At 63.7% G+C, this 56714-nt stretch carries 58 protein-coding genes (1 of these 58 cut by a window edge); 28 read left to right on the forward strand and 30 right to left on the reverse strand.

Translation table 11 applies throughout. The annotated features are described in order from the left end of the window. Positions 1-160: 160 nt before the first annotated feature. Positions 161-415, forward strand: coding sequence for a hypothetical protein (locus tag QX071_RS27260; RefSeq protein WP_315705129.1), 255 nt, complete (start codon positions 161-163; stop codon positions 413-415). 143 nt (positions 416-558) lie between these two features. Here the strand turns inward: QX071_RS27260 and QX071_RS27265 are convergent, their stop codons facing one another. From QX071_RS27265 to QX071_RS27280, 4 genes are all read right to left on the reverse strand, one after another. Further along, positions 559-798 (reverse strand): hypothetical protein, encoded by a 240-nt coding sequence (locus tag QX071_RS27265; protein WP_315705128.1) that lies wholly within the window; start codon positions 796-798, stop codon positions 559-561. Between the two features lie 206 nt (positions 799-1004). Next, positions 1005-1718, reverse strand: coding sequence for a porin family protein (locus QX071_RS27270; protein WP_315705127.1), 714 nt, complete (start codon positions 1716-1718; stop codon positions 1005-1007). A gap of 302 nt (positions 1719-2020) precedes the next feature. Beyond that, a complete protein-coding gene (locus QX071_RS27275) occupies positions 2021-2422 on the reverse strand; it encodes a hypothetical protein (RefSeq protein WP_409977523.1) in 402 nt (133 codons plus the stop codon). A 183-nt stretch (positions 2423-2605) separates the two neighbouring features. Beyond that, entirely contained in the window at positions 2606-3019 is a 414-nt protein-coding gene (locus QX071_RS27280) for a hypothetical protein (RefSeq protein WP_315705126.1), read from the reverse strand. Between the two features lie 292 nt (positions 3020-3311). On the opposite strand from QX071_RS27280, the gene QX071_RS27285 reads away from it, so the two are divergent. Next, the gene (locus QX071_RS27285) at positions 3312-3863 is read left to right on the forward strand and encodes a tetratricopeptide repeat protein (protein WP_315705125.1); all 552 of its coding nucleotides are present in this window, start codon (positions 3312-3314) and stop codon (positions 3861-3863) included. 160 nt (positions 3864-4023) lie between these two features. Here QX071_RS27285 and QX071_RS27290 read toward each other — a convergent pair whose 3' ends face one another. Continuing rightward, positions 4024-5598 carry a S10 family serine carboxypeptidase-like protein gene (locus QX071_RS27290; RefSeq protein WP_315705124.1) on the reverse strand — a complete coding sequence of 525 codons (1575 nt, stop codon included), beginning with the start codon at positions 5596-5598 and terminating at the stop codon, positions 4024-4026. Between the two features lie 251 nt (positions 5599-5849). On the opposite strand from QX071_RS27290, the gene QX071_RS27295 reads away from it, so the two are divergent. The 5 genes from QX071_RS27295 to QX071_RS27315 all read left to right on the forward strand — a co-directional run bounded on the left by QX071_RS27295 (position 5850) and on the right by QX071_RS27315 (position 11063). Then, positions 5850-6512 (forward strand): hypothetical protein, encoded by a 663-nt coding sequence (locus QX071_RS27295; protein WP_315705123.1) that lies wholly within the window; start codon positions 5850-5852, stop codon positions 6510-6512. A gap of 13 nt (positions 6513-6525) precedes the next feature. Continuing rightward, positions 6526-8679: an adenylate/guanylate cyclase domain-containing protein gene (locus QX071_RS27300; RefSeq protein ID WP_315705122.1), complete on the forward strand. Its 2154-nt coding sequence runs from the start codon at positions 6526-6528 to the stop codon at positions 8677-8679. Between the two features lie 226 nt (positions 8680-8905). Beyond that, positions 8906-9685 carry an NAD kinase gene (locus tag QX071_RS27305; protein WP_315705121.1) on the forward strand — a complete coding sequence of 260 codons (780 nt, stop codon included), beginning with the start codon at positions 8906-8908 and terminating at the stop codon, positions 9683-9685. Positions 9686-9806: 121 nt separating this feature from the next. Beyond that, positions 9807-10352, forward strand: a complete 546-nt coding sequence (locus tag QX071_RS27310) for a response regulator (protein ID WP_315705465.1) — start codon at positions 9807-9809, stop codon at positions 10350-10352. Positions 10353-10478: 126 nt separating this feature from the next. Next, the gene (locus tag QX071_RS27315) at positions 10479-11063 is read left to right on the forward strand and encodes an Hpt domain-containing protein (RefSeq protein ID WP_315705120.1); all 585 of its coding nucleotides are present in this window, start codon (positions 10479-10481) and stop codon (positions 11061-11063) included. Between the two features lie 123 nt (positions 11064-11186). Here the strand turns inward: QX071_RS27315 and QX071_RS27320 are convergent, their stop codons facing one another. The 4 genes from QX071_RS27320 to folE form a co-directional block, all read right to left on the reverse strand. Continuing rightward, the gene (locus QX071_RS27320; protein ID WP_315705119.1) at positions 11187-12362 is read right to left on the reverse strand and encodes a DUF2336 domain-containing protein; all 1176 of its coding nucleotides are present in this window, start codon (positions 12360-12362) and stop codon (positions 11187-11189) included. A gap of 287 nt (positions 12363-12649) precedes the next feature. Next, positions 12650-13642, reverse strand: coding sequence for a transglycosylase SLT domain-containing protein (locus tag QX071_RS27325; protein ID WP_315705118.1), 993 nt, complete (start codon positions 13640-13642; stop codon positions 12650-12652). A 151-nt stretch (positions 13643-13793) separates the two neighbouring features. Further along, positions 13794-14225 (reverse strand): phosphoribosyl-AMP cyclohydrolase, encoded by a 432-nt coding sequence (hisI, locus tag QX071_RS27330; protein WP_315705117.1) that lies wholly within the window; start codon positions 14223-14225, stop codon positions 13794-13796. Positions 14226-14263: 38 nt separating this feature from the next. Beyond that, positions 14264-14974, reverse strand: coding sequence for a GTP cyclohydrolase I FolE (folE, locus tag QX071_RS27335; RefSeq protein WP_315705116.1), 711 nt, complete (start codon positions 14972-14974; stop codon positions 14264-14266). Positions 14975-15159: 185 nt separating this feature from the next. Between folE and QX071_RS27340 the strand changes: the two genes are divergently transcribed. After that, positions 15160-15627, forward strand: coding sequence for an iron-sulfur cluster assembly scaffold protein (locus QX071_RS27340; protein ID WP_315705115.1), 468 nt, complete (start codon positions 15160-15162; stop codon positions 15625-15627). A 213-nt stretch (positions 15628-15840) separates the two neighbouring features. Here the strand turns inward: QX071_RS27340 and QX071_RS27345 are convergent, their stop codons facing one another. After that, on the reverse strand, positions 15841-16737 hold the full coding sequence (locus QX071_RS27345) for a hypothetical protein (RefSeq protein ID WP_315705114.1): 897 nt from the start codon (positions 16735-16737) through the stop codon (positions 15841-15843). A gap of 268 nt (positions 16738-17005) precedes the next feature. On the opposite strand from QX071_RS27345, the gene yidD reads away from it, so the two are divergent. Next, complete coding sequence (gene yidD / locus QX071_RS27350; protein WP_315705113.1) at positions 17006-17356, forward strand: membrane protein insertion efficiency factor YidD; 351 nt, start codon at positions 17006-17008, stop codon at positions 17354-17356. 124 nt (positions 17357-17480) lie between these two features. Next, on the forward strand, positions 17481-17663 hold the full coding sequence (locus QX071_RS27355; RefSeq protein WP_315705112.1) for a hypothetical protein: 183 nt from the start codon (positions 17481-17483) through the stop codon (positions 17661-17663). 5 nt (positions 17664-17668) lie between these two features. Here QX071_RS27355 and QX071_RS27360 read toward each other — a convergent pair whose 3' ends face one another. Both QX071_RS27360 and QX071_RS27365 read right to left on the reverse strand, forming a co-directional pair. After that, positions 17669-18904: a hypothetical protein gene (locus tag QX071_RS27360; RefSeq protein WP_315705111.1), complete on the reverse strand. Its 1236-nt coding sequence runs from the start codon at positions 18902-18904 to the stop codon at positions 17669-17671. Then, positions 18904-20280: an APC family permease gene (locus tag QX071_RS27365; RefSeq protein ID WP_315705110.1), complete on the reverse strand. Its 1377-nt coding sequence runs from the start codon at positions 20278-20280 to the stop codon at positions 18904-18906. Before QX071_RS27365 ends, QX071_RS27360 begins: the two co-directional genes overlap by 1 nt. 416 nt (positions 20281-20696) lie before the next feature. On the opposite strand from QX071_RS27365, the gene QX071_RS27370 reads away from it, so the two are divergent. Continuing rightward, complete coding sequence (locus QX071_RS27370; protein WP_315728624.1) at positions 20697-21983, forward strand: alpha/beta hydrolase; 1287 nt, start codon at positions 20697-20699, stop codon at positions 21981-21983. 64 nt (positions 21984-22047) lie between these two features. Here the strand turns inward: QX071_RS27370 and QX071_RS27375 are convergent, their stop codons facing one another. The 3 genes from QX071_RS27375 to QX071_RS27385 all read right to left on the reverse strand — a co-directional run bounded on the left by QX071_RS27375 (position 22048) and on the right by QX071_RS27385 (position 25191). Further along, positions 22048-22416 carry a hypothetical protein gene (locus tag QX071_RS27375; protein WP_315705108.1) on the reverse strand — a complete coding sequence of 123 codons (369 nt, stop codon included), beginning with the start codon at positions 22414-22416 and terminating at the stop codon, positions 22048-22050. A gap of 227 nt (positions 22417-22643) precedes the next feature. Next, a complete protein-coding gene (locus tag QX071_RS27380; RefSeq protein WP_315728622.1) occupies positions 22644-23819 on the reverse strand; it encodes an MFS transporter in 1176 nt (391 codons plus the stop codon). 103 nt (positions 23820-23922) lie between these two features. After that, a complete protein-coding gene (locus QX071_RS27385; protein ID WP_315728619.1) occupies positions 23923-25191 on the reverse strand; it encodes a hypothetical protein in 1269 nt (422 codons plus the stop codon). 190 nt (positions 25192-25381) lie between these two features. Here QX071_RS27385 and thrS point away from each other — a divergent pair, with 190 nt between their 5' ends. Beyond that, positions 25382-27457: a threonine--tRNA ligase gene (gene thrS, locus QX071_RS27390; protein WP_315728617.1), complete on the forward strand. Its 2076-nt coding sequence runs from the start codon at positions 25382-25384 to the stop codon at positions 27455-27457. 199 nt (positions 27458-27656) lie between these two features. Beyond that, a complete protein-coding gene (locus tag QX071_RS27395) occupies positions 27657-28220 on the forward strand; it encodes a nitroreductase (RefSeq protein WP_315728615.1) in 564 nt (187 codons plus the stop codon). Positions 28221-28228: 8 nt separating this feature from the next. Here the strand turns inward: QX071_RS27395 and QX071_RS27400 are convergent, their stop codons facing one another. Then, entirely contained in the window at positions 28229-29110 is an 882-nt protein-coding gene (locus tag QX071_RS27400; RefSeq protein WP_315728613.1) for an alpha/beta hydrolase, read from the reverse strand. Between the two features lie 133 nt (positions 29111-29243). Between QX071_RS27400 and QX071_RS27405 the strand changes: the two genes are divergently transcribed. Further along, the gene (locus tag QX071_RS27405) at positions 29244-29867 is read left to right on the forward strand and encodes a TetR/AcrR family transcriptional regulator (protein WP_315705102.1); all 624 of its coding nucleotides are present in this window, start codon (positions 29244-29246) and stop codon (positions 29865-29867) included. 123 nt (positions 29868-29990) lie between these two features. Here the strand turns inward: QX071_RS27405 and QX071_RS27410 are convergent, their stop codons facing one another. From QX071_RS27410 to QX071_RS27420, 3 genes are all read right to left on the reverse strand, one after another. Continuing rightward, the gene (locus QX071_RS27410) at positions 29991-31073 is read right to left on the reverse strand and encodes a YncE family protein (protein ID WP_315728611.1); all 1083 of its coding nucleotides are present in this window, start codon (positions 31071-31073) and stop codon (positions 29991-29993) included. A gap of 890 nt (positions 31074-31963) precedes the next feature. Then, the gene (locus tag QX071_RS27415) at positions 31964-34438 is read right to left on the reverse strand and encodes a putative bifunctional diguanylate cyclase/phosphodiesterase (protein ID WP_315728609.1); all 2475 of its coding nucleotides are present in this window, start codon (positions 34436-34438) and stop codon (positions 31964-31966) included. A gap of 363 nt (positions 34439-34801) precedes the next feature. After that, positions 34802-35881 carry a hypothetical protein gene (locus QX071_RS27420; RefSeq protein WP_315728607.1) on the reverse strand — a complete coding sequence of 360 codons (1080 nt, stop codon included), beginning with the start codon at positions 35879-35881 and terminating at the stop codon, positions 34802-34804. Between the two features lie 329 nt (positions 35882-36210). Between QX071_RS27420 and QX071_RS27425 the strand changes: the two genes are divergently transcribed. After that, positions 36211-37227 (forward strand): patatin-like phospholipase family protein, encoded by a 1017-nt coding sequence (locus QX071_RS27425; protein WP_315705097.1) that lies wholly within the window; start codon positions 36211-36213, stop codon positions 37225-37227. Here QX071_RS27425 and QX071_RS27430 read toward each other — a convergent pair. After that, positions 37214-37642 (reverse strand): CBS domain-containing protein, encoded by a 429-nt coding sequence (locus tag QX071_RS27430; RefSeq protein WP_315705096.1) that lies wholly within the window; start codon positions 37640-37642, stop codon positions 37214-37216. The two genes, QX071_RS27425 and QX071_RS27430, sit on opposite strands and share 14 nt — an antisense overlap. Before the next feature lie 226 nt (positions 37643-37868). Further along, on the reverse strand, positions 37869-38669 hold the full coding sequence (locus QX071_RS27435; RefSeq protein WP_315705095.1) for a rhomboid family intramembrane serine protease: 801 nt from the start codon (positions 38667-38669) through the stop codon (positions 37869-37871). A 492-nt stretch (positions 38670-39161) separates the two neighbouring features. Here QX071_RS27435 and QX071_RS27440 point away from each other — a divergent pair, with 492 nt between their 5' ends. From QX071_RS27440 to QX071_RS27465, 6 genes are all read left to right on the forward strand, one after another. Further along, a complete protein-coding gene (locus QX071_RS27440; protein ID WP_315705094.1) occupies positions 39162-39719 on the forward strand; it encodes a PAS domain-containing protein in 558 nt (185 codons plus the stop codon). 221 nt (positions 39720-39940) lie between these two features. Next, positions 39941-40555: a PilZ domain-containing protein gene (locus QX071_RS27445; RefSeq protein ID WP_315705093.1), complete on the forward strand. Its 615-nt coding sequence runs from the start codon at positions 39941-39943 to the stop codon at positions 40553-40555. Between the two features lie 331 nt (positions 40556-40886). Then, positions 40887-41513, forward strand: coding sequence for a transglutaminase-like cysteine peptidase (locus QX071_RS27450; RefSeq protein ID WP_315705092.1), 627 nt, complete (start codon positions 40887-40889; stop codon positions 41511-41513). Positions 41514-41837: 324 nt separating this feature from the next. Beyond that, positions 41838-42116, forward strand: coding sequence for a hypothetical protein (locus QX071_RS27455; protein ID WP_315705091.1), 279 nt, complete (start codon positions 41838-41840; stop codon positions 42114-42116). A 246-nt stretch (positions 42117-42362) separates the two neighbouring features. Then, positions 42363-42881, forward strand: a complete 519-nt coding sequence (locus QX071_RS27460; protein ID WP_315705090.1) for a hypothetical protein — start codon at positions 42363-42365, stop codon at positions 42879-42881. Positions 42882-43262: 381 nt separating this feature from the next. Further along, complete coding sequence (locus QX071_RS27465) at positions 43263-44075, forward strand: dienelactone hydrolase family protein (protein WP_315705464.1); 813 nt, start codon at positions 43263-43265, stop codon at positions 44073-44075. Positions 44076-44150: 75 nt separating this feature from the next. Here QX071_RS27465 and QX071_RS27470 read toward each other — a convergent pair whose 3' ends face one another. Together QX071_RS27470 and QX071_RS27475 are read right to left on the reverse strand one after the other, a co-directional pair. Continuing rightward, positions 44151-44285 (reverse strand): hypothetical protein, encoded by a 135-nt coding sequence (locus tag QX071_RS27470; protein WP_315705488.1) that lies wholly within the window; start codon positions 44283-44285, stop codon positions 44151-44153. Between the two features lie 123 nt (positions 44286-44408). Continuing rightward, complete coding sequence (locus tag QX071_RS27475; protein ID WP_315705089.1) at positions 44409-44801, reverse strand: hypothetical protein; 393 nt, start codon at positions 44799-44801, stop codon at positions 44409-44411. A gap of 978 nt (positions 44802-45779) precedes the next feature. Between QX071_RS27475 and QX071_RS27480 the strand changes: the two genes are divergently transcribed. Then, positions 45780-45950: a hypothetical protein gene (locus tag QX071_RS27480; RefSeq protein ID WP_315705487.1), complete on the forward strand. Its 171-nt coding sequence runs from the start codon at positions 45780-45782 to the stop codon at positions 45948-45950. An 11-nt stretch (positions 45951-45961) separates the two neighbouring features. On the opposite strand, the gene QX071_RS27485 is transcribed toward QX071_RS27480, so the two are convergent. Next, positions 45962-46492: a gamma carbonic anhydrase family protein gene (locus QX071_RS27485; protein WP_315705088.1), complete on the reverse strand. Its 531-nt coding sequence runs from the start codon at positions 46490-46492 to the stop codon at positions 45962-45964. A gap of 85 nt (positions 46493-46577) precedes the next feature. Beyond that, positions 46578-46904 carry a DUF6949 family protein gene (locus QX071_RS27490; RefSeq protein WP_315705463.1) on the reverse strand — a complete coding sequence of 109 codons (327 nt, stop codon included), beginning with the start codon at positions 46902-46904 and terminating at the stop codon, positions 46578-46580. Positions 46905-47113: 209 nt separating this feature from the next. On the opposite strand from QX071_RS27490, the gene QX071_RS27495 reads away from it, so the two are divergent. Next, on the forward strand, positions 47114-47833 hold the full coding sequence (locus QX071_RS27495) for a hypothetical protein (protein ID WP_315705087.1): 720 nt from the start codon (positions 47114-47116) through the stop codon (positions 47831-47833). A 55-nt stretch (positions 47834-47888) separates the two neighbouring features. Here QX071_RS27495 and QX071_RS27500 read toward each other — a convergent pair whose 3' ends face one another. Then, positions 47889-48101, reverse strand: a complete 213-nt coding sequence (locus tag QX071_RS27500; protein ID WP_006611186.1) for a DUF3126 family protein — start codon at positions 48099-48101, stop codon at positions 47889-47891. A 249-nt stretch (positions 48102-48350) separates the two neighbouring features. Further along, positions 48351-49178, reverse strand: a complete 828-nt coding sequence (gene cysE / locus QX071_RS27505) for a serine O-acetyltransferase (RefSeq protein WP_315705086.1) — start codon at positions 49176-49178, stop codon at positions 48351-48353. A gap of 524 nt (positions 49179-49702) precedes the next feature. Here cysE and QX071_RS27510 point away from each other — a divergent pair. Further along, positions 49703-51091 (forward strand): hypothetical protein, encoded by a 1389-nt coding sequence (locus QX071_RS27510; protein ID WP_315705085.1) that lies wholly within the window; start codon positions 49703-49705, stop codon positions 51089-51091. A gap of 1 nt (position 51092) precedes the next feature. Here QX071_RS27510 and QX071_RS27515 read toward each other — a convergent pair whose 3' ends face one another. Both QX071_RS27515 and QX071_RS27520 read right to left on the reverse strand, forming a co-directional pair. Beyond that, positions 51093-51845 (reverse strand): alpha/beta hydrolase, encoded by a 753-nt coding sequence (locus QX071_RS27515; RefSeq protein WP_315705084.1) that lies wholly within the window; start codon positions 51843-51845, stop codon positions 51093-51095. Between the two features lie 43 nt (positions 51846-51888). Then, positions 51889-53028 carry a hypothetical protein gene (locus QX071_RS27520; RefSeq protein ID WP_315705083.1) on the reverse strand — a complete coding sequence of 380 codons (1140 nt, stop codon included), beginning with the start codon at positions 53026-53028 and terminating at the stop codon, positions 51889-51891. A gap of 278 nt (positions 53029-53306) precedes the next feature. On the opposite strand from QX071_RS27520, the gene QX071_RS27525 reads away from it, so the two are divergent. Further along, a complete protein-coding gene (locus QX071_RS27525) occupies positions 53307-53549 on the forward strand; it encodes a zinc-finger domain-containing protein (RefSeq protein WP_315705082.1) in 243 nt (80 codons plus the stop codon). A 7-nt stretch (positions 53550-53556) separates the two neighbouring features. Then, positions 53557-54759: an FAD-dependent monooxygenase gene (locus QX071_RS27530; protein WP_315705081.1), complete on the forward strand. Its 1203-nt coding sequence runs from the start codon at positions 53557-53559 to the stop codon at positions 54757-54759. Positions 54760-54786: 27 nt separating this feature from the next. Here the strand turns inward: QX071_RS27530 and QX071_RS27535 are convergent, their stop codons facing one another. Further along, positions 54787-55269 carry a hypothetical protein gene (locus QX071_RS27535; RefSeq protein WP_315705080.1) on the reverse strand — a complete coding sequence of 161 codons (483 nt, stop codon included), beginning with the start codon at positions 55267-55269 and terminating at the stop codon, positions 54787-54789. 645 nt (positions 55270-55914) lie between these two features. On the opposite strand from QX071_RS27535, the gene QX071_RS27540 reads away from it, so the two are divergent. Together QX071_RS27540 and QX071_RS27545 are read left to right on the forward strand one after the other, a co-directional pair. Next, positions 55915-56448: a thermonuclease family protein gene (locus tag QX071_RS27540; protein WP_316172168.1), complete on the forward strand. Its 534-nt coding sequence runs from the start codon at positions 55915-55917 to the stop codon at positions 56446-56448. Positions 56449-56618: 170 nt separating this feature from the next. Beyond that, positions 56619-56714, forward strand: partial view of a hypothetical protein gene (locus QX071_RS27545; protein ID WP_316172167.1) — the 5' end (the start) only. The gene runs 351 nt beyond the window's last position; only the first 96 of its 447 coding nucleotides appear in the window; its start codon is at positions 56619-56621; its stop codon lies off the right edge, out of view.

The raw sequence follows: 56714 nt of genomic DNA on the forward strand, positions 1-56714 counted from the left end.
TCTAGGCGATGAGTCCCAGAGATTCTTTTTTCCAAAATTTAGGACTCGTTTACGACTCGCCGAACTGGAAATCGCCGCTTTCCTGCCCAAGCCCCGCCTGCGTCTCGGCGCAAGCTTTGTTCATCCTCGGTTCATCTTGAGTCGACCGGAGCCGTTCAGAATGCCCTACGCGCTGTTTTGCAACGAAGCCAAGTTGAGCAAGGCCTATCCGACCGAGGCCGACGTCTGGAGACTGGCCCGGCAAAGCGGACTTGTGGTTGACGTCACGACCGGTACGCGTCGCTCTGACGTCCACCTCTGTCTCGACAACGACTACGAGATCAGGCCCTGTGCCGTCGAGCCGGAAGAAGATCCGTGGCAGAATTGCGCAGAGGCCGAGCAGCAGCTGCCGCTCCACATCCCGTTTTCGTCCTGAGCGCTGCTTCGTCCGGAGCGCTGCGACCCCGCCCCCTGGGAGGAATGCTCCGGGGAGATCCAGGGGAGAATAGAAGAGACACTTCAACCGCCCCCGGACAGCACAGGCTGTCCGCGGTCGATCCACCGCAGCGGTCGCTCGCCTTACGGCGTCGCCGTGGCCAGCGACGCCTGCTCGGCAGGAAGCGCGACGCATGTCCGCTTGCGGCTCAGGCCGCGGATGACGCCGGTCACCTTCAGCACCTTGCCCGGCGGGCACGATGCGTTCTGGACGAACGCGACCTCATAGGGCGCCAGCATCAGCGGCTCGGACTTGAGAATGGTTTGGGCAGAGCACGGCAAGGCTGCCGCGGACAACAACAGCACCGACACCAAAATACGCATGGGGGATGATCCATCAGACCGGCGGCCCCATAATAACCGATCGTCGGCTAAAGTTTCACGAAGCTTTGAAAAAATTTTTGCAGCGGCGAAGGAAGCCCGCCGTGACGTGGGCAAATAGCGACAGCAAAACGCCCGCGAGGGTCGCGGGCGTGAGCAATTTCCTGGCTTAGGCGTCGAGCCGGAGGACCCAGCAGCCGTCGTGACAATCAGTACTTGCTGGCAACCGGGCCGCCCCATCCGAAGCGGTAGTTCACCCCGACCTTGACCGTGTGCTCGTCGCTGTTGAAGCGGCTGCCGACGATCGGCGCAGGACCGCCCGTGAAGGTCGTATTGCCGAAATTGTAATACTGATACTCGGCCTTTGCCGACCAGTTCGGCGCGAACATGTATTCGAGGCCGCCACCGACGGTGTAGCCGTCCTTGTGGTTGCCGTTGGTGGTAAAGGCCGCAGGGATGCCTGCCACCGAGACGCCAAGGCCATTGCCGTCACGCCAGGCATAGCCGCCCTTGGCGTAGAGCAGCGCTGGTCCCCAGGTGTAGCCGATCCGGCCGGTCACCGAGCCGAGTTGGTTGGCACCGGTCGAGGTGACCACGGTCGCGCCGGGGAAACCGAAATTGGTCGTGTTCCGGTCCATCCAGCTGTACTGAGCCTCGATGCCGAGCACCCAGTTCGGCGCGAACTGATAATCGAAGCCGCCCTGCACACCGCCCAGGAAACGGCCGTTATTGCCTTCCAGGCTGTTGCTCTGCGAGAAGGCGCCGCCGAGATGGCCGCCGATATAGAAGCCGGTCCAGTTATAGATCGCCTGCGGCGGGGCATAGACAGGCGCCTTGTTATAGGTGCGCGCAGGCATGTCGGCGGCGAAAGCCGGGGCCGCCAAGGCCGACAACGCGACAGCACTTAACAAAACTCGTTTCATCGAAAGTCCCCGTTATTCAGTTGCGACATCTATCGAACATCGTGGCCGCATTTGGGTTGCCCGATGGCGCTGACGCAGCTGTGAATGGGCGGCGTCTGTCACCCCCGGGCAACAAAGGCCTTTTGTTCCATAGGCTTCCCGAATTTTTCGTGAAGCGCGCCCTGCCACAGGTTTGGTCCGGCAAAGGCGGGATTTGTTCAACCCCTCCTTTAATTGTGATGCGTGGTGGGCGAGCGCAAGGAGCGCCCCCGAGAACGAGGCAAGCCTCGACAGCCAAGGATGGCTCGCGTTAGAGCCCGGCCCTAGCGGGTCATGGCCGCCAGTTCCGGGAAGGGCGCAAAGGTAACGCCGGCACAGAGTTCCCCGGCATTCTCGACCACCCGGTCGAGCCGTCCGTCGACATAGACGATGGCCCGGTCGCTCGATGGACCATAGGAACCGTCGGTGTCGCGGGCGGAATATCGCAGACAGCTGACGTAGCGCAGCCTGCCGCCGACGGTCCGCTGCACCGGCTCGGCCATCGCCGTGTCCTGCAGACCGACCGGGTTGTTCAAATAGGTCCGCATGAACGCCAGGATCTCGGCGCGGTAATTGTTCGGGAACGGCTGGCTGGAAATCCCGCGGTCGCTGGTAAACGAAAGCGTGTTGCTGCTGTCCCCGTCGGTGATACAGGCCGCAAGCAGCAGCGGCAACAGCAGCACCAAAGCCCTCGGCGATATCACCTGGCTCGCCCCGTTCAAGACTGAGATTCGTCGCCCGGCGTTCTAAACAATCCGCGACGCAAAGGAAATCGGTTCTGATCGAAGCCCCCCGCCTCTGTCGGGCGCACATGCTGTGCGCCCGACGACAGACCCCAACTCTTCATGGTTGGCCGAAGCTAGTCGATCTCAGCCGCGGCGGGCTGTCGGCGACACCGGCCTGAAACTGACCTTCGGCATGGCCTTGTGGCTGGTCTTGTTGAAGCCGACCTTGGCCTTCGGCGCGCCGTGCACCTTCATCGAAGCCCGCATCGCATTCACCTTCTTGTGATGACGATGGGCGTAATGCCGATGCGCGCGGTGCTGGCGGGTCACCTTGGTCGGATTGGCTTGCGACTTCGCGACAGTCGAGTTCACGCCGCCGGTCTTCGCTGCCCCGGCATTGGCCGTACCGGTGGTGAGCTGGGTGTTCGGCGCGGTCTGGGTTTGAGTCTGAGCCTGACCGGATTTGGGGGACACGTCCGTCTTCGCGCGGCCGGCGGCAACGGCGGGCGCAGCCAGGATCGATGCGGCGAGCAGTGCAACTGACATCTTCTTCAGCATGGTCATCTCCTTCGGATGGATCTGAGAGGGACCGGCCCGATCAGCCGGCCTCATCGATCATGCAAAGGAGCGTAAGGCGCCTGCACTGAACCCATCCTGAAGCGGGTTTCAGCCTAGCGTTCATGTTGATGACTGACTTGTTACCTAAATGACCGCCCTGTCACCTTCCCGCCGGTATAATGCACAGATCGCGGCGCAAAATCCGCGCAAATAGCCGGGAATATTTCCGCGCTGCGAAGGTTCATGTCGCAGTTGTTACCGTTGGATCGCCAATCGAACTCGGGAGAGATGAATGAATAAGTCTGCGATCAGGATTGCCACGCTGGCGCTGTTCTCGATGGCCGTGGCCTCCGGGCCGCTGCTGCTGTCGAAGGCGTACGCGGCGGGCAGCGACACCCCGTCGGCGCCGCCGGCTTCTGATTCGACGAAGAGCAAGAAGAAGGGCGACAAGAGCTCGAGCATCGAGGATCCGAAATTCCTTGCCGCCTATCGTACGGCCTACACCACGATCTACGACCGCGGCGATTACGCCTCGGCGATCGAGCAACTCAAGGCGTTGCATCGGGAAGACGTTGCCGACGTTGCCAACCTGATCGGCTACTCCTACCGCAAGCTCGGCAACTACGAGGCCTCCAAGCAGTACTACGAACAGGCGCTGGCGGACGATCCGAACCACGTCCGCACCTGGCAGTATTTCGGCTTGTGGCAGCTCGAACAGGGCAACCGCGAACAGGCGCAGTATCACCTGGGCAAGGTGGCGCAGCTCGCCGGCACCAACAGCTACGAATATCGCTCGCTGGCGGCCGCCCTCGAAAAGCAGCCGGGCACCGGCCTCGTCTACTAAGCGCCGAGGTTCCTTCCTCGTCGCCTCCTTGAAAAAATGGCGCAACCTTCGGGTTGCGCCATTTGTTTTGCGGCATCGGATGTTTTGCGGGCATCGGATCGACCCGATCCGATGCCCGCGATGCGAAGGCCGCAGGCACCGAAACGGCGCGTGATTCCCCCTACTTCATCAGCGCTTCGACCTCGCCGCGGAACGCGTGCCGCGAGTCATCGCGCGAATAAAACATGTGGCCGCCGGGATAGACCACGAGCTTCGTCCGTGGCGGCTGCGCGAAGGCCGGCAGCTGATCGAGCTTGATCTTCGATCCGTAGTACGGGGTCGCCAGGTCGAACAGGCCGTGGCCGACCAGGAGCTTCAATTTCGGATCGAGCGCGAGGATCCGGCGGAGATCGCCGACGGATTCCGTGGGATGCAGGCCGCGGCCGAAATCCCAGGCCTTGTTCACCGAACCGCTCAACAGCTCATACGAGCCGTCCGGCCGCCAATTGAGCTTGCGGGTGGTGAGATCGACGATCGCGCTGGTCATCGGCGCGGTCAGCCCATCGCCCGAGGGATCACTGAAATGATAGAAGCTGGAATCTGGATAGGGATCGAATCCCAGCACCGAGGCGTCGTAACGCCCGGTGATCTTGCCATCGCGCCGGTCGAATTCACGACGAAACTCGGCAATGTCGATGCGGCCTGCAAGGCGCCGGCTGACTGAAGGCTCGATCCCGGTGAGGCTCGCGACCTTATCGGCAAGCCGATTTGTCGCATCGGCATCCGCCTCGCCTTTGACCAGATCGAGCAGGAAGTCGCTGCTGGCGTACCGCTCGACATCTGCGAGATCGGCACGCGTGACCGGGCCTTTGAGCTGTCGTGCCACCGCCGCGAATGTGGGCAGGCTCGCGACATATTGCAGGAGGCTCGATCCTGAATAGTCGCGGAAATCGAGGACCGGCGAAATCAGGATCAATCCCTTGATGCCGACCCCCTGCTCGTTCTGCAGATTGCGCACGAGCTTCGGCCCGCGGATGCCGCCATAGCTCTCGCCGACCAGGAATTTCGGCGACGAGAGCCGGTCATGCTTTTCCAGCCAGCGCCGCACCACCAGCGCCAGCGAGCTGACATCGCCGTCGACCGAGAAGAATTTCTTGCGCACGTCTTCGCCGGTCGCCACGAAACGGCTGTAGCCGGTGCCGACGGGATCGACGAAGACGAGATCGGTGAAGTCCAGCCAGGTGTCGGCATTGGACTCTAACGCGGGCGGACTCGACGGGGTGACGCTGTCGGCGTCCATCGGCAACCGCCATGGCCCGGTGTTGCCGAGTTGCAGCCAGGCCGACGCCGCTCCCGGCCCGCCGTTGAAAAAGAACGTGACCGGACGGCTTGCACGATCGGAGCCGTCGAGCTGATAGGAGGTATAGGCGATATCGGCCTGCGGCTCGCCCTTGTCGTCGAACAGACGAATCGAGCCGGCCGTGGCGGTAAAGGCGATCGTGCGGCCCGGCAATTCGATCTTGTGCTTGGTCGTGGAATCCGGCGGCAGCTTGTGCTGTTCGGCGGCGGAGGGCGAAGCCGGCGTGTTGGCGGCGCGGGCCCCGGTCGAGCCCGCCCGGGGTCCAGCCGGCGTTGTCGTCTGCTGCGCTTGAGGCGGTGGCTGGTCCTCCGCGCGCGCAATTCCTGCCCAGACCAACAGAGCGCCGGCGAAGGCCGCACAGCCGGCGCGTTGCAACTTAGAACTCGAAACCACCATGTCATTCCTCCAGGGGGGGACCACCTCCCCTCACTACAGCGGCACTCTTGCGGCCGAAAGTTACGATCTCTTACGACAGATGAATGAAGCTGTGCGGCCAACCTAAACCATGTCGTCCACCCGGACGGTCACATCGAGGCGAGTGCCCGGTGCGATCGGGTATGGTATGCGCTCGAACCGATCGCCCCTTTGTCGCGTCTAAATCCAGGGGCATCGGGGATCCCACCTGCCGCCGCTCACGGAGTTCATGAATGAAGACAGCGCCGCTCATGGTCGCGGGATGGATCGCTCTGGCGACGCCGGCCTTCGCCGCTCCGCCGGTCGCGTTGGTCGAGGAGATCCAAGGCGACGTCACCGGGGCGGAACTGATGGATTATGTCGTCCCAGGACAGCACATCAAGCTCGGGCCAGACGGCGCGCTCGTGATCAGCTATCTGAAATCCTGCCGCCGTGAGACCATCGGCGGACCGGGCGGCGTCACCGTGGGAGTTGGAGAGAGCAAAGTCGAAGGCGCCACGCTCAAGAACGACATCGTCAATTGCGATGCTGCTCACGCCGAGGCTACCGCGCCCGAGACCAGCGAGGTCGCAGCAACCATCGTCCGCGGGATCGCTCCTGACAGCGCCCCGATCGCGCAGGCGATCGTCTATGGCGCATCGCCGATCTTCGAGGTCAACGGCCGGGGCATCCTGGTGGTCGAACGCCTCGATCAGCCCGGCGACCGCCAGCAGGTCGAGATCTCCGGCCGGCAGTTCAAAGGCAGGTTCTACGATTTCGCCGGCACCAGCCATCCGCTGACGCCGGGCGGCACTTATGTCGCGAGCTTCGGAACCTCGCGCATCGTGTTCCGGGTGGATCCGCAGGCCAAGGCCGGCCCGGGACCGGCGGTCGGGCGCCTCATTCGGATGAATTGATGGAAGCGGCTCCGTGACGATCGGCCGCCGGGCGCGCGACACGCTTGCCGTTCTAGCGATCGCTCTCGTGAGCGCGGCTCTGTTCGTCTCTCCCGCCTTCGAGCGTGGCCGCGGGCTGTCGCTCGACATCCTGACCTGGCTGCGCTTCGAGGCGTTCGGCAACCGGCACGCGCTGGAGGAAAGTCCGAGCGTCGTGGTCGCGATCGACGAGGAAAGCTACGCGACGCCGCCGTTCAGCGGCTCGCCGCTGCTGACCTGGACCGGAGAGATCGGCCGCGTCCTCGGCGCGGTGATCGATGGCGGAGCAAAGGTGGTCGGGTTCGACATCGTCTTTCCGACCTCGATCGAACAATCCGAGATCCCGCTCGGCGACAGCACCTTGGGCGAGAAGACCCGTGGTTTCGATCGCGAGTTCCTGCGTGCCCTCGCCGCAGGCGCCGCCGCCGGCAAGGTCGTGCTGGGCGAAGTGTTCGCGGAGCAGCCGATCGTGCCCTCGCCGGGCCAGCGCATCGCCGTCCGCCGGCAGCAAAACCTGCGCCCGCTCAACACCTATACCGATAGCGACGACGTCGTGCGTCGTCACCCCCTGACGGTCGCCGTCGATGGCCTGAGGGTGCCGAGCCTGGCGCTGGAGCTGGCCGCACGCGCACGCGGCAACTCACCCGCTATCGATGCGGACGGGACGGTGCGCCTCGGCGATATCGGCACGGCCGGTCGCATCGCCAATACGATCACGTTGAATTTCGCCGGCGGCGCCGACGACATCCCGACCTATTCCTTTGCCGACCTGCGCGCCTGTGCGGTTAACGGGGACAAGGACTATTTCCGCCGCGAGTTTGCCGGCAAGGTGGTCCTGATCGGCACGGTCGGCATCGAGGACCGCCGTCTGACCTCGAAGCGCTTCGCCACCCGGGCCGAGGGGGCACGACGGCCGCGCTGCGCTCTGGCCGAGCGAAAAACCGCAGCGACATTCGCGCGGAGCACGATCGCGGGCGTCTATATCCACGCCACCGCGATCAACAACCTGATCCGGCACGAGGCCGCAATCGAGCTTGGATGGCCCAGCACATTCGCACTCACCCTCGCCTTTGCGGTTCTTGCCGCCGTGCTGGCACGCCTGGCCAAGCCCGCCACAGCCGCAGCCGCGCTGTTGGGGCTGGCCGTGCTCTATACCGGCCTCGCAACAGCACTGTTCAACCACGCCTATGTGCTACCGCTCGGCGAGCCGTTCGGGGCCGCAGCGCTCGCGCTCGCTGCCATCATCGGTTATCGATTCATGGTCAGCGACAAGGACCGCAGGCTCCTGCAGAAGAGCTTTGCCTATTACCTCGCGCCGCATCTGATCGACCGCATGCTCGTCTCCCACAAGCTGCCCCAGCTCGGCGGCGAGACCCGCGAGATCACCGTCTTCTTCTCCGATATCGAAGGCTTCTCGCAGATCGCCGAGCGGATGCCGCCTGCGTCGCTGATGGCGCTGACCAACGAATACCTGTCGGCCATGACCGATGTGATCGAGAGCCATGGCGGCTATGTCGACAAATATATCGGGGATTCCGTGGTCGCCGTGTTCGGCGCACCGATCGACGATGCGCGCCATGCCACCAATGCGGCGCGCGCGGCACTCGCGTGCAAGGCGCGGCTCGACGAGCTCAACCAGACCTCGGCCGCGTTCCAGGGCATCAAGGTCGCCCAGCGCATCGGCATCAACAGCGGCGAGGCCCTGGTCGGCAATTTCGGCTCGCAGCGCCGTTTCAACTATTCCGTCATGAGCGACGCGGTGAATGTGGCCTCGCGGCTCGAAGGCGCCAACAAGTTCTATGGCACGGTCATCATCGCCTCGGACAGCACCGTCGCAGCCGCGGGCGCCGAATTTGCCTGGCGCGAGCTCGACACCGTCAGGGTCAAGGGCCGCGAACAGTCTTTGACGATCTTCGAGCTGGTCTGTTTCGCGCAGGAGCTGACGCCAGAGCAGAAGCGCGTGCTCGCCGATTATGCGGCAGGTCTCGGACATTGGCGGGCCGGCCAATGCGAAGAGGCCGTCGAGTGCTTCGCACGCTCGGCCGATGCCGACCGTCCCAGCGCGCTGTTCGCCGAACGGGCCCGCCAGGCCGGGTGCGAAGTCCCCTGCCCCGGCTGGGATCCCGTGCGGAGCCTGCAGGAGAAATGACAAGACCATAACAGGGCAAATCCAAGGAGTTCGTCGCGCCGCCGCCGGCCTGAAAACCTGGGCAAGGCAACATTCCGCACCGCAGCCTCATTCCCGGCCGGCAGGGCACGCAATGCTGCCCGATGGTCGTGAAAGAACGATTCGCGGCCCGGTCATCTCGACAACCAAGGCCAAGGTCGGTTAGACGACAAACCAACCGAAAGCCGACCAGCGAGCCTGCGACTGCATGACAACGCCCAAGCGATATGAGCGCATCGCCTTCGTCGCGAGCTCGAGTGCCGAAGCCCAGGCCGCGCTCAAGCAGCTTACCGAACTGTACGGCAGTTGCGATCCCACGACGGCCGACGTGGTGGTCGCGCTCGGCGGCGACGGGCTGATGCTGCAGACGCTGCACGAACACATGCGCACGGGAAAGCCGATCTACGGCATGCATCGCGGCACCGTCGGGTTCCTGATGAACGAGTTCAGCACGGTGGACCTTCGCGAACGCCTGGCCGCGGCGCAGGAATCGCTCATTCACCCGCTTCTGATGCGGGCGACCGATGTCGACGGCACAATTCACATTCATCACGCCATCAACGAGGTGGCCCTGTTCCGGCAAAGCTATCAGGCCGCGCGGCTGCGCATCCTGGTCGATGAGCGCGAACGCATGCCTGAACTCGTCGCGGACGGCGTGCTGGTTGCAACCCCGGCAGGCTCCACGGCCTATAATCTCTCGGTCCAGGGCCCGATCCTGCCGATCAATGCAGCCCTGTTGGCGCTGACGCCGATCAGCGCCTTCCGGCCGAGGCGCTGGCGCGGCGCGCTGCTGCCGAACACGGCCTACGTGATCATCGAGGTGCTCGAGGGCGACAAGCGGCCGGTTGCGGCGGTCGCGGATCATGACGAAGTGCGCGACGTGCGTCGCGTCGAGGTGTTGTCCGACAAGACCATCTCGATGCGGATGCTGTTTGATCCCGGTCACAGCCTCGAAGAGCGCATTCTGCGCGAACAATTCGGTTATTGAGCCGCGCGCTGCCGGCGGCCTTCGACGCTTTCGTCTGCGCCGCAAACCGTTCGTTAACCCGCGAACCTTTATGGTTAAAGCAGGTATACCGCTTCAATCGGTCCCCCCTGCAGGCCGGCCAATGTTCCGTATCGATTTCAACAAGCTGCGCTTCCTCGTTTGCGACGACAATCCCCACATGCGCCGCATCCTGCGGACGCTGCTGCACTCGTTCGGCGCGCGCGAAGTCTACGAGGCCGAAGACGGTGCCACCGCGCTGGAAATGTATACCCACTACGTTCCGGACATCGTCATCACCGACTGGGCGATGCCCATCTTCGACGGGCTCGAACTGGCGCAGATGATCCGCCAGCCCGAAGCCAAGGGTAATCCATTCGCGCCGATCATCATGCTGACGGGGCATTCGGAGAAACGGCGCGTGACGGTAGCCCGCGATGCCGGGGTGACCGAATTCCTGGCCAAGCCGATCTCCGCCAAGGGATTGTACCAGCGCATCCTCAACGTGGTCGCCAATCCCCGGCCCTTCATCAAGACCAAGACCTATTTCGGTCCTGATCGTCGCCGCAACACCAGCACCGCCTATATCGGCCCCGAGCGCCGGATCGGCGGCGAAGCCGAAATCCTTCAGCAACCGTCACTTCTGGATAAAGCGCGTTCAGCGCTTTAGCGGCGGACCAGTGAGGCGGCATTAACGCAAACTGGGAAACGGCGCTCCGCGTAAGCGTAACTCAGGTATCAGATTGAGCGAGCAGTCGAACGCGTTCTCTTAGGAAGGCGCAGCGCAGGAAATCCGATGGCGAAACAGAAAGCTCCGGCGATCGAAGTCAAGACTTACGCCAATCACCACGTCATCACCCAGCCGAACCCCTTGAAAAAGGTCCTGCGCCCTGTCGACGACCAGGATCTCGACGATCCGGTTGCCCGCGCGGAAGCCGCGCTCGCCGACCTCTCCGGTGAGTTCAAGTCCTGGATGGTGACGGAAGCCGAACGCCTGTCGAGGGCTTATGCGGCGATCGTGAAGAACGGCTTTGACCAGGAGGCCTGCGACGAACTGTTTCGCGCCGCCCACGACATCAAGGGCGATGCGTCGACCTTCGGCTATCCCTCAGCAGGCGCCGCCGCCGACAGCCTGTGCCGGATCATCGAGCACGCCCCGGACCTCGACAGCGTGCCGCCGGAGCTGTTCACTCACCACATCAACGCCATCAATGCGATCGTGCACGATCATACCAAGCTCGACAGCGTCACCATGGCACGCGAGCTCAGCCGCAAATTGCGCAAGGTTGCGGACGAATACCTCATCCACGTCAACCGCGACCGCCCCGAACATCTCGAAGCGATCCTGGCGCCCAGCATCGTCCCTGGCGATCATCTTTGATGGGGTGCCGAGCGCGTCGTTCAGCCGCGCGCAACCGATCTGTTGATCTTCTGTAACGCCATCGCCACGGTCCTTAAGGGAAGGCGATAACAGGTCGAGCCGCGCCGGATGCGCTGTCGTCGCTCACGCGGCGATCAGCCCCAGCTCGATGCCGGCCACGAAATCTTCGGCCATCACCTCGTCACACAGCAGACGCGCCTCTTCCCGGGCGGATTCGGTTGCGAAGCGGCGCAGCAGGATCAGCAGCGGCTCGGCCGCATCGCGCTCCGTCGCGCAATGCGTCAACACCCGCTCCACCATCCGCCGCCGCAGATTGGCCGCGCTGCTCAGCGTGTCGGTGAACCCGGTTTCATGACAGGCATCGAGCGCGACACGGAAGGCATCGAAGGTAGTCTCCGGGATGCCGGCGCGGAGCAACAATGCGTGCAGGCTGGCCGTGCCGCGATCCCTGAGCAATCCGGACACCCGCGCACGCGGCATGTCGGCGAGCTCCGAGAGCGCCGTCTCGAACAGCTCGATGTTGCCGGAGAGCAGCGCCCGCAAGATCAAGCCCGCAGTGAGTTGCGAGGTGGTCCGGAGATGCCGCACCAGGCCGAGCAGCTCCTCGCCGCGCGAGCGCGCGGCAATCGTAATCGTCGAGCGATCGCGCGCTTCGCTGGCGACTTGCCCGGCCCGGTCGAGACTGAGCCAGTTCTTGGCGACGACGAATTGCGCCAAGGTCTCGGAGAGCTTGTCGACCAGCGCCGCCCGCGTCGCCGCCGGCAGGTCGTCGAGCGCGAGCATGGCTTCGCGGATCGCAGCAAGGTGGCCGTGACGTTCGACAATGCGATCCCAAGAGAACGGCGCAAGCTCGGCGTAGGGATTTTCAATCAGCTCGAGTGCAGCGGCAGCGCTGCCGACTTCCGCGATCGCCGCGCAGACGGGAGCCGGCAACTTGATGCGCCGGGCGATCGCACATTGGGTTTCCGAATTGCCGGTCGCGACGATGTCGACGAGGTCGGCATCGATCAGCAGCGGCGAGTGCTCGAGGATGGGAACGGCGACCGAGGGCTGATCCGACGAGAGCGCCTGAACGATGGCGGCCGGCGCCTCGCCCGATCGGGCAAAGACCTCTGCCATGGCCTGCCGCACCAGCGGCGAAGGATCGTCCAGCAGCATCAACAGCGCGCCTTCGGCGGCGGCGCGGTCCTCATCGGTGAGGTCCGAGATCAGCCAGGCCCGCGCCAGCGCCCGGCCCGCCTCTGCGCGTTCACCGGCTGGCGCGGTTCTAACCCAACTAAGAAACTGCCGAACGATCATGGTCTTTCCGGCTTACGCAACTTGTTCAGGAGACCTGACTTGGCCTCAACAGCACCGAAAATAAACCACGACGCTTAACAAAGCGTTCACCATAAGTGACTGGTATTATTGACGTTTTATTAAGTGACCACGTCCGAAGCTGTATCATGATACAGATCAACGACGTTCTTTGCGCACTCCTGCGCGCAATTCGGAGACACCTCGCGCACACATAGCAAGCGGGCAGCCGAAGGCCGCCCGCTGTCCACGAAGACTGCGAAGAAAGTTGTCGGCCGAGAATCGGTGCGTCAACCGGAGAATGTGCCCTGGGGATCGCTGAATAGATCGAGCGGACGTGCGCCACTGCCCTGCCCCGTCGACGAGGTACTGGCGACCGACGAGGTGCCCCACAATTCGCGTACCGATGCCGACACCGCCTGCGACGATTGACCGTCGACCTGGAAGAGCGAGCGGAACGTCGGATCCATTGGCGCGCTATTCGCGCTCGAACCGTCCGCGCTCGTCGGAGCGGCCTGCCCGGAGCCGCGCACGTCCGGAAACATCGACAGGAAGGTCGCAGTGTCCGTCGTCGGCAGCGCACCTGAGCCCGCTGACGAACCGCCGTACAGCGCGAGTGCGCCGCGGGTGGCCGTTGAGTTGGCTGCGCCGGAATAGCGGGAGGTCAGGACCGAATAGACCTCGGACACGCTGCGCGCCCGGCCGTCGCGATCATAGAAGATGGGCCGGTTGGCGGCGGCGGCATTCGGAAACAGCCGCGCCGCGGATGCTTGCGGCGAGTCCTGCGCACTGGTGATCAGCTTGGCCGCGCCGCCCACCCCCATGAAGTGGGCCATGTAGAGCTCGGCATCGCTCGGCCGCCGGCCGATCAGCCCAGTCAGTTGGGAGCTGTTCGACTGCGTCAGCGCCGCAGCCATTGCGGACGCCGCCTGCGGATCGTCGCGCAGCTTCATGATCGCCTGACGCATCGCGGGATCGTTGACCGTATAGTCGCCGGACGATGTCTTGGTGATGGCATCGGCGTAGTCGCCATAGCCGAGTTGACCGCCGGCCTCCTTGACGGTGCCGAGCCAGGTCTGGTCGATGAACTGGTAGAGGCCGTGCGCCGAGGAAGTCGATGCGCCCGCGGTCGGATTGAAGTCCGACTCCATCTTGGCGGTGGACAAGAGATATTCGAAGCTCGTGCCGACCGTGTCGGCGGCCTGCTTGATCGCGCCGGCGACGCGCGCCCGGACAGTATCGAGGATTCCCGTGGACGAGGAATTGGATGCGTCGACCGACATCAGGTGACCCGCTTTTCGCAGAGGAATCTTGGCAGACCAACGCGCCGGAAACCTCCGGCAACTTGCGGCGGGCATGGTTAATGACGGGTTAAGATTGCCCGATATGGCGGGCCAATGACCGAGCGCCTCCGCAGTGGATGCGGCCTTTGGCTTACTTGCGGTACACCGCCGAAGGGTCGAACAGCCGGTCGGCATCGACAAAGGACAGGCGCGCCGAGCCGTCGCCCGCGTTGTCCACCTTGCGGTAGAAGCAGGAGCGGCGGCCGGTATGGCAGGCCGCCCCAAGCTGCTCGACCCGGAGCCAGACCGCATCCTGATCGCAGTCGGTGCGCATCTCGATGACGCGCTGGGTCTGACCCGAAGTCTCACCTTTGCGCCACAAGGCATTGCGCGAGCGGCTGAAATACCAAGCTTCGCCGGTGGCGACGGTCTTCCGCAGCGCCTCGTCGTTCATATGCGCGACCATCAGCACCTCGCCGGTCGCGACATCAGTCGTGACGCAGGTGACGAGGCCGGAGGCGTCGAATCGCGGAAGGAAGGAAAGCCCCTCCTCGCGCTCAAGGTGATCTGAGGTCGCGGACACGAATTTCTGCCTGGGCCTTCTGGCGCCAATCCCTGGCGCTAATAACGTTGCGGCGCGCGCACCATGGAGAGGAAGCGCGCCTGTTCGGCCGGATTGTCGCGGAACATCCCGGTGAAACGGCTGGTGAAGGTCACCGCACCATGCTTGGCCACACCGCGCACCGACATGCAGGTGTGCTCCGCCTCGACCATGACCGCAACGCCTCGCGGCTTGAGGACCTCGTCGATCGCGGCCGCAATCTGCGCGGTCAGATGTTCCTGAGTCTGCAAGCGACGCGCGAAGATGTCCGTCAGCCGCGCGAGCTTTGAGAGTCCCACGACCCGCTCGACCGGCGTGTAGGCAATATGCGCCCTGCCGTAGAACGGCATCATGTGGTGCTCGCATTGCGAGGTGAATTCGATGTCGCGGACCAGCACGAAATCGTCGTAGCCGGCGGTCTCGCCGAAGGTGCGGTCGAGCACCTCGGCCGGGCACAGATGGTAGCCCTGATAGAGCTCGTCAAAGGCCTCAACTACCCGCCGCGGCGTATCGACCAACCCCTCGCGGGACGGATCCTCCCCGATATAATTGAGGAGCGTATAGACGGCGGCTTCGGCCTCGGCGCGCGACGGACGCGCCCGGTCGGCGCGCACGGCGGCCGCGAGGAATTCCGTCGGATCGAGGTCGGCGGGGCGAGCCTCCGGCAATTTGCCTTCGAGCGCCTTGTTGTCTTGCTTGTTCGTACGCAGGGTCTTGATCAAAGCGTCCATCTCAACTCCGTTCGACCGGCCGGCGATCCGACCGGAGTGTCACCGGCAGACGGGGCGCCTCAGCGCCGGACGCCTGAAGGATTTGGCTGGTTTTTCCGCCAATCGTTTCCATATAGTCCCAATATAGGGCGATGAAACCGGGCCGCCAAGGCCGCCCGGGTGGGTAATTCCGGGACGTCAGGCACATGCTGAACGACATCTACAACAAACGGATCATCGAACTGGCAGGAAATATTCCGCGGCTGGGGCGGCTGGAGAACCCCGACGCCAGCGCCACGGCGCATTCCAAGCTGTGCGGGTCGACCGTCAAGGTCGATCTCAAGATGGAGGGGCCGGTGGTGACCGATTTTGCCCATGACGTGAAGGCCTGTGCGCTGGGCCAGGCATCCTCCTCGATCATGGCCCGCCATGTCGTCGGCTCCAACGCGCAGGAGCTGCGCGAGTTGCGCGAAACGGTGCGCAAAATGCTGAAGGAGAACGGCGCCCCTCCGGACGGCAAATGGGCCGACATCGCCCTGCTCGAGCCGGTACGCGATTACAAGGCGCGACACGCCTCGACGCTACTGACCTTCGATGCCGTGGTCGATGCGATCAACCAGATCGAGGCGAAAGCGGCGGCGAAGGGCAAGGAGCCGGCGGCGGCGCAGGGGTGAATGGCCGGCCCTTCTCAGGGCAGGGTTATCGCATATGGGAAGAAACGCGGCCGCCGATTCTCTCCGCGACCGTCCTTCGATACTTCGCCTCCGGCGAGTTCCTCAGGACGAGGCCCGCTTTGCGAAAAATGGCAAACCCTCATGGTGAGGTGCGCCGCTTGCGGCGCGTCTCGAACCATGAGGCCGGTCCGGGCTTGGGCCGTATGCAGGAAGCTATTGCGCCGGCGTCGTGGCGCCCGTGCTAGCGGGGGCAACCGCCTCCGCGGTCCGCGTCGACTTGAGCGGCGCCTTGTCGGCGTCAGGGCTCGCAGCACCAAAACGGTCCTGCCCCTTTGGCGTGAGCTCCGCCATCGGAATTGCGGGCCTCCCCTGGGGCAACACGTCGGCAGCGATCTGGGTCGTCACGAGGTTGGTGAGCCCGAGTTCGCCGTGCGACAGCTCATGCAGGTCCTCCCACGGCGGCACGTTGAGCGCGAGCGACAACAGATCGCCGGCGCCTCCCATATCGAATGTGTATTTCGCAAGGCGGCCGATATCGCGCTCGACGATCATCATGTCCTGCGCCGTATAGCTTGCGGCCTTGGCATCGTCGGCACGATCGCCCATCCAGATCTGGTGCACGCGGACATGCGCCCGCTCCGGCACGTAACGTGTGGTGCCGGCAAGCAGCAGGAACACGCACATCGATTCGCAATAGGCCTCCGGCGTGATCCGCGCGGCCTCGCCCGGACGGCGCCCACGCACGCTGATGCCTACCGTGGTTCGCAGCTTCAATTCGCGGAACCGGCGCCCGAGCGCGATCGCATCATTGACCGACCCGCCGCTCGAATCCAGCACCACGGTGGTGCCGGTCAAATCGCGGGTTTTGGAGAAATCGTCAAAATCCTTGGGGCTGTCCCCCGTGATGATGCCGACCGCACTGACCCAGCCGCAATTCGGCTCACAGGCGACCCAGCTGAAGCGCATCGGCTGTTTGCGCTCCTCAAGCGAGGACCCTGCCTGGGCACTGTTGGAGGCTGACATCATCGCGCCGCCGAGCGCGGTTCCGACCGCTGCAACGCTCAGAAGCGTCCAGCGCAAAATACGCGACCGCAGCAGCTTCACGTCCAATTCGCCCCCCTACCCAATCTCAGATCCAAACCGCGCCGTCACGCGTGGCCAGTCAAAACGTGGCAAGTTCCACCTCGATGCATTATTTATTCTGTCACACCGACGTCAGGAAAAACTATCCGGGCAATTCCTTACCGTCCAGCCGCGGATCGCTGCGCTGCCCCTAAAAACGTGTGATAGTTGCATCACATAAGCACAAAAATACGCGAGTTCCGGTTCCCCGCTCGGGAACTATGCACCGCTCCGCTCACGAGTCCTGCATTCACCCATGAAGCACGCATGTTCCCATCCTCACCAGCACGAGCCGGCGCTCCTGTCCCGTGTGCCACGCCGGATGGCCCGCGCGCTGATCTGGGTCTATCGGCACACGCTCTCGCCTCTGGTCGGGTACAATTGCCGTCATCTGCCGACCTGCTCGGTCTATGCTGATGAGTCGATCGAGCGGTTCGGCTTGTGGGCCGGCGGCTGGATGACGTTGGCGCGGCTGCTGCGTTGCCAGCCATTTGGCACCTCCGGCATCGACAATGTTCCGCTTGCCGCGCCAGCCGGCGCGCGCTGGTATCTGCCGTGGCGCTATGCGCGCTGGCGCGGCGTCAACGATCCTTCGACACCGAGGTGACGTCCTGCATCAGCCAGGACGATCGCTCCATTTGCTGCGGCGCATTCACGACCAAAGACCGCGCCCTGGAACTTTGTTCCGATCCTCGCATTGATTTGATGCTTCCCGATGGGAGGACACAACAATGCGCTGGAAAATCAGCCCCAAATTCTCGCCCGTCCGCCGCGACGGCAGACAGCTCGATCTCATCGCTATCGTCGCTCTGCTGATCGTGATCGTCGCCGCGTGGCGTTATTTCGACGACTCCACCGCCCTGCCTCCCAACACCTCGGGATTCATCGTTCCCAGCCAGAACGTGCATTGGTGAGCGCTTCACCAGCCCGGCCAGAACCAGAAACCGCTACGCTGCCGCCGCGGATAGGCCGGGATCGGCTCGGGCGGCCGCGGCCCGCGGCGCGGTCGCACAGTCTGGGTGGCCGGCTCGGCGGGTAACATCGCCTCGGCCGATGACGTTGCCTCCGCGGCTGGCAACCTGACCGCCAACAGCACGTTGGATTCGCGTGTGCGCCAGCGATAGCCGATACCGAAGTCGAGCGGCTGCGCACGATCGAACAGGTCGACATAACGTTCCTGATACATGCTGGGAAACTTCTCGATCGGCCCCGCGTAGCGCCCGAACGGGAAGAAACGCCACGCCCGCGAGTCGAAGCTGGCAAGCGGAATCCCGGAATCGTCCTGAACGATCGTCGCGCTGTTCTTGAGCAGCCAGCTGCGCACCACCGAGAAATTGCCGGAGTGGAGGAGATAGGATGCGCTCTTGAGCAGGCTGTTGCCGGGCGCCAGCGGCTCACAAAACTTCAGGAAACCGCTGCTCTTGACCCCGGAATTGGAGAGATCGGTCGAGAAGTAGTAAAGCGTCTTCTCCACCCCGTCGCCGCCGGCAAAACTGATGCGCGCGCCGCGCGTTGCGTTCGGGTTGGATTGCTCGTTGCTGCCATGCACAGCACCGTTGTCATCCAACCAGACCAGCTCGACCGTGTGGATGGTCTTTCCGCTCCGCGCCAGGAACACATAGAGGATCGGCAAAGTGCCGTTGACGTCACCCTCATGCAGGTCGGTCTTCATCTGTTTGGTGATGAAGAAGGAAAAGCTCAGGATCGATTGCAACGAGTGTTCGACATAGGCCAAGGCCGACCCGATGCCGCCGCGCGGCAGACGGGTCAAGTCGGGCGCCGGACCGGTCGGCTCCAGCGCGGCCATGACATAGGTCGTCGCTTTAGAATGGAACGCGTCGGCGTAGAGGAAGTCGGGCCCCGAGAAGAAGTAGAACATCGTCGGTCGGGGCGCGGCGAGATTGGTATCCGCCCAGGCACGTATTTTTGAAAGCTGACGCTGTTCGAGCTGGCCGAACGCATTGTCGAAGAATTTCGCATGGCGCTGCCACGACGGATCCTGCGTCAGCGCAGCCAATGGCGATCCGGCCGACGGCTGCATTCCCGCAAGGATCCGCGCGGTGTCGTCAGGCGAGACCGTCTGCGCATGGGCCGAACCGATCCCCAACAGGACGATCCACAGCACCAGCGTCTGCACGTTGGGAAATCGCACCATCAATCCGCACCTGGCAATGCTGTCGCGGCATCCCGACCCGGCCGCTTGTTAGCAAGGAGATAAATCAGCACGCCGGACATCATCGCCACCGTGCCGAGGCCGGCCTGCAATGGCCGCTCCGCAAACAGGGAGTACATCATGAAGCCGGTCACGAGCAGGAACACCAGGGGCGTCAGCGGGTAGCCCCAAGCCAAATACGGCCGCGGCAGGTCCGGCCGGGTGACGCGCAGCTTGATGAGCCCAAGCACCGTGAGAAAAGAACACGTGAGCAGCGCAAACTGGATGAAATCGAGCACCGCCTCGAAGCTCTCGGTGACCAACATCAGGTTCGCCACCGCGAGCTGAAACAGGATGGCGTAGGTCGGCGCGCCGCCTCGCGACTTCCGGGCAAAGAATGCGAGCGCCGGAATGTCTTCACCCATCGTCATCAACACGCGCGGCCCCATCCACATCATGGCGGCGATCGAAGACACCAGTCCGATGCAGATCATGCCGGCGACGATACGCCCGCCGGTGGTACCGAAGATGTAGGTGCCGGCGATGCTTGCGACCTGGAGCTGTCCGGACAGCTTGTCGATCGGCGCGGCGAGCAGGAACACGGCGTTCAGCGCGACATAGAGCACGAGCACGAGCGACGTGCCCGCGAGCAGCGCACGCGGCAGCGTCCGTTCCGGCGCTCGCAGCTCGCCGATGATGTAGGTCGCGGCGTTCCAGCCGGAGAAGGCGTACATGACAAAGACGAGCCCGATCGCAAACGGGCCGCTCAGCACGTAGCCGACATCGGCCCTTACCGGGCTGAACGTGACCGGCTGCGGCGACGGAGAAGCGAAGCCTGCAATCAGGAAGGCGACGATCAGGCCAACTTTCAGGAGCGTTGAAATCAGTTGGAAGCTGCTTGATTGCCTGATGCCGCCAAGTTGCACCAGCGACACCAGCCAGACCGCGCCGACCGCCAGCGCCAGTGACGGTGCGCCCGGAATGACAGCCTTGCCATACTCGCCGAACGCCATCGCCGCGAGCGCAACCGGCGCGGCGAAGCCGACCGTTGCTGACACCCAGCCGGCCATGAAGCCAATGGCAGGATGAAACGCGCGCGAGAGCAAATTGTATTCGCCGCTCGAGCGCGGAAACATTGCGCCCAATTCGGCATAGGAAAGCGCACCGCACAGCGCGACGATCCCGCCAATGGCCCACAGCAGCAGAATGGAGAAGCCGGACGGGATATCCCTGACCTGGAAGCCAAGGCTGGTAAAGACGCCGACACCGACCATGTCGGCCACCACGAGGGCCGTGGCGACCGGCACCGACACCGACGGCACGGCGCTCTCAAGCACCCGCTCGGGCCAAGTCGCACCGTCCGTGTCGGAGGCAGCCATTTCGCGCAGGGGCGTTGAACGCCCCTCCCCTTAGCTCCAGCCCCAGATTCGACCCAAACCATTCAAACATAGTTAACAGGGACTAAATAAGGCCTCAATAAGGAGGTATTTCAGAACCGCTTAGCCAGACTCGGTGGTCGAGGGCGTTGCATTGCGGCGCGACCAAGCCCACAATCGCGACACGATCTCGTGCTGTGTCGCGCGATTGGGACACCTTTGAGGCGCCCAGCGTCTCTACAGCGCGGCAAACCGGCTCGAGAACGCGGGGTGCGGTCCGGCGCTCAGGCTTAACGCCACCTCAACATCGCCGGCTCAGAGTTGAGGGACTGAAGCTGGCGCTGTCGGTCGCAGCGCCGATCTTGGGTCTAGGTCTTTGGGGTAAGCTTGTTAGGGGGTCTTGGGGGTTGCAGGGGCGGATGCTCGGATCTTATCCGAAAAGCCTGAGATATCGTCGTGCGCGCGCGCCCGGTCGGCTGAACCTGCCCGCGCGCCGCTGGCTTCCCATCGCGCCGCGCCGAGTCACGACCGCCACCACCGCGCTGCTGCTGTCGCTTCCGCTTGTTCAGTGCAGCAAGGCGCCGAACGCAGGCGTTCTGGCCGCCAATGCAGCGCCAGCTCAGCCGACGACTTTCGACGAGCGTTTTCCCACGCCGCAATTCCGCGACCGCTTCCCCTCGCCTTCCGAAAGCTTCGCGCTGCATAGCCCAGAGGACTTCACACCAAAGCCGGCGGAGACAAAGCCCGCGTCCTATCAGGTCGCATCGCTCGAACCGCAGGCGCCGGCCTCGCACACACGCGAAGAGCTGACGACGCTGGTCAGCATGAAATCGTCGGCGTTCCCCTATTACGGCACGAACCCCGCTTCCGACGCACCGTTTCTCAACGTCACGAGCGGCGAGCGCCGCGGCCATCGCAGCTTGTCGGGACGCGTCTACTGGCAGGACCAGACCTACAATGACAGCCGCGTGCTGGTGCACGTCCCGGAACATTTTGACGTTCGCAAACCCGGCGTGATCGTCGTGTTCTTCCACGGTAACGGCGCCACCTTGGAGCGCGACGTGCGGGACCGCCAGCTGGTTCCGCAGCAGATCAGCGACTCCAGTGTGAATGCGGTGCTGCTGGCCCCGCAGATGGCCGTGGATGCCGCCGATTCCAGCGCCGGCAAGTTCTGGCAGCCCGGCGGCTTCAAGCGTTTCATGGACGAGGCCGCCGGCAGCCTCGCCCGTCTCACCGGAGATCCGAACGCGGCAAAGGCGTTTGCGGCCATGCCGATCGTCATCGTCGGCTATAGCGGCGGATTCCTGCCGACCGCATGGAGTCTCGAGGTCGGCGGCGTCACGGATCGCGTCCGCGGTGTCGTGCTGCTCGACGCCGTGTATGGCCAGCTCGACAAGTTCGCGGGCTGGATCGAGCGCAATCGTTCCGGCTTCTTCGTCTCGTCCTATACGCACTACACGGCCCGCCACGACCGCGAGCTGATGGCAACGCTGCGAGAGCGCGGCATTGCGATTTCCGAGGACATTGACGGGCCGCTCAAGCCCGGCAGCGTGGTGTTCGTCGAGACGCCGGAGGGCGTGACGCATCGGGACTACGTCACGCTGGCCTGGACGAGAAATCCGATCAAGGACGTGCTGACGAAGATGGCCGCCGCCCAGCCGCCGATCCGGATCGCGGCTGGCAGTTCGACGGCGACCAGCCGCTGACCCTGCGCCCCCGCCTAACGGCGCCGAGCTCGCCCTGCTCTCGGCTATGCCAGGGCGATCGAGATCAGGATTTCTCGCCGGATTTTTCGTCGGCCTTCGGCTTCGGCATCTTGTCCACGAAGCCATTGAAGCAGGCGAGCCGCTCGTCCTCCTCCTTGGTGAACTTGCAATCGGCCACCGTCTTGGCCTTGATCGCCTTCGGCTTCGGCGCCGGCGGGATCACGGCGTCATAGCAGTTCAGCCGCTCCTTGGTGCCATCCTCGATCTCCAGACAGGCCTGCAGCCGCACGGCGGCCGACTGCGGCTTGGCGGCAGCCATCGTGTGCGGCTTGACCTGGACCAACGGCCGGTCCCCCACCATCGGCGGGGCGGCCTGGGCAAGGGCGGCCGTCGAAATCAACGCCACGGCCAAGCTCAAAGTTATCCGTTTCATGTCATATCGCTTTCATATGAACGTGCGGAGGGCCCTCGGGCGTCAGCCTGATTAGCCGCCGGTTGTGGCGAAATCAGCGACAGCCCGCCTCCCGCATGAAGCGGCTTTAAGCCAGTCTTGCAGCGTTTGCCAAGCGCCTATTGGCCAGGTCCCGATGTCCGGGGCATCCCCGGCAGGCTTTCTTGGGGACACCCCGTTCGCGCCTGCGAGAACTCATGCCCGAGAACTCATGCCAATGCCGCTACCGGCACGCGCGGCCGGCTGGACAGGATGGCAAGCAGCGCCATGATCAGGAACGCCGTGGCAACATAGCCGGTGCTGTCCAGCAGGTTGCGCGCAAACAGCGTTCCACCAACGGCCGAACCGATGGCCTGACCGACATAGAGAACCGAGGTGTTCAGCGAGACCGAGGCCGACGCGAGCGGCGGCGCGGCCGCAACCAGGCGGACCTGCTGCATGGAATTCGACGAAGCAAAGCCAAGTCCCCAGATCGCCGCCCCGGCCGCCATGACCGGATAAGCTCCCGCCCCCAGCGTCCAGCAGAAGATGCCGGTCAGAACCAGGCAGGTAAACAGCAGTGAGGTCCGAAATGCGCCCCAGGAATCGACGATGCGGGTGGCAATGACGACGCCGACAAAGCCGGCGACGCCATAGAGCGCAAACACGACTCCAATCTCGTTCGCGTCCGCGCCGGTCAGCGTCTTCAACAGCGGGCCCATGAAAGTGAAGACGACGAACTGCCCGGACATCTGCAGCGTCGTGATCAAGAGCAGCAGCACGACCGCTCGATTGCGGCCGAGTTCGACCCAGGTCTTCAGGTCGACGCGAGCGCCGAGCAGCCCCTTTGGCAGGCGCCAGACCAGGAGCAAGCAACTCACCGCGCCGGTCAGTCCGACGAGCAGATAGGCCGTCCGCCAGCCCAGATGGCTGCCGACGAAAGTGATCAGCGGCAGGCCCACGGCGGCCGCCAGCGACCAGCCGAGAAATACATAGGCAATGGTGCCACCGCGCCGTTCGGCCGGAACGATCAGCGCTGCGGTACCCGCCGCCTGCGGCGTATAGAGCGCCCCAACCGCGAGCATCACCAGGCGGATCGCGAGCAGGCTCGCATACCCGGGCGCCACGCTCGAGGCCAGATTGCCGAGCGCCATGACCGCGAGCGTGACCGCAAGCAGGCTGCGGCGATCGATCCGGCTGGTGAGCCAGGCCGTCAACGGCGAGCCGATGCACAGGATCACTGCGCCGAAGGTGATCAGCAAGCCCGCGGTCCGGATGCTGACGTCGAGATCTCCGGCGAGCTCCGGCAACAGCCCGGCCGGGGCCAGCACGGAACAGCCGGTGACGAGATTACCCAGCATCAGGGCCGTGGGTGCGAAACGATGGGATTCGAGATGATCGGTCATATCCAATTGATACCAGACCGCGTCCATGCATTTGCTTGAAACATTGTCATGTCCCGCATGACATCTTCTTGGATGAGCACGCGTGTCGGCCGAAGAGGCGCAATCAGCGGACTGCTCCGGCTACCTGCTCGCGTCCTGCGGACATTGCTGACGTCGCCTTTGCCTGCGGGCAGCCGGAAAGCAGGCGCTGCAGCGCCGCCGGCAGACCGTCCGTGGAGAGTCGGGACGACGCGAATTGCCAGTTGCCCTCACGCAATTCGCCTTCGGTGAGGTCGGTCGCAGCACTGGCCGCGAGCGCGCGAAGCTGGCCACCGTTCAAGCGCGCGCCCCAGGTCTCCTGACCGCTTCCCCTGCGCGGCGGGTAAAGGAAATTGAGCCGCTCGGCCCCGTTCACGATCGCGACCGAGGCCGTTCCCGTCGCGGCCAGTGCGGGCCGCTGGAAATCGAGTTCGAACCGGTCGGCATCGAAACAGACGAGCTGGAATCGCGTCGTGCGGAAGCTGGTATCGCCGGGTTTGCGCGAGATCACCGTCTTATACGCAACGCCGAGGCTAGCGTTCTCGAACATCCAGCGCGTCTCGGCCACCTCGCGCCGGTCGAGGCCGAACCTGGCGATCTCCTCGCGGCTCAGGATGTGCAGCCCCTCGAAACGCACGGAGCGCGAAGCGGCGAGCAGGCCGGAGTCGATCCCCATCTTCTTGAGATAATCGAGCACCAGGCGATCGGCCCGCGCGCTCGCCTGCTGCAAAGCGCGCGTCCGCAGCTCCGGGGGCGGCACGCCGGTGGTGAAGTTCAAAATCACCCGCGGCGAGTGGACGGCCAGCATGGTATCGGGCGCGATCTCGCGAGTCGGCGCGCCGAGGATGAGATAGGGACAGGCCGAGGCACACATCGCACCACGGGTCCAAACGTCTCCGGTCAACTCACGACCGGACTGCTTGAGCTTGACGCAGACCTCGCTGTCCTGAGCCTCCAGGCCGCAGTCGCGGACCATGGTCCGGCCGACCCGCGCGATGGCCTTTCTCTCCCGCAGGAGGTTGCCGATCGCGAGCGCCTGCTCGAGATTGCCGCCCGGCGACTCGAAATAGATCGGCAGCCGGCGGTCACCGACCTGCTTCAGGAATTTGCGAAACCGCGCCACGGCGATGTTGTCGATCCGCCCCTCGGCCGCGATCCAGCTGTCACACCCCTCGCCACAGGCGCCCGGTTGTCCCTTGACCAGGTAGAATGAGATCGGCGGCGAATGATCGGCAAGGTGCCGCGCCGGCGAGGCTGCTGGCGCAGCAAGGCTGCGGCTGCACGTCAGGACCAGCGCCGCAAGCAGAGCGAGGCGCGGAATGATCCCGCCCACACGTTGATGGAAGACAAGCATCGGAAAATAGCACGACCCCAGCACTTTCGGTTGTATCACACCGCCCTACCGCCGCAAGGCTGGCAGGCCATCGCGGCCGGAACTGGCAGCTTTCCCACGCGTGGCGGGTTGCAGGCTCCGAATCCGCTGCTATACCGCTTGCTCCCGCTTACCTGCGCTCGTTCGCAGGAGTGAGCTTTAGGAGAACGCCATGCCTGACCAGTCTAAACCCGACCAGTCCAAATCCGACCAGCCGAAAGCCGAATCCGGCTTCCAATACAGCCTCAGCAATCTGAAGCCCGCCGCACCGGTCGAGAAGATCACCATCAGCTTCCCCGACGGGGCAAAGCGCGAATACCCCAAGAACACCACCGGCTTCGACATCGCCAAGGGCATCTCGCCCTCGCTCGCCAAGCGCACGGTCGCGATGGCGCTGGACGGCACGCTGGCCGACCTCAATGACCCCATCGCGGACGATGCCAGGCTCGAGCTGGTCGATCGCGACGATCCGCGCGCGCTGGAATTGATCCGGCACGACTGCGCACACGTGCTCGCCGAAGCCGTGCAGTCGCTGTGGCCGGGCACCCAGGTCACGATCGGCCCGGTGATCGAGAATGGCTTCTACTACGACTTCTTCCGCAACGAGCCGTTCACTCCGGAAGACTTCGCCGCGATCGAGAAGAAGATGCGCGAGATCATCGCGCGCGACAAACCCTTCACCAAGGAAGTGTGGAATCGCGAGCACACCAAGCAGGTGTTCCGCGACAAGGGCGAGGCGTTCAAGGTCGAGCTGGTCGATGCCATTCCCGGCGACGAGCCGATCAAGATCTACTTCCAGGGCGACTGGTTCGATCTCTGCCGCGGTCCGCACATGACCTCGACCGGCAAGATCGGCAATGCGTTCAAGCTGATGAAGGTGGCCGGCGCCTATTGGCGCGGCGATTCCAACAATCCGATGCTGACCCGCATCTACGGCACCGCCTTCGCGAAACAGGAGCAGCTCGACGCCTACCTGAAGCAGATCGAGGAAGCCGAGAAACGCGATCATCGCAAGCTCGGCCGCGAGCTCGACCTGTTCCACTTCCAGGAGGAAGGCCCCGGCGTCGTGTTCTGGCACCCCAAGGGCTGGAGCATCTTCCAGGCGCTGATCGCCTATATGCGCCGGCGCCTGGCGGGCGACTACAGCGAGGTCAACGCGCCGCAGATCCTCGACAAGTCGCTGTGGGAGACCTCGGGGCACTGGAACTGGTACCGCGAGAACATGTTCGCGGCCCAGTCGGCCGGTGACGAGGCCGAGGACAAGCGCTGGTTCGCGCTGAAGCCGATGAACTGCCCGGGGCACGTGCAGATCTTCAAGCACGGATTGAAGAGCTATCGCGACCTGCCCTTGCGCCTTGCCGAATTCGGCGTCGTGCATCGCTACGAAGCCTCCGGTGCGATGCACGGCTTGATGCGCGTGCGCGGCTTCACCCAGGACGACGCCCACATCTTCTGCACCGAGGACCAGCTCGCGGACGAGTGCCTGAAGATCAACGAGCTGATCCTGTCGACCTATGCCGATTTCGGCTTCGAGGGCGAACTGACGGTGAAGCTCTCGACCCGTCCGGAGAAGCGCGTCGGCACCGACGAGATGTGGGATCACGCCGAGCGAGTGATGGCCACCGTGCTGCAGGAGATCAAGACCCAGCGCAACAACATCCGGACCGAGATCAACCCGGGCGAAGGCGCGTTCTACGGGCCGAAGTTCGAATACGTGCTGCGCGACGCCATCGGGCGCGACTGGCAGTGCGGCACCACGCAGGTCGACTTCAACCTGCCGGAGCGGTTCGGCGCGTTCTACATCGACGCCGACGGCGCCAAGAAGCCGCCGGTGATGGTGCACCGGGCGATCTGCGGCTCGATGGAGCGCTTCATCGGCATCCTGATCGAGCACTATGCCGGCAACTTCCCGCTCTGGCTGGCGCCGACGCAGCTCGTCGTCACCACCATCACCTCGGAGGGCGACGAATACGCCAAGCGGGTGTTGGCGGCGGCGCGCGCTGTGGGCTTGCGGGCCGAGATCGATCTGCGCAACGAGAAGATCAACTACAAGGTCCGCGAGCACTCGCTGCAGAAGATCCCAGCGCTGCTCGTCGTCGGCAAGAAGGAGGCCGAGACGCATTCGGTCTCCGTGCGACGGCTCGGCCGCGACGGTCAGACCGTAATGCCGACCGCGGAGGCGATCGCGGCGCTGGTCGAGGAGGCGACGCCGCCGGACGTCGCACGGCGGGCGCGCGAGGCGGCGTAGATACTGCCCTAGGCTACAAACGACCGCACTTGTCACGACGTGCTTCCGGGAGCGCTTGCAAAGCAAGCGGCCCGGAAGCCATCAGCTGCGGGGGCTCGCCTGTCGCCGCTTTAGAGTCGATCAAAACCGCCGGAGCCATCTGTTGCAGGCGGATCGGCATGCTATCTAAGGCGAGACATCAGCCACCGAGAACATGCAAGTGCCCGACGCCCTTGAACTCCTGAAGACCCGCCGCTCGGTCAAGCCGCGCGAGATGGCCGGCCCCGGCCCCTCGCCTGCCGAGCTCGACACCATCCTGACCATCGGCGCCCGCGTGCCCGACCACGGCAAGCTCGCCCCCTGGCGCTTCATCATCTTCGAGGGCGATGCGCGCCAGCGCGCCGGCGAGATCATCGCCAAGGTGTTTTCTGAGAAACACCCGCAAGCGAGCGAAGCCGAGATCGAGACCGAGAAGAAGCGGCTGACCGATGCGCCGCTGGTGATCGGCGTGGTCAGCAGCACCAAGCCGCACCCGAAGGTCCCTCCGTTCGAGCAGGAGCTGTCGGCCGGCGCGAGCGCGATGAACATCGTCACCGCCGCCACTGCGCTCGCCTATGGCGCCGCCTGGCTCACCGGCTGGTTCTGCTTCGACCGCGACGTGCTCGACCGCTTGGGACTGAAGCCGGACGAGAAGCTCGCCGGCATGATCCATATCGGCACGCCGACCAAGCCGAGCGAGGACCGCCCGCGTCCGGCGCTCTCGGAGATCGTGACGCGGTTTTAGGCCGACCGCTAATTTCTTCCGTCAAGAAATTGGCGTATCGCCTTGATGGTCGCCTCCGGCTGCTCTTCCATCAGCCAGTGTCCGGCGTCGGGAATGACAACCTCGGTGACGTCGGACGCGGCATTGCGCATCACGACGGCTTCCATCGCGCCGAAGGATTTCTGGCCGCCGACGGCAAGCACAGGAATGGTCAACTTTGTGGCGATCGCCTTCTTGTTGTCCTCTGCGTCGGTGCGGATCGACCTGAACTGAGCGAATGCAGCACGCATCGCGCCCGGTCGCGCATAGAGCGCTGCGTAATGGCGGCGTGTCGCTTCCCCAATCTTCGAAGGCGTGCCGGCGAATTCATTCCAGAAACGGTCGAGGTAGATGCGCTCACGGCCTTTGACCAGCCGCTCCATATCAGGGCCGCCGAGATCGAAGTGCCACAGCTGCGGGCTGCGAACGATCTCATCCCAAGGCGGCACGCCGGGCACCGGGGCATCCATGACGACCAGCTTCTCGGTCATGTCGCGATACCGCGCCGCGCAGGCATAAGCCACCATGGTTCCGATGTCGTGTCCGACGACAGCCGCCTTGTCGATGCCAAGCGCGGCTAAAACGGCCCGCATATCGGCGGCCTGGGTCCATTTGTCGTAGCCGCTGTCGGGCTTGCCCGAGAGGCCCATGCCGCGCAGATCCGGAACGACCACGGTGTGGTCGCGCGCCAGGTCAGCCCCGAGCTTGACCCACATGTCGCCGGTATCGCCGAATCCATGGATCAGGATCACGGCAGGCCCCTGACCGCCGACACGAACATGGATTTGCGTCCCATTGGCCGCGATCGTCCTGGTTTTGAAACCCGAGGGGAACTGCTCGACCTCGGCTCGGGCCGCAGGAGCGAGCAGCATGAGGAGAATTGCGAGGCATCTTGCGCCCACCGGCACCCCCTATCATGTATGTTTCGGCCGGCAATGGTGTGATTATAGAACGACCGATCTATAATAGACAAGCCGAAGATCAAGTGGCGCGCGAGGATGAATCATGAGTGCTGGACGACCGCGCGAATTCGACATGGATCAGGCTGTCGAGCGCGCAATGGGCCTGTTCTGGCGTCGGGGGTATGAGGGAACATCGATGGCCGACCTGACCGCGGCCCTCGGCATCACGCGTGCCAGCCTCTATGCCGCGTTCGGCAACAAGGAGGGCCTGTTCCAGCGCGTGATGGACCGCTACGAGGCGAAGGCCGGCGGCTACAGAACCGCCGCCGAACAGGCGGCGACATCTCTCGAAGCGGTGCGCCTCTGGCTGACCGGGCCTGTCGCGCTTCACGGCGACAAGCAGAATCCACCCGGCTGCCTCGGCGTTCAGGGCGCGCTTGCCTGCGGGGTCGAGTCGGACACGATCCGCAGCGATCTCGCTTCGCGCCGACAGCGTGGAGAAGCAGCGATAAGACGCCGCCTTCAGCGTGCGGCGAAAGACCATGACCTGCCTGGCGATGACGATCCCGCGGACCTTGCGCGCTATCTCTCCGCGCTGATCTACGGCATGGCCGTGCTGGCGGCCGGCGGGACTAGGCGCGGCGAACTGCAGGGGGTTGCCGACGTCGCTCTTCACCATTGGCCAAAAGCGCCCCGCTCGCGGAAGCAGCGAAACAAGCCGTCCTGATGTTGTCCGTTGTTGTCTCAGGCGCGGGCCGCACACCGTACCGGCTGGATGGTGAGTATGCGACGGATGAAGGCCCGAGATGAAGCGGACCTTCACCGCCTGCTCTGGAGTTGGTAACGCGCGCTACGGTCCCATCCTTGCCGACGCGGGATGTCCCGACACCTGAAAGCGCTTGCCGGTGTCCACGACCTTTCCGCCCTCGACCTTCAGGATCGAAAAATCCTGGGTTAGGTAGTTGCCGACCAGGAGGTATTTGCCGTCGGGCGTGAACACCGCAGCCTCGGGAAGTCCACCGACCTCGATCTCCTGGGTCTTGCTGACCTTCTTGCCGTCGATTTTCAAAACCGTGATGCTTCCGTTCTTTTGGTAGAAGTAGGCGTTCTTTGCGTTGGAACCGCGGAGGATGACCGACACCGCGAGATCGCCTGTCGGACTGATGGCCAGCCCCTCCGGCCCGTCACCGACGACCACGCGATCGATGATGCGCGGCGGATCGGCTTCGAGATCGATGACGCTCGTCGTATCGACGCTGCCATCCGAGGCGCCTGCATTGCCGTTGTCGGAGGTCAGCGCAACCTTTCCACCCGGCACGACCGCGACGTTGTAGGGCCATTGCCCGGCCGGAAGATCTATCTTGCTGTAGGACACCTTGTCGCCGGCGACATCGAGGATCGAGATCTTGTGAGCCGGGAAGCGGGCGGCGAGCGCGCGCTTGCCGTCGGGCGTGAACGTCACATGGGCGACGCTGTCCGGCATGGCGACCGTATCGACAATCTTGACGTCGGAACCATTGACCGAAAGCACGCTGATCGAATTGTCAGCGCGGTTGGCGACCAGCGCCATGCGGCCATCAGGATTGAAGCTCAGGCCGGAGGGCTGTTTGCCGCCGCTCAGCGTGGCGGCCAGCTTCGGTGGGCTGGCCTGCAGATCGATCACGTAGATCTTGTTGTCAGGCACCTGCTTGAGCGCGTCACCGTCCTTCACCACATCGACGGAGTCGGCGACCAGCGCAACCTTCCCGGTTGGATCGATCGCCACGTTCACCGGTGGTCCGACCACGGAATTCTTGAGCGGCAGCGAGGCGACGATCTTCGGGCTTTCAGGGTCCGCGAGATCGACGATCAGCACCTGGTCCTTGCCCGGTGGGAACAGCAGCGGCTTGCCGCTATCGTCCCACAGGGTCTTCTCGTCCAGGCCAACGATCATGAGTGGCTTGGCCTGTCCAACGCTCAGGTGTGTGCACAGCAAAATCGCGGCTGCAGATAGCAGTCCCGCGGCACGGTAAGCCGGCATTCGGGCATCCTCCCCATTTCAACCCGGCCTCTGTAGGGCCGATCTGAACAGACTACGCTTGGAAGCAAAGCTTCGCCAGCGGTTCGATCCCTTTCTGGACAACGGCTCGAGCTGATAGGCGTGTCGCAACCAATGGCACTCAAAGGGAAGAAGCGCGGGTAAAAGAGCCATCGCGCCCAAATGCGAAGTTTGGAAGCGATTTGAACGAGAACGCGGTTGCGATGCTCTCAGGCAATAAAATTTCTATTTCTTTTTTTCAGAAACCGTGCTTATCTATCGTCATCCCGCCTCATCGAACAGGGGCGTACGCGTCGTCACGATACGTGGAGTGCGGGGAGCGGTGGCCGCGGAGTGGTGCGCAAGACGATCGTGCCAGATCGCGGACGGCGAAATCGTGTGGTCCTGGCGTCCCGGTGCTGACGTCAAGTTGGCGATGATGCCTGCGCGTCACGCCGGCGACAGGGGCAAGAGAGCCGGTCCCTGGGGAGAGCGCGTATAAGCCGTAACCCATCGCGCGGGGAAGGCCGGGATGTCTCGGCCGAACCTGTGGTGACTGCCGCCTGCTTTCTTTGATGCAGGCGGGCCATGGGGGCGGCGAGCTCCCGGCCTTCCCTGCTCCCTCTCGGATTTCGAGCGGGACATGCTGATCGCATCACTCGGGCACGATGTGCCGCGAGACTGCAGAGCTGCGCGTTCTTGCGAGTGTGCTGTCGGGTGGTCGGTCGGAGGTCTCTTGGGAGTGACTGACGGTGGCCTCTTCACGCTGTTTGGCGCGCGCAATAGGAGATGACGCGGACCGGCGTTCAAGCCGCCTTCGACGCGCGGGCCCCGAAGCGAACCAACAACTCCTCGACCTCGGACGCCGGCTTGGCGGCGCTGAACAGGAAACCCTGCACCTGGTTGCAGCCTTCTGCCCGCAACCAGTCGAGCTGGTCGATAGTCTCCACGCCCTCGGCTGTGGTGGTGATGTTGAGGCTGCGGCCGAGCCCGGAGATCGCGCGGACGATCGCAACGCAGTCGGCGCGATGCGCGAGATCCTTGACGAAAGACCGGTCGATCTTGATCTTGTCGAACGGGAAGCTGCGGAGATAGCTGAGGCTCGAATAGCCGGTCCCGAAATCATCCATCGAGATGCTGACGCCGAGCTGACGGAGCTGGTGCAGGGTCGCGAGATTGGCCTCGGTCTCCGCCAGGAAGATCGATTCGGTGATCTCCAGTTCGAGCCGGGTCGGTGTAAGTCCGGACTGCGCCAACGCCGACACCACCATCTGGACCAGGTTGCGGCTGCGGAACTGCACCGCGGAGAGATTAACCGCCACCTTGACGCCGTCGGGCCATTTGGCGGCTTCCCTGCAGGCTTCGCGCAGCACCCATTCGCCGAGCGGCACGATCAATCCGATGTCTTCGGCCACCGGGATGAAATCGGCGGGCGAGACCATGCCCTTGTCAGGATGGCGCCAGCGCAACAGCGACTCGAAGCCGCTGATACGGTTCGACGCGACATCGACGAGCGGCTGATAATGCAGCTCGAACTCGCCATGAGCAAAGGCCCGGCGCAGATCGAGCTCGAGGTCGCGGCGCTTTTGCGCCTGGCGATGCATCTCCTTGTCGAAGAAGCGGTGGACACCACCGCCTTCCTGCTTGGCGCGGTACAAGGCCATGTCGGCGTTCTTCATCAGCTGTTCGCTGGTCGAACCGTCGCTGGGCGAAACTGCAATTCCGATCGAGGCGCCGACCACCAGCTCATCGCCCTCGATCTCATAGGGTGCGCTCAGCACGTCGATCAGATGTGCGGCGAATTCGCCGGTTTCGCTCTGCGGTCCCGCATCGCTCAGGATCATCGCAAATTCATCGCCACCAAGTCGCGCCGCCAGATTGCCGCCGCGAACTTCCCCGCTCAGCCGGTTAGCAACCGCCTGCAGCAGACGGTCGCCGACCGGGTGTCCGAACGAATCGTTGACGTTCTTGAACAGGTCGAGGTCGATGCACATGATCGCAACGCATTTGCCATTCGCGGCGCCCTGTTCCAGCGCCTGCTTCAGGCGTTGCTGGTAGAATTCGCGATTGGGCAGATTGGTCAGCCCGTCATGATGCGCCATATAGGCGATGCGAGCTTCGGCCTTGCGGCGCTCGGTGATGTCGACGATGGCAACCAGAAAGCCGTCGCGGCCGTCGAACGGGACCTGCCGCCCGTAGGTCAAGACTTCGATCTCGGTGCCGTCGGCCTTGAGGTGGCGCCAGTCGCGATGAAATTCATCCGTCTCCGCGAGCAGCTCCAGCGCATCGTCCAGGCTTTCCCATTCGCCGGGCGGCCAGAGCTGCCAGATCGTCTTGCGCAGAAACTGCGCGCGGGCGTAGCCGTAGTGACCCACGGCAGCGTCATTGACGTTGAGGATTTCCGCGGTCTTCCGGTCGAAGATGCACATCGGCACCGGATTGGTATCGAACAACAGGCGGAACGAGGCCTCGCGGCGCTTCAGCGCCGTGACGTCGGCAATGGTCAGCGAGACGATGTCGCCGAAGGCATGCGCGCCGAGCCGCAGATTGCGCTCGTCGCTGTCGACTTCGAACTGATCGTGGCCGCCGCGCGAAACCACGTCGAACAGCCGCGCCACGACTTCGTCGGCGCACAGGATGTTGCCGCCCTCCTTCAGACGGCTCCATTGCAGGCGCGACGATGGCAGCTTCAGATGCTTCGCGGCCGACTGGTTGTGGTGGACGATCTGGAAATCGGACGGCGCGCCGGCCGCGTTGCGGATGGTCGCCAGCGACACCACGCCATCCTCGCTGGTCGAGAAGATCGCATCGAGCAGATTGTACTGCGCCGCCCGTTCGTTGACGTAGGTTCCGATCAGGATGCTGCCCCAGCGCGAGCTGGTCGGCATCGCCAACACATCGTAGGTCCGCACCATGCCGTCGCGCACACAATGACAGGCGGCAAGATAGGGACGCCCGCTCGCCAGCGCGCAGCTCGCGGCTTCGCTGAGGGCCGTCGCGCAGTCTGGCGGCACGAGGTCGACCGCGATGTCCCAGCGCTCGTCCTGGAGCCAGAGCTGCACATAACGGCCGGTGCGGGAGATCTGCAGCGCACCGTTTTCGTGCTTCAGGACCGCGATGTGATCCGCCAGGCGGCCGAGACTGCCGAGCATCACGTCTTCGTAACGCGGCAGCGCCTGCCCGGGCTTCAGTGCGGCTTGCCATTTGCGCTGGAGGACGGGGATATCCTCGAACAGATCATGATTGATCTTGGCGGACGGCTTCTTCTTGACGGCACTCATACATTCCCCACGCAATTCCGCACGCGCAAGCGCCTTTCAGCGCAAGGGCCGTTGCCCCGAACGTCCTGCCCCACGAGCACTCCCTCCCAGGAAGCCAGGCCGAAGCGGCCCCAAGCTTTGCGAGCGCCAATGCCTTGCGTTGTTCGCATAGCGAAGTCACGTCACGACCACGCACTGCACAAGGTTGGCGTTACCGGTATCCAATGAGGGGTGACTTAATGCTGTGTAAAAATGCAAACAATTCCTGCGCAAACCAGCAATTATGACAGTTTTAAGTCGATCGATGGTTATTGCAGTTTAACTACCAATCCATACCGAACTGGCATCTTCTGCGTGCTGGTAGTACGCGCGAAAACCCTGCGCTTAGCGCGCAATCACTTCGACTTCGCCGTCGACGCCGTTCACGACGGTGAAGGTGCGCTCGTACACCTTGCCTTCGTTCTTCGCGATGGCGCGATACTCGCCCTCCGACAGCACGACCTTCGGAAAGGCGCCGATCGATTCCTTGATCACGTCGCCGCCGGGGTTGATGACCGACCACGCCGTGTTGGCAAGTGCCTCGCCGCCATTGTCGGACACCAGCTTCAAGGTGATCACGGCGGCGCGGTGTGTCACCGTCACATCGGTGAGCTTGCCGGCTTGCACGCGGATATCGGAACGCACCACCGAATTGGCGTCGCCGTAGTTGGAGACGATGTAATAGGTGCCTTCGGGCAGCAACAGCACGTCGCCCGCCGCCACGCTCGGCACCAATGGCGGCCGGTCCCCGCCTTCGAACTGGCTGCCCTTGTAGATCGCAAACGACAACTGGTTCTGCGGGATCTTGCTGCTGCCGACACGTCCCTCGAGCCGCAACCCGCCGGCCGGCAGCACGAAGGCTTCCCGGTCGGTCTCCGGCTTCAAGCTCACGGTGCGCATTGCGCTCACCAGTCCGAGCGAGACGTGGACGACGTAGTTGCCGGGCGGCAGCGTGATGTTCGGGCTCGCAGTGCGATCTTCCCGCAGCATCTTGAAAGTGCCGGTCTCGTCAGGCCGGTCCGCAAACACCCGCCAAACCAGGCCGCCATTGATGGCGGGCTGGTCCTTGCCGTAGCGCGCCGACAGCGACAGCACGCCCTGGCTGGGCGCGCTGGGCGGCTGTCCCGGCGGCACCGTTGCAGGGGCTGCGACGGGCGGCACCACCGCGACCGAGGGAGGCGTGGCCGGCATGGGCGGCGGCGGTGATCCGGCCCCCGGGCCTGAGGGCGGGGCCAGACTGACGGCAGCGCCCGGATCCGGCACTGCGGCCGGGGGCACCGGCGGCGGGCGGTCGGTAAAGAACTGTGCCGCAGCCGGGCTGCTCGCAACGGCGCCGAGCAGCGCGGCCCCGGCCAAAACCGCGGCGTCGAGCCGCAATAGGCCTCTGCCGCGCCGGTCTGAAGTGGTGCCGCCACGTTTCGTCATCATTGTCCTGCTTTTCACCGAAAACGCGGCGAATTCAAGCCTGTGTCGCCACGGTGGCCGCGGAGCCCACGCCTTTCGGGCTCAGCGCTCACATCTTCGTGCATTCCCCTGCCCTGAGGCTCGGCACGATGCTGTCTGGCAGCGGGAGGGCTTGCGGGAACTCCAAATCGGCGGCATCAGGTGCGCCCCCATGACGGCCGCCCCCGGAACTCGGAATTCAGGCGCCAACCGGCATAAACCATGCTTCGGATAGGGTCTGGCGAGCAGCCGGCGTGGCCGCGTAGTCTGCCGCAAGACGGACGACGAGCGTACGCCCTGGAGATGTTGTCGTGTTGGATCTGCTGATCGGGCGCCGTCAGAGCGGCACTGAAGAAAATGGCAAGGTTGGGCTTGGCGCGATCCGCAAACCGGTGATCGGTCTCGCCTTGGGTGGCGGCGCGGCGCGCGGCTTCGCCCATATCGGCGTGATCCGCACATTGGCGGCCCATGGCATCGTGCCCGACGTCGTCGTCGGCACCTCGATCGGCGCCGTGGTCGGCGGAGCTTTCGCCGCTGGTCACCTCGATACGTTGGAGGAATGGGCGCGCAGCCTGCAGGTCCGAAGCGTGCTCGGTTATCTCGACATCCGCCTCAACGGTTCCGGCCTGATTGGCGGGGAGAAACTTGCCGCGCAGCTCGAGGCCTCGCTCGGCCGTATCACGATCGAAGAACTCCCGATGAAGGTGGCCACCGTCGCGACCGAGGTGCGTACCGGCCACGAGATCTGGCTAACCCATGGCAGCCTGGTCGATGCGATGCGCGCCTCCTATGCGCTGCCCGGCATCTTCGCGCCGGTGCTGATCGGCGATCGCTGGCTGGTCGATGGTGCGCTGGTCAATCCGGTGCCGGTGTCGGCCGCGCGCGCGTTAGGGGCCGAGATCGTAATTGCCGCCAACCTATCCAGCGACGTCTTTACGCATTCAACGACGATCTATTCGCACGGCCAACCGGTCGAGGTGCCGGAAACCGTGATCGAGCCCACCGCACCGAAGCGGCGCTTCGGGAAATTCTTCTCACCCGAACGCACCGTGAAGCGGGAGTTCTTTGGCGGCGGCGGCCGACCCGGCATCTCCTCCGTGATGGTGGATGCCTTCAACATCATGCAGGACCGCATCACCCGCGCGCGGCTGGCCGGCGATCCGCCTGACCTCCTGATCACGCCACGCGTCGGCCAGATCGGCTGGTTCGACTTCCATCGTGCTTCCGACCTGATCGCGGCCGGCACCCGCGCGGCCGATCGCGCGCTGGATTCGCTCCAGGAGGCGATCGGCGTCATGACACCGCCGAACGGCGCTACGCCGTCTTGATGTACTGACGCAACGCTTCCTGCTCGTTCTCGTATTCCTGGACGCGCCATTTCACGACGTCGCCGATCGAGATCAGGCCAACGACGAGGCCGCCCTCGATCACCGGCAGATGCCGGAATTTGCCGAGCGTCATGGTCTCCATGATGGCGGCGACCGTATCGGCCGGCCGACAGCTCACGACACGGCGCGTCATGATGCTGGAGACCGGCTCGCTGAGCACGTCGGCGCCCCGCTCGCCCAGCGCGCGGACGATATCGCGCTCGGACAGGATGCCTTCCATGCGCGCTCCCGTCATCACCAGAACAGCGCCGATCTTGCGCTCAGCCAAACGCTTGGCGGTGTCGGCGACACTGGTTTCCGGCTCGACGGTTTCAACGTGATGGCCTTTGGTATCGAGAATTGCGCGTACTGTCATGGACCGTCTCCTTGAGAAGCCGATCCCGCCCTTCTTGCGAGGCGGCTGCGGCTTGGCGTTGCACGAGTCTTAATCAACAGTCGGGCGCTGCACGCATTTGCAGCCGAGCGAGGGAGGCCGGCGCCTATCCGCATACGACGCTGCCGCCCGCTCGTGTGGGGCCTTTTTTACCCGCTTCGCGAGTTCTTGATGATGAATGAAATCGCCTGCTATCGCAAGCACACGATCACTGCAGCTCGCGCTCAGGAGCTTCCGGAGACGACGCAGGTGCAACATCCCGCGTGTGCGACACGGGATCAAACAGCGCGAACAGGATCAAGCCGGCGAAGAAGCCGCCGATATGCGCCTGCCATGCCACGCTGGCGCCATCGGTCCCGATCGAAAGCGACCACACGCCGAAGACGATGTTCACGGCGAACCAAACGCCGAGGAAACCGAGCACCCGCGGATTACGCAGCGCACGCGACAGCGACAGTGCGGGAACTTTGGCCGCCGCATCCGCGTCGCCGCGACTGAAGGACAGGAAGCTGCCTTGCACAAACGCAAAGCGCATCGCGGCTGCCATGGTGCCCGAAACGGAAGCCGAGGCGCCGATCATCGGCGCGATTTCGTGCTCATGCGTGAGCAGGTGTGCCAGCGCACCCGCCGCGGCCGTCACGGCCATGAACAGGAAGAACCTCAGAGCACCGAAACGACGCGCCAATGCGCTGCCGAACGGCAGCAGCCAAAGCACGTTGAAGGCTATGTGCGTGAGATTGGCGTGCAGCAACGAATAGGTGACGAAGGTCCAGATCTTGGCCCCAGCGCCACCAGGGAAATCCACGTCCATCAATGTCGAATCGTAGCGCTTGGGGATGAAGCCGAACACATCGACGGTCCAGTTCTCCCACTCGGGGGGTAGCAGGACGCGCAAATGGATCACCGCGATCAGAAGCACATAACTGGTCAATGCGCCGGGCAGCGTCAGGATCGGCTCTCGCGGAGTATCCGGCGGGAGCTCTTGCAAGAGGTCTGGCGACGATTCCAAGGGGCGGACGCCTTCAGCGTGTGGATCGGAACGTCCAGATAGGCGGCTTTGGCTGCCTTGCGCAAGCGCACAAGCTGTCCGTTGATCGCATGGCGATAGGCCAAAGAAATAGGGAGGGCTCTGAGAAAGCCCTCCCTGCTTGGCTCTGCCGGTCTTAAGCCCTCGGGGAGCCGTCGGGATCCGATCCCCACCCCTCCCCGTCGCATGACCAGACTATTTGACGCCGCCTCGTGTCTTCGCTTCACCGTGTCGCGCCGGACCTTCCACCTTCCGGCGCGGGCCTGATACGCACGATCTTACGTGTTGTTCCGCTGCCGCCAAGCACATCGTTAATTTAACCTTAACGCGCGGAAGCCCCAGGGAAACCAGGCACAATCAGACCATCGGCATAGACGCTGCAAAGCCCCTCCTGCACAACACTCCAACGAGCCGCCTGGCTGAAAGCAGGACAGAGATGTCCCCGCTTGATCGCGGGGCGGGAGGGCCATCGAGATGAAACATCCGTCCAACCGCGATTTCTTCGCCTACTGGAACGCCCAGCGCGGCTTTGGCCGGGCCCCGGACCGTAGCGAGATCGAGCCTTCCGCGGTCCGCGAGCTGCTTGGCGATATTTTCGTGCTGTCCTGCGACGCTGAGGCGGGCTTCCCGTTCCGGATGGCCGGAACGCGACTCTGCGCGCTGCTCGGCGGCGATATGAAGGATAAAAGCTTTCCGGCGCAGTTCGCACCGGAAAGCCGCAGCGAGATCCAGGAGATCGTGACGGTCGTTTCCGAGGAGATGCTGCCCGCGATCGCCGGCGTGACGGCACCTTCGCCCGACCGCTCGCGGATGCATCTCGAACTGCTGTTGCTTCCATTCAACACTCGCGCGCACGAGCCGATCAGCCTCACCGGCCTGCTCGCCCCGTTCGAGCGACCGCAGGGCACGCTGGGCCCGCTTGAGATCGTCTCCTGGCGCTATATCCAACCGCCACCGGAGCGCATCGTGCCGCGCGCCCTGCGCAAGCTGGCGCTCGCGCGTGGCCTCATGGTCTACGAGGGCTTGCGGTAGATCAGCTCGCTGCGTGTTGAGCCCGGCACGCTGGGGCATTCCGATGGTATGCTGGCAAGAACCGCGATGAGCACACCTCATCGACCGGATGATCAGCTTTGACCGACCCGACCCGCGTCTATCCCTCGTTGCACGGCTGCCGGTAGTATCCTGTAACGCCGCATTAACCCTGCAAGACGTAGGGTCATGTGATCCCGCAGAGCCGGCTTGAGTGGCGAAATATGGCGTTGCCGAACAAAAAACTGACTCTTCCGGCCGCCGAGGAGCGTCGCCGCTTCCAGAGGGTGAAGGTTCACCTGCTCGGCCGTTATATGCTGCCGGATCGCCGCGAATTCCCTTGCCAGGTGATCAACATGTCGCCAGGCGGACTTGCCCTGCTGGCCCCCGGCATCGGCAATGTCGGTGATCGCGTCATCGCCTATCTCGACCATATCGGCCGCGTCGAGGGCAAGATCACCCGGATCATCGACAACGGCTTTGCGATGACGATCGGGGCGACCGCGCGCAAGCGCGACAAGCTCGCCGCACAACTGACCTGGCTCGCCAACCGCGACATCCTCAATTTGCCGGAGGACCGCCGCCACGATCGTATCGTGCCGCGGAATCCGATCGCTGTGCTCACGCTCGATGACGGCACCAAGATGACCTGCCGCATCATCGACCTGTCGCTGTCTGGCGCCGCGATCGCTGCCGAGACCAAGCCTCCCTTGAAGTCGCAGGTGATGCTCGGCCGTGTGGCTTCGCGCGTCGTGCGCAATCTCGAAGACGGCTTCGCGATCGAGTTCGTTCATCCGCAGCTCGCAGACACGCTCGAAGAGAGCGTTAGCGCGCGGTAAAGCGAAGCCCCTCCACATTCCGCCAATCTCGGAAGACAACCAGGGCCGGCCCACGCCGACTGCTGGTTGTTGCGCGCATCCACTTCCGTCACGGCGTGGGCAAAGCGGGCGCATCTCGGCGGGAGGAAAAGCAGCAAGATCAACACGATCCGGCTCGATCCGACGCATTTTAATCAAATAGAGTCCTTTCAAATTTTAATCAAATAAGCTTCAAGTAAAGCTCGAATGAGATTTTAGTTTTACTTGGATTCGTCTCAAATCTACTTTGACTACTTAGCTGCCGGGCAAAATCTTTGTGCGACACGTGGGCCCAACGATAACGGGGGCCACAATGGTCAAGCGGACGGGACTGAGGATCGGATTGGCGGTGGGAGCCATCCTGTTAGCAATGGGCGCTGCAGCGCATGCCGGGGACGACCGGGTGCTCTACGCAAGCCTGGGCGACACCACGCGCGCGCCGATCGGGTGGATCGAATTCTGCACTGAGAATGCCGAGGAATGCCGCGGCGGCCCGTCGCAAGCCCGCGACATCGTCCTGTCGCAGACGGCTTGGCGCGACCTGTTGAAGGTCAATCACTGGGTGAACGAGAACGTCAAACCGCTGACCGACATGGATCACTGGGGCGTGGTCGAGAAATGGTCCCTGCCGACCGACGGCTATGGCGACTGCGAAGACTACGTGCTGCTGAAGCGCAAGCTCCTGATCGACGCAGGGTGGCCGCGCGAGGCCCTGCTGATCACGGTGGTGCGCGACCGCAAGGGCGAAGGCCACGCGGTGCTGACCGTCAAGACCGACAAGGGCGAGTTCATTCTCGACAATCAGAATGAGAACGTGGTCGCCTGGACCGAGACTGGCTACCGCTTCGTCAAGCGGCAATCGCAGAGCGATCCCAACGTGTGGGTCTCGCTGGGTGATGGCCGGCCGGCAGTGGCCACCGCCAGCGCCAAGGAGCGCTGATAGTAAGTCCTGCGATCTATCGCCACGAGATACGAGTTACGCGACCCGGTCACATCCCCACCCCTCCCCGTCCCAGACCGGTTCGCGCGCGGCCAGCTCTCCCCCAAGGGCTGGCCGCAACTTTTTTCGGCCTTGCTTTGAACGTATGGCGTGGATTGGCGGCTGATCCGCAAGCTCAGCCTTGAAATTTCACATCTCGGACGTCTTAGGTTGGGCATGAAGATATTGCGAAGCGCAATGCTATTCGCTGCGGCGGCGACCCTGTCGAACTGCTGCCTCTCCTCCACGAGTTGCAACGCGCCGCTGGCGGCCGCGGGAGCCCCCGTGCAGGCGACCGCTGCTCCGGTCGCGGCTGCCGCGCCGGACTGGGACGGCTTCAGCGCGCCCCAAGCGGCCGCAATGGAGACTGACCCCATTGCGGTGCAGCCGCAGCGCAAGCAGGCTAAGCGCAGGGCTGACGGCGTCGATGTCATGTCAGCGCGATCCAGCACCGGCTACCGCAAGGATCCCGACTTTGAAGAGCAGCAAGTGCTCGATCAGGCTGACGAAGACCGGTTGAAGCAGAAACTGATCATCTGCCGGAATTGCTCCTCCGCCCAGTAGCCCCTCCCGTCCCTGGCGCATTGCAACTCATGCGGACGGCGAGGGACTGACGGTTTTTTCATACCGTACAACCGTCCTGCAGCCGCGAATTGGGGCTTGCAGGCATCTCCTTTGTCAGATTTGCTAATAGAAGCTTACCAGTGCAGGGGCGACAGCGGCCCCCGCGGATGTCGAAGTTGCTTTTCGTAGTTTCACCCCGCTTCGATCCGGGGGCATCTGAGGCGCTTTTCGATAGGTTGGTTTCCGATGCATCCTTTGACGCGCGATACCAGACCACAGCTTCCCAAATCAAATGCCCTTCCGCTGATGGGCGCTCAGCCGGTCGCACTCGCCGCCGCAACGTTGCTGATGCTGGTGGCCGGCATGGGCGCGATCGCGCTGTGGCGTGCCTATGGCGGAGCGTCGCCTGAGCTCGATCGCACTGCCATCGCGCGACAGGTACAGGCACACACAGCGCAAGTATCCGAGCAACTGGTGGAAAAGACCAAGGGCCTCGAAGCGACACAGCAGGAATCCATCGATCAGCTGCAGATGGTGCAGGATCAATTGCAGACCTTGCGCCACCTTCTGGCTGCGCAGCAAGCCGACACCAAGCGGCTCTCGGACCAGGTCGCCTCACTGACTGACGCCGTCAGCGGTCTGCGACAGTCCTTTGCGAGCGTGCAGAGTGCCGAGCCTTCAGAACCTGCGGCCCGCAACAGAGCGGTTCGCACCCGCGCTCATGCCAGCCGGAGCGTGCATCGTCACCGGCGAAGCCGGACCTGAAAGTCAGGAGAAGAAGCGCCACCGAATTTTCCCGGAACTTTGTGAACTGTTTCACAGATGACCGCAGGCTTTCGGTCCATCCTGAACTCACCGGATGGCGTTAGCCAATTTCAGGATGGCGCAGGGCCAATTTTAATGTCCGGGGCTGGCAAGGTCGTTGGCGGCATACTGCGCCAGCGGCCTTGTTTTTTGCCAGTTCCCTATTTGCCCTGCCAACCGCGGCAGCGGGGTGGCGTCTCTCGCCCTGGTGACTTGCCTTTCGGGAAATTTTCTTTGCTGAATGCGGCTCCCATCTGGAGAGGAGCCCCCATGACTGCCGAGCTTGCACCATCCGATGTCATCGGACTGACAACATCCGCTCCGTTCTCCCGACGCGGATTCATGAGCGCCTCTGCCGCGGTGGCCGCTGGCTACACGCTGGCCGCCGGCCCCGTCCGCGCCGAGGTCATCACCACCGACACTAACGGACTCAATGCCGGCGACGCCAAAATCAAGGTTGCCGACGGCGAGATGCCGGCCTACTTCGCGCGGCCGACCAACGCCAGCAATCCTCCGGTGATCCTGGTCGCGATGGAGATCTTCGGCCTTCACCAATACATCAAGGACGTGACGCGGCGGCTTGCCAAGCTTGGCGCGTTCGCAGTCGCGCCCGATTATTACTTCCGCAAAGGCGTCGATCTCACCAAGATCACCGACATGCAGCAATTGCTGCCGATCGTGAACGCAAAGCCGGACGCTGAACTCCTCTCCGATCTCGACAGCGCCGTGGCCTGGGCCAAATCGCAAGGTGGCGATACTTCGCGCCTCGGCATTGTCGGCTTCTGCCGCGGCGGCCGCACGGTCTGGGAATATGCCGCCCACAGCAGCGCACTGAAGGCCGGGGTCGCCTTTTATGGACCGCTGGTTGATCCACCAAATCCTGCCTGGCCCAAGAGCCCGACCCAGCTTGCGGGGGACATGAAAGCGCCTGTGCTCGGCCTCTATGGCGAAGCGGATACCGGCATCACGGTAGCGCAGGTGGAAGCGATGAAGACGGCGCTGGCCGAACACCACAAGACTGCGGAGTTCAAGATCTATCCCGGGGCTCCGCACGGCTTCCACGCCGACTATCGTCCAAGCTATCGCAAGGAAGCAGCGGAGGATGCCTGGAATCAGATGCAGAGCTGGTTCAAGAAATACAACGTGCTCGGCTAAACGTTCTCGGGAAGCGAAAGGCACCGATAGCGAAGGCACGGCGCGCGGCGGACGAACTGCGCGCCGTCTGCCGATCTAGCGCAGACGGGAGCTGCTCCGGCGCGCTTTCGTCGACTGCTCGACCTCCCACATCATCCAGACCAGGGCGGCGCCGAGGCTGACGACGATGCCGAGAAATAGCAGCGTAAGTTCCGGGGATGTCATCGACAATCATCATTCCCGTTTGTCTGCAAGCTGCATACCAGCACCCGGCGAGCTTCACGCCGGGATACCAGCATCAGGCCAACGCAAATCAGAGATGACCGGCGTCAGCCCGTGACGACGCGCTCCTGATCACTCGCAAACTTCGACACGCCGATAGCGCCAGCCATGACGCGTATGCACCCGCTGGCGCACCACGTAGCAACCGCCATCACCCTCATAGTCATAATAGTAGGGGTAGTAACCGCCGTAATAGCCGTAATAGTAGGGATAGCCGAAGCCAAAGGCGAAGCCCGGACCGAAGCCATGGTGGAAGCCGCCGTGGTGAAAGCCACCGGGATGGAAGCCTCCGACCCCACCCTGGAAACCGCCGCCGCGCGGACCTGCGAAACCTCCAACATGGCCGCCGAAGCCACCACCGTGGCCTCCAAAGCCACCACCATGGCCGCCTGCGGCCAAAGCGACCTCAGGCGAGGCCATTGCAAGTGATGCTGCTGCCAGCAGCCCAACCATCGTCTTGCGCATCAACACACCCTCTCCAAACACACGCGTTGCGATGATCCCGTCACCGCAATGGACCCTTACTTAGAATGTATTTGGAACGGGCGTCGGGCATTCCTACTCACATCTGCGCGACGGACCGGCAACATTCAGCAACCGCGGCAGATGCTTTTCACCTTGCGATCGATCGCCTGATCCTCTGCCTTGATTGTGTCATCAGTCGCCTGTCCCGCGGCACCCTGCCCCGCGCCTGGTCCGGCGCCAGTGGTGACACCAGCTTGCGAATTGCCGGACGCTCCCGATGACGATCGTCCAGACGACTGAGCCGTGCCTGAGCTGTTGGTGCCGGGCTTCGGAGGCGATGCAGATTTAGATGAGTTACCGGCCCCGCTGGGGTCATGACCTGAATTATTGAGGCTGGCTGCGTTGGCAGGCCCGGGTGGAATGCCGCTCGACGCAGCCGATCCCGTACCTGCCGAGCCGGCGCTCGGGCTGCCGAAAGCACTCGGACTGCCGGCCGACGGTCCGCTGGCGGAAGCACCTGTGCTCGTGCCACTGGCGCCGCCACCACCAGCTCCGCCTGAACCACCACCTCCGCCGCCCCCACTGCCTTGTGCGAAGGCCGTTGTCGATCCGGCAAGAATGGCAATCGCAACGAATGTCCCCAACGAAGATATCGTCATCTGGCGAACTCCCTTTGCCGTGCAACGGTCGGGAGAGCGCCCCGTTCCGGGAACAGATCAGTATCGAGGGCGATTGATACTGCAAGGAAGCAACGGTCCGTGCACAACCTGAGCGCTCTCGACGAGGATATTTGGATGAGCACAAGCAAGGGCCTCTCGATCAACACCGAGCTTGCAGGACTTGCCGAGGCGATGTCTTCGATTGAGCGAGAAGTACGGCTTGCCGCGACCTCACACGCTTTGCATTGAGGTCAGAGGTGCGGCGCGCTTTGGTAGTGACGATCAGAACCGAGAGAAACAGGGACTAGGACAATAGGACATGGTGACCACCGACCCGGATCCGTTCGAGCAGGGCCAGCGCGCCGCGCGCGAGAGCATTCCAGCCGAGGCCAATCCCTACCAGGAAGGCAGCGAACAATATGCCCTCTGGGCCGCGGGTCACGAGCGTGTCGCTACGGCGGTCGAAAGGAACGAGAGCGAAGGGACCTGACGACGATTTCGTCAGCCGATCTTCTTCAAGCCTTTGCCATAGCGCTGGCCATTGGCGACATAGAAGCGCGCAGCGCTTCCCATCTTCTGGACCTGCGCCGGTTCGAGGGTGCGGATCACGCGCGCCGGGGCGCCGATGATCAGCGAATACTCGGGAAATTCCTTGCCTTCGGTGATGACCGCTCCGGCGCCGACCACGCTGCCCCGCCCGATCCGCGCCCCGTTCATCACGATCGATCCCATTCCGATCAGCGCGTCATCCTCGATCGTGCAGCCGTGCAGGATCACATTATGGCCGACCGTGCAATTCGTCCCGATCCGCAGCGGAAATCCCAGATCGGTGTGACAGGTGGAATTGTCCTGGATGTTGGCCCCCTCGCCGACCTCGATCCATTCATTGTCGCCGCGCAGCACCGCGCCGAACCAGACCGTCGCCGCATTCAACAGGCGCACGCGACCGATCACCGTCGCGCTTTCGGCGATGTAGTAATTTCCGTTTGCCGGAAGCTCGGGCGCCTGCCCGTCGAGCTCGTAGATAGCCATCAAGCGTCTCCTTCAAGGAGACGACCTTGGCACAGCCCACGCAAAGTTTTCAAGCAAGCGCGACGCCTCATGAGGGAAGGCGGAACTAGATCAATCCGGCCGCGCGCAATGTCATCACAAAGAAGGTGCCTGACATCATGCTCCAGAAGCCGGCGATGACGGTCGCCATCATCACGAACTCGAAGCGTCGCCGCTCGATGCGGGCTCCACGCAGCGTGTTTCGCATGATGATGAACGGCGCCGCGAACACCAGGAACGGTACGGCCGCGAAGCGCTGAGGCGTCACGCCCTGCTGTAGAAGTTCGAAGCCGGCGGGGCGCTCTGCCCAGGCCTGGTAGGCGCTCGTCAGCGCGCCGGCGAGCGCAAAGCCGATCAAGAGCGAGAACAGGGAATTGAATGCCTCGACCGACATTGCAAACGCACCCACGTACATTTCAGGACTGCCGACCGTCGGTTTCGCAAAAATCGGGGACCGGCGCCAGATTATCCTTAAAGAAAGGTTAATACCGGCTGCGCTTGGCGTGGCGGTTCACCTTGCAACATTTGCGGGTGAAGTTCTCCGGAATGCCACGCCTCCGTGGCATAGTCCGCGCTGATTCGATCCGGAGCCTTCTTTCGCTGATGACGATGTTTTCGGCAAACCAACGCCGCAGCCGCACGATGGGCGCCCCGTTGAGCCGTTACGCCCACGCCCTGCCGATCGCGGCGGGGGGACTGCTCGCGACCGCGGCACTCGCCCTGGTCGCCTATCTGCTGTGGCCGACCTGGGGCGCGGCCCCGTTGAAAGGCCCCGATCAGCTGCCCGTCAGCGTCGGCGGCACACTGTTCAACGTCCCGACCGCGGCGGTCCGCATGAAGATCCAGCGCCATAGCGGACCACAGGAACGGGTCGATCTCGGCTTCGCCTATCCCTCGCTGTCCGCACCCGAGACGCCACGGCATGTCAGCGTCGAGCAGCTGGACGAGGGACCGCAACCGATCGACCGCATTTTCGTGTCAATCGCGGCCCATCACGACGCCCTCTCGCCGGAGACACGGTTGCGCACCATCTATCCGCGTTATCTGGATCCGGCCATCGTGTCGGTGCAGGATGGCTTGACGATGCGCAGCTTTCGCGCCGGCACGCCCTACGACAGCGAAGATCTGTTTCAGGCGGAGCAGCCGCCGCTCGCGGCTCGCTGTACGCGCGACGCGGCGACACCGGGGATGTGCTTGAGCGAGCGGCGCGTCGACGCTGCCGATCTCACCTTCCGCTTTCCGCGAAGCTGGTTGTCGCATTGGCAGGACGTCGCCGATGCAATCGAACGGCTGACGTCGCAGCTCCACCATGCCAAGGGATAAGTCGTACGGATAAGTCGCTCAGCTCGCACTGAGCCCCCAGCCGCGCCGCAAAGATCTATTCGACCAGATCGTCCTCGAGGATCGCCATCTGAAACTGGAACGAGCGATCATCGTCCTCGTCATCGACGAACAGCACACCGATGAATTCCTCACCGATATAGACCTCGGCCGAGTCTTCCTTCTTGGGCCGCGGCACCACGCGGATCTTGGGATTGCCGAACACGCGTTTGAGATACGCGTCCAACTTCCTGACTTCTTGAACGTCCACGGCTGTCTCCAATCGGCATCGAGGTTGCGGGATTTACGACGATATGGCGCGAACCGCCAGTGTCCCGATTCAACATTCCGATCCGCGCATCGGAACGCCGGACCGGAAGGACGCTGTGGATCACAGATTCACGCCGCCGAAACAAACGCGGCGACGATCAAATCCACAGCCCATCAACGTGGTCGCACGAAATCACGGCGTTGAAAAGCTCTTGACTCCATCTCGCCTTTGCCGGGGATCACAGACCATTCACAGACCCATGGCGTTGATCATCTGATCCATCGTCCGTGACGGTTCGGCGCAACCTGCTTCGCCGACGATCTTGGCCGGCACGCCGGCGACCGTGACGTTGTTCGGAACCGGCTTCACCACGACGGAGCCGGCCGCAATGCGCGCGCAGTGACCAACCTCGATATTGCCGAGAACTTTCGCGCCGGCGCCGATCAGTACCCCGTGCCTGATCTTGGGATGACGGTCCTCATTCTCCTTGCCGGTGCCGCCGAGCGTGACGCCGTGCAGGATCGAGACATTATCCTCGATAAGAGCGGTCTCGCCGCAGACAAATCCCGTAGCATGATCGAGGAAGATGCCGCGCCCGATCCGCGCGGCGGGGTTGATGTCGGTCTGAAACACGGCCGACGAACGGCTTTGCAGGTAGAAGGCGAAATCCTTGCGGTTCTTCCGGTACAACCAGTGTGCCAGCCGATGGGTCTGTATGGCGTGAAAGCCTTTGAAATAGAGCAACGGATCGATGAAGCGTGACGTTGCAGGATCGCGGTCGTAGACCGCGACAAGATCGGCGCGGAACGCATGGCCGAGATCCGGCTCGTCGCGCAAGGCATCGTCATAGGTCTGCCGGATCAGGTCACCCGAGAGTGCGGAGTGGTCGAGCCGATCGGTGATGCGATGTACGACCGAATCTTCCAAACGGTCGTGATGCAGCACGGTTGAATAGATGAAGGTCGCAAGTTCGGGTTCGCGACGGACGATATCTTCCGCCTCTTGCCGAATCCGATCCCAGATCGGATCGAGTGCTGCCACTTTGCCGGCGTGCGGATGGGTCTGATGCATGGCCATGGGCTGCCCTCAACTTCAACAAATATCATTATAGCACGGAGCCCGCCTTGTGTCCTTCAGGCGCGCCGTCTTCGAGCCAACCTGCGTGGCATTCAAAGACCGGCGATCACGGCACTGGCAGCACCAAATTTGACACACTTCCCTGACCGGCGCGCGAACACCGCTCCGGCCAAAGAAGCGCGCAGGTCAAAGGTGGCCTTTGGGAACCGGAAATCAAGCGCTGCCCCTCCAGCGCATCAATGCTGCACTGCAAACTCCGAAAAGATGGCAGGGCGCCTCCGGTATCCACCCGACCTTTACCATCCATTACTCTGCGACTATTGATGAGCCCGCCAGTGTTCCGGCTCCGACATTCGTGTCTTCTCGGAGCATCGTCTCATACGAATGTCTGAGCCGAAGCAACGCTGGCAGCATCGATTCTGCAGTGGTCTTGGATTTGACGTTCGCTGAGCGGATCCGAGGCGGCACCGAAGCGAATGTCGATCCCACCGCACTTGGGCCCAATTCCGAGCCGCGGTGGCCAGATGGGGGATGCTGGCATCAGCAACACACAGACCCTGGATGCGCGGACGGCCGAAACCGCTTCGGTTTGGCTCCCCCTCGTCATCATTCCACTTTTCCTGGTCGCACCGGCCTTGTGGAACGGCTACCCGCTTCTGCAATGGGATACGGGCGGCTATCTGGCGCGTTGGTACGAGGGCTATCTGGTTCCCAGCCGCTCGACGGTGTTCGGCCTGTATCTGCATTACGGCGAAGCTTCGGGTTTCTGGCTCAATCTCACCTTTCAGGCATTGGCGACGCTCTGGATCCTGCAGCTCACATTGCGCGTCCTGGGATTGAGCCAGCCGTTACGGCTGCTCTGGATCGGACTGCTCTTGATCCTCACCACCGCCCTGCCCTGGCTCGCCAGCATGCTGCTGACCGACATTTTCGCGGGCCTGGCCGTGCTCGCCCTGTTCATCCTGGTCACCCAGGCAGACCGGACGTCCGGATTGGAAAAGACCGCGCTGTTCGTATTCACGGCGTTTGCGTCCGCCACCCATAGCGCCACGCTTGGCGTCCTGTTCGGGCTCTGCTGCGTCGGCTGGGTCGCCAAGCCCTTCCTTCGCGACCGGATTTCGTTCTCAGGCTTGGTGCAGGCAAGCGCCACGATCCTGGTCGGCGCGGCGATGCTGCTCGCCGCCAACGCTGCACTCTCGAGACAGTTCGCCTGGACGCCGGGCGGGGTCGGCGTCGCCTTCGGCCGGATGCTCCAGGACGGCATCGTCACGCAATACCTGCGCGACCACTGCCCGCAGCAGAAGCTCAAGCTGTGCCCTTATCGCAATGAGCTGCCGCCCACTGCCGATGACTTCCTGTGGGGCCACAGCATGTTCGACAAGCTCGGTCGCTTCGACGGGCTGAACGACGAGATGGGTTTCATCGTCGAGCGCTCGCTCGCCGAATATCCGCTCTGGCAGGTCAAGGCGGCCGCAGTGGCCACCGCGGAGCAGCTGGTGCATGTCGCGACGGGTGAAGGCACCAACGGCTGGCTGCCGCATACCTATGGCATCATCGACCGCTATGTCCCCGCGCAGTCTCAGGCGATGCATGCCGCGCATCAGCAGCATTGGGAGATCAATTTCGCGCCGGTGAACTGGCTGCATGTGCCGGTCGCGCTCGGCTCGATGCTGGCCGTGGTCGCAATCGTTGGCCACGCGATCTGGCGGCGGCGACGGGATGACGTCGCCCTGCTCGCAGCAACGGTGACGCTGGCTTTGCTCGGCAATGCGGTGATCTGCGGGGTGATCTCCGGACCGCACGATCGTTACGGTGCGCGAATAGTCTGGATCGCAACCTTCACCGGGCTGATCGCGGCCGCTCGCTATCTCTCCGGTGCGGACAAGCCGGCTCCGTCGCTGCGATCGGCGTGAGCTATTTTCGGCGTGACAGGAAGTCGATCACACCGGCCTTGTAAACCTTGTCGCCGACGGCGCGCATATGGTCGCGGTTGGGAATCTCGAGCACGTCTGCGCCGGGAATGAGCGCCCCCAGCGCCGGAGCGGACCCTGCCACTTCGTCTGCTGTACCCACGGCAATGAGTACGGGCACGTCGATGCGTCCCGCGTCCTCGCGCGACATTAGCCCGCGTGAGCCGCGCATGCAGGCGGCGAGTGCCAGCCGATCGGATCGCGTCTGATCGGCAAAAGCGCGAAACGTTCGCCCGACAGGATCTGTGACGTCGTCCAGTGATGGCGCTTCCAACGCGGCTGCGACATTCTCGCCGGGGCCGCCGCCTTCGATCATCGCCATGCCGATGCCGCCGAAGATCGCCGAGCGCACGCGGGGGGGCGCGGTCAGCGCGATGTGACCGGCGATGCGTCCGCCGAGCGAATAACCCATGATGTCGGCGCTTGCGATGCCGAGATGATCGAGCAGCGCGGTGACGTCGCTTGCCATCTCCGCAATGGAATATTGCGCGGGTTCATAAAGCTTCGTCGAGTCGCCATGGCCGCGATTGTCGAGCGCGATCACGCGCCGCCCGTCCTTGCGCAGGTCGCTGACCCAGGTCGGATAGACCCAGTTGACGTTCTTGCTCGAGGCGAAGCCGTGCACCAGGACGATCGGATCGCCCTCCCCCTCGTCCAGAAAAGCAATTTCGACTGTGCCGTTGTGAAAGCTCGGCATCGGCGATTGACCCCGAAGTTGGCGTGGAGAATGGGAGGCAAACTTAGCCGCAGCTCGCCGCCGGAGAAAGCACCGCAGCAGCGGAACCGGCCTGCGCCTGGCGAAGGCGGCGTCGCTTGCGCCGGTCGAGCCAGGATTGCGTCGCCCGCTCGGTCGTGGCCTTGATCGAGGAGAGGAACCCAAACACCATCATAAGCGCACTCAACAGCCAGAGCGCGAGGTTGAAGGTTCCCGTCAGCAGGAGCAGCGCGCCGCGACCGAGCAGTTTCAGGATCGCCCGGGTCTGGCCGCCCTTGGCTTCGGCGAGGCGCGCCGCACGCGCCACGTCTTTCGGGCCCTCGGCGAGCTTCAGCGAATCGAGCGCGCCACGGGTTCCGGACTTCTCGGTGATACGGCCGACATCCTTGGCGAGCCGCACCAGTCCACCTGCCTTTTCGGCCCGGAATGCCGCTTTGATCGCGGTCGCCGTCTCGCCGGGACGCAACACCGAGCTGGAGGCAACCGCCTGCTCGAGCGCCGGCGTATCCACCACCTCACGCGCCGAGCGGCCGGCCCACGCGGCGAGCCCCTCGCCCAGCCGGCCCGCTTTGCGGGCATCCTTCACCAGCGTCAGCCCTGCGCGCACCGGCGTTGCCGTGCCGGCCGAAACATAGGTCGCCGCGGTCACGGCCAGTCCTGCCGTGGCGAGACCCAGCACCAGCCGGTCGGTCGCCTCGCCCATCACCAGATGCTTGCCTTCGCGCACCGCATCTCGGATGTCACCGAACACAAAAAGATCGCCGGCCACGGTTCCCGAGAGGCTCGCGACATCGTCCGCCTGGCCGGTCACAAGCCCGCTGGCAAAGCGCTTGGCAAAATGTGGCGTCGAGTTTTCCGCTGCGAGCGCATCTGCCACTCGCCGGGCCTGCTCGTCGCTGACGTTCACCTGCTTGTCCTGTGCGAGCGCCAGGAAACTGCTCGCAAGATCCGCATCGCCGGCATCGAGCGCGGCGTCGATGTTCTGCGCGATCAGAGCCTCATTGTTCCGCAACAGAGAACTCAGCTGGATATCAGACAGAAGTGCAGGATCGTCCTGCGCGGCGAGCATCGCGCCGGCCTGCCGGGCGTGCGGCCACAACGCGCCGCCGATGGCCACGCTGAATGCAACTCCGGCCAGAGCCAGATTGAGTCGTCCTGCTTTCACGCCGATTCACGCCTTCTCACGGCAATTTGGCAAGACATAGTGCTCCGGTATCAAGACACAACGGCCCCGACGAAAGAAGGGCTTCTCGATCGGACCGCGATTGTGTCGAATCCACATGTAAAAATTAACGGCGAGTGTCGCGCGAAACGCGGGTTCCCCACCCTAGGAATTGCCTGCGCCCGCCAGTATGGTGCGCGCCGTTTCGACGGCGGCCACCGGAGTCCCGCGTGCTGCCCTGATTCTTGCGTCTGCTCCCGTTGCCACCCAAGGTGAACTCGATGGCCGATAACATCGTCCCGCACTTCCACAATGATGCCGGTGTTCCCGTCATTGAGATCGGCTCGCATGAGTTCATGTGCGTGGGCGCCAATCCGCCCTTCGATCATCCGCACGTCTTCCTCGACCTCGGCAACGACAAGGAGATCATCTGCCCTTACTGCTCGACGCTGTATCGCTATGCAGCCGACCTCGCGCCGGGCGAAGCGCGACCGCCGGAATGCGTGCTGAAGGACGTCGCCTGATCGAGCAGTGGCGCCATCTCGCACCATCTTCGTCGCAGGGGCCGGGATTGGCGGGCTGACCGCGGCGCTGGCGCTCGCGACCAAGGGCTTCCACGTCGTGGTGCTGGAAAAGGCCGAGCGTCTCGAAGAAGTGGGCGCCGGCCTGCAGCTCTCGCCCAACGCCAGCCGCGTGCTGATCGATCTCGGACTGAAGCCGCGGCTATCGGCATGCGCCGTCGTTCCCGAATCGATCGCGATCATGAGCGCGCGGGCGGGCGGTGAGATCGTGCGGCTGCCGCTGGGCGAGGCTGCAAGCCGAGCGGCCGGCGCTCCCTATTGGGTGATCCACCGCGCCGACCTGCAGGGGGCGCTCGCGGCCGAGGCCATGGCTCATCCCGACATCGATCTGCGGCTCGGCTGCCAGTTCGAGGACGCCGCAGGCCACGCCAAGGGCCTGACCGTCGTCCACCGCCGTGGCAATGATCGCAGACAGGACCTCGCGCTGGCCTTGATCGGGGCCGACGGGGTTTGGTCGACTGTTCGACATCATCTGTTTCCGCAGGTCCAAGCTCAATTCTCCGGCCTGATCGCCTGGCGCGGCACGTTGGACGCCAAGCAGTTGCCGCGCGAACTGACCGCAGCCCGTGTGCAGCTGTGGATGGGGCCGGACGCCCACCTCGTGGTCTATCCGATTTCCGGCGGCCGGCAGATCAACGTCGTGGCCGTAGTGCCGGGAACCTGGAATCGGCCAGGCTGGAGCACCGAAGGCAGCGCCGCCGAGCTGATGGCTGCTTTTGCCCCACCGCGCTGGCCAAGCCCGGCGCGCATGCTGCTCAATGCGGTCGGCAGCTGGCGCAAATGGGCTCTGTTCGGCGTGCCCGAAGGCAGCGACTGGGCCGAAGGGTCGATCGCCCTCCTGGGGGATGCCGCGCACGCGATGCTTCCCTTCGCCGCGCAAGGAGCGGGAATGGCGATCGAGGACGCCGCCGTCCTGGCGAAGACGTTGAGCGAAGCGCATCTGGAGGGGCCACGCGACGTCGCCGCGGCGTTGAAAACCTATGCCAAGCTGCGCCGTCCCCGCGTGACGCAGGTGCAGCGTACGGCGCGCAGCCAGGGCCGCATCTACCACATGGCCGGGCCGCTGGCGCTCGCCCGCGACCTCGCGATCAAAGCGCTCGGTCCGGCACGCCTGCTCAAGCGGCAGAGCTGGATCTATGACTGGCGGCTGTGACACCGCCGCGGCGCAAAGGTCGACCGGTCAGTAGGTCGAGCCGTCCTTCGGCAGTGTCGTGACCGGAGCCTCTGGAACGGATCGGCTCCCGGGCTTGGCCGGCTTTACCGACCTGACCGATTTGGCCGCCGTCTTTCCATGGGCGGAGGCTGGCGGAGATGGAGGCGTCTCCTGGCATTGGTTACGCCGCCAAGCCTCTTCGGCAAGCTGAGACTGTCCGCGAACCGCGACGTAGTCGTTGCGATAGGCGAGCTCCGCCACCACGGTGCCGCCTGCCCCGGTTTCCGCCTTTGCCATCAAGCCCTGCAATTCGGCCGAGCGGGACGCGAGAGTCTTGCGTTCGGCCTCGAGCTGCTTGCAATCGTAAAGCTCGTACTTGGCGGGGTCGGCGAAGGCGGTCGACATGCTGTCGCTCATGCCTGCGCAAGCTCCGAGCAAGGGCGCAAGCAGCAGCAGCCCCGCAAAGGGGGCCAACAGGGATGGGGCACAGCGGTATCCGGCGACGGTCATTCCACCTCGATAGTTCATGAAGCTTAAGACATCGTCTCAAGTCCGATCCAAAGGCGCCCGTCCCACAAGGCGCCTGACCAACCAGGCAGCCCCGATCCCAAGTCGCCTCGAAGGCCTGAGCCCGTTCTCAAGCAGGTGCAGACGTCCGGATTGAGGCTTTACCGAGGCGGCCCGGCTGGCTTAAGCATTGCGTGAGCTGCAAGGATGCTAGCAGACCTCATTCCCTTTCGCCGAATGAGGCGCTAAGTCCCTGATCTCAAATGCGGACGTGGCGGAATTGGTAGACGCAAGGGACTTAAAATTCATTGTGCCCTTTGAAAACACCGGGATTTTCTGTCTAACGCCCTGCAGTTTCACGATCCAAAACGATCGAAACAGCCCTGATTTGTCTAACGCTTCGAAGCGGGTAAACTACGCGTGGTAGTTACTCGGAGTGGTGCTTTATGTCCTGGCTGGGGCTCGTCGTTATCCTTCTGATCATTACAGTCATCACGGCAATCGCCGGATCGCGCCTGGCTCGCAGCTCCCTCAAGGTCGTGGCTGGCATCGCCGCTCTGTTGGCCCTAGCAATCTGGCTGTTCCACTCGACCACATGACTAACTCCGGCTGGCGCCGCAAAATTCGACTTGAGCCACGATGATGCGAATGCGCGCCGCTCTCGGCTCTGTACTGGCGCTTCTGCCGGCACTCGCTCTGGCCGATGACCTTGTCGGACATGCCACCGTGATCGACGGCGACACCATCGAAATTCACGGGCAGCGCGTTCGCCTGTGGGGCATCGACGCCCCGGAAGGCGACCAGCTGTGCCGGAACCAGCAGAGCGATCTCTATCCATGCGGCCGGGTCTCTGCTGCGGCGCTTGCGGCGATTTTGTATGCGATCCCCCGCCCGGTCACCTGTTCACCAACCGGCCAGGACCGATACGGTCGGACGGTTGCCGTTTGTCATCTCGGTACGCCTGGCCCGGACCTGGGCCACTGGCTCGTCGCCAACGGACACGCGCTCGACTGGCCGCGCTATTCCAGGGGCCAATACGACGACGCCCAACGTGGCGCCCAGACCGCCGGCCGTGGCATCTGGTCTGGCAGTTTCGTTGAGCCTTGGCGGTACCGGGACTGTACTCGCGCGGGCGGACGCCCGGCCGACTGCTCAGACAATGAAGCGCCTCACCTTGAGTGAGATCGAGAGGCCGGGCTGCATGCGTGAGGGCGGTTAATGTTGCAATTAACCGCCCTCACATCCGGAGATCGGCTCAAAGACGTGGCGGCCATGTCTATAGAGCAACCACGCCCCCGCGCCCCCAGCCCTAGCGGCTTCCCTTACGGCCGCGGCACTGGAATCATCCAAGCATGGCCATCGCCCTCACCCGTCGCCGCGCCCTCGACGCCCAGCAGGAAAGCTGGCGGGTCTTCTATGGCGACGTTGAGGCTGGGCACATCTCACGA

The organism is Bradyrhizobium sp. SZCCHNS1022 (genome assembly GCF_032484835.1).
Lineage (GTDB): Bacteria > Pseudomonadota > Alphaproteobacteria > Rhizobiales > Xanthobacteraceae > Bradyrhizobium.

Coding starts and splice junctions, on each gene's coding strand:
- QX071_RS27260 (WP_315705129.1), top strand. CDS start 161: ATGCCCTACGCGCTGTTTTGCAACGAAGCCAAGTTGAGCAAGGCCTAT.
- QX071_RS27265 (WP_315705128.1), bottom strand. CDS start 798: ATGCGTATTTTGGTGTCGGTGCTGTTGTTGTCCGCGGCAGCCTTGCCG.
- QX071_RS27270 (WP_315705127.1), bottom strand. CDS start 1,718: ATGAAACGAGTTTTGTTAAGTGCTGTCGCGTTGTCGGCCTTGGCGGCC.
- QX071_RS27280 (WP_315705126.1), bottom strand. CDS start 3,019: ATGCTGAAGAAGATGTCAGTTGCACTGCTCGCCGCATCGATCCTGGCT.
- QX071_RS27285 (WP_315705125.1), top strand. CDS start 3,312: ATGAATAAGTCTGCGATCAGGATTGCCACGCTGGCGCTGTTCTCGATG.
- QX071_RS27290 (WP_315705124.1), bottom strand. CDS start 5,598: ATGGTGGTTTCGAGTTCTAAGTTGCAACGCGCCGGCTGTGCGGCCTTC.
- QX071_RS27295 (WP_315705123.1), top strand. CDS start 5,850: ATGAAGACAGCGCCGCTCATGGTCGCGGGATGGATCGCTCTGGCGACG.
- QX071_RS27305 (WP_315705121.1), top strand. CDS start 8,906: ATGACAACGCCCAAGCGATATGAGCGCATCGCCTTCGTCGCGAGCTCG.
- QX071_RS27310 (WP_315705465.1), top strand. CDS start 9,807: ATGTTCCGTATCGATTTCAACAAGCTGCGCTTCCTCGTTTGCGACGAC.
- QX071_RS27315 (WP_315705120.1), top strand. CDS start 10,479: ATGGCGAAACAGAAAGCTCCGGCGATCGAAGTCAAGACTTACGCCAAT.
- QX071_RS27320 (WP_315705119.1), bottom strand. CDS start 12,362: ATGATCGTTCGGCAGTTTCTTAGTTGGGTTAGAACCGCGCCAGCCGGT.
- QX071_RS27325 (WP_315705118.1), bottom strand. CDS start 13,642: ATGTCGGTCGACGCATCCAATTCCTCGTCCACGGGAATCCTCGATACT.
- folE (WP_315705116.1), bottom strand. CDS start 14,974: ATGGACGCTTTGATCAAGACCCTGCGTACGAACAAGCAAGACAACAAG.
- QX071_RS27340 (WP_315705115.1), top strand. CDS start 15,160: ATGCTGAACGACATCTACAACAAACGGATCATCGAACTGGCAGGAAAT.
- yidD (WP_315705113.1), top strand. CDS start 17,006: ATGAAGCACGCATGTTCCCATCCTCACCAGCACGAGCCGGCGCTCCTG.
- QX071_RS27355 (WP_315705112.1), top strand. CDS start 17,481: ATGCGCTGGAAAATCAGCCCCAAATTCTCGCCCGTCCGCCGCGACGGC.
- QX071_RS27360 (WP_315705111.1), bottom strand. CDS start 18,904: ATGGTGCGATTTCCCAACGTGCAGACGCTGGTGCTGTGGATCGTCCTG.
- QX071_RS27365 (WP_315705110.1), bottom strand. CDS start 20,280: ATGGCTGCCTCCGACACGGACGGTGCGACTTGGCCCGAGCGGGTGCTT.
- QX071_RS27370 (WP_315728624.1), top strand. CDS start 20,697: ATGCTCGGATCTTATCCGAAAAGCCTGAGATATCGTCGTGCGCGCGCG.
- QX071_RS27375 (WP_315705108.1), bottom strand. CDS start 22,416: ATGAAACGGATAACTTTGAGCTTGGCCGTGGCGTTGATTTCGACGGCC.
- QX071_RS27380 (WP_315728622.1), bottom strand. CDS start 23,819: ATGACCGATCATCTCGAATCCCATCGTTTCGCACCCACGGCCCTGATG.
- QX071_RS27385 (WP_315728619.1), bottom strand. CDS start 25,191: ATGCTTGTCTTCCATCAACGTGTGGGCGGGATCATTCCGCGCCTCGCT.
- thrS (WP_315728617.1), top strand. CDS start 25,382: ATGCCTGACCAGTCTAAACCCGACCAGTCCAAATCCGACCAGCCGAAA.
- QX071_RS27400 (WP_315728613.1), bottom strand. CDS start 29,110: ATGCTGCTCGCTCCTGCGGCCCGAGCCGAGGTCGAGCAGTTCCCCTCG.
- QX071_RS27405 (WP_315705102.1), top strand. CDS start 29,244: ATGAGTGCTGGACGACCGCGCGAATTCGACATGGATCAGGCTGTCGAG.
- QX071_RS27410 (WP_315728611.1), bottom strand. CDS start 31,073: ATGATCGTTGGCCTGGACGAGAAGACCCTGTGGGACGATAGCGGCAAG.
- QX071_RS27415 (WP_315728609.1), bottom strand. CDS start 34,438: ATGAGTGCCGTCAAGAAGAAGCCGTCCGCCAAGATCAATCATGATCTG.
- QX071_RS27420 (WP_315728607.1), bottom strand. CDS start 35,881: ATGACGAAACGTGGCGGCACCACTTCAGACCGGCGCGGCAGAGGCCTA.
- QX071_RS27430 (WP_315705096.1), bottom strand. CDS start 37,642: ATGACAGTACGCGCAATTCTCGATACCAAAGGCCATCACGTTGAAACC.
- QX071_RS27440 (WP_315705094.1), top strand. CDS start 39,162: ATGAAACATCCGTCCAACCGCGATTTCTTCGCCTACTGGAACGCCCAG.
- QX071_RS27445 (WP_315705093.1), top strand. CDS start 39,941: ATGGCGTTGCCGAACAAAAAACTGACTCTTCCGGCCGCCGAGGAGCGT.
- QX071_RS27450 (WP_315705092.1), top strand. CDS start 40,887: ATGGTCAAGCGGACGGGACTGAGGATCGGATTGGCGGTGGGAGCCATC.
- QX071_RS27460 (WP_315705090.1), top strand. CDS start 42,363: ATGCATCCTTTGACGCGCGATACCAGACCACAGCTTCCCAAATCAAAT.
- QX071_RS27465 (WP_315705464.1), top strand. CDS start 43,263: ATGAGCGCCTCTGCCGCGGTGGCCGCTGGCTACACGCTGGCCGCCGGC.
- QX071_RS27475 (WP_315705089.1), bottom strand. CDS start 44,801: ATGCGCAAGACGATGGTTGGGCTGCTGGCAGCAGCATCACTTGCAATG.
- QX071_RS27480 (WP_315705487.1), top strand. CDS start 45,780: ATGGTGACCACCGACCCGGATCCGTTCGAGCAGGGCCAGCGCGCCGCG.
- QX071_RS27485 (WP_315705088.1), bottom strand. CDS start 46,492: ATGGCTATCTACGAGCTCGACGGGCAGGCGCCCGAGCTTCCGGCAAAC.
- QX071_RS27490 (WP_315705463.1), bottom strand. CDS start 46,904: ATGTCGGTCGAGGCATTCAATTCCCTGTTCTCGCTCTTGATCGGCTTT.
- QX071_RS27495 (WP_315705087.1), top strand. CDS start 47,114: ATGACGATGTTTTCGGCAAACCAACGCCGCAGCCGCACGATGGGCGCC.
- cysE (WP_315705086.1), bottom strand. CDS start 49,178: ATGGCCATGCATCAGACCCATCCGCACGCCGGCAAAGTGGCAGCACTC.
- QX071_RS27510 (WP_315705085.1), top strand. CDS start 49,703: ATGGGGGATGCTGGCATCAGCAACACACAGACCCTGGATGCGCGGACG.
- QX071_RS27515 (WP_315705084.1), bottom strand. CDS start 51,845: ATGCCGAGCTTTCACAACGGCACAGTCGAAATTGCTTTTCTGGACGAG.
- QX071_RS27525 (WP_315705082.1), top strand. CDS start 53,307: ATGGCCGATAACATCGTCCCGCACTTCCACAATGATGCCGGTGTTCCC.
- QX071_RS27535 (WP_315705080.1), bottom strand. CDS start 55,269: ATGACCGTCGCCGGATACCGCTGTGCCCCATCCCTGTTGGCCCCCTTT.
- QX071_RS27540 (WP_316172168.1), top strand. CDS start 55,915: ATGCGCGCCGCTCTCGGCTCTGTACTGGCGCTTCTGCCGGCACTCGCT.